At 72.8% G+C, this 57194-nt stretch carries 50 protein-coding genes, 3 pseudogenes and 1 riboswitch (2 of these 54 only partly in view); of the genes and pseudogenes, 12 read left to right on the top strand and 41 right to left on the bottom strand.

The window, feature by feature from the left end:
* The 5 genes from QSK20_RS22025 to QSK20_RS22005 all read right to left on the bottom strand — a co-directional run.
* Window positions 1-510, bottom strand: the start of a protein-coding gene (locus tag QSK20_RS22025; protein ID WP_285790491.1) for a twin-arginine translocation signal domain-containing protein. The gene continues 1461 nt to the left of window position 1, outside the view; 510 of the gene's 1971 nt are visible here — the first part of the coding sequence; it begins with the start codon at window positions 508-510; the stop codon falls past the left edge of the window.
* 84 nt (window positions 511-594) lie between these two features.
* Complete coding sequence (locus QSK20_RS22020) at window positions 595-1458, bottom strand: carbohydrate ABC transporter permease (RefSeq protein ID WP_285790490.1); 864 nt, start codon at window positions 1456-1458, stop codon at window positions 595-597.
* Window positions 1448-2338 carry a carbohydrate ABC transporter permease gene (locus QSK20_RS22015; protein ID WP_285790489.1) on the bottom strand — a complete coding sequence of 297 codons (891 nt, stop codon included), beginning with the start codon at window positions 2336-2338 and terminating at the stop codon, window positions 1448-1450. The genes QSK20_RS22020 and QSK20_RS22015 overlap by 11 nt, the downstream gene beginning before the upstream one ends.
* Before the next feature lie 44 nt (window positions 2339-2382).
* A complete protein-coding gene (locus tag QSK20_RS22010) occupies window positions 2383-3675 on the bottom strand; it encodes an ABC transporter substrate-binding protein (RefSeq protein ID WP_285790488.1) in 1293 nt (430 codons plus the stop codon).
* 86 nt (window positions 3676-3761) lie between these two features.
* On the bottom strand, window positions 3762-4793 hold the full coding sequence (locus tag QSK20_RS22005) for a LacI family DNA-binding transcriptional regulator (protein ID WP_285790487.1): 1032 nt from the start codon (window positions 4791-4793) through the stop codon (window positions 3762-3764).
* Window positions 4794-4916: 123 nt separating this feature from the next.
* On the opposite strand from QSK20_RS22005, the gene QSK20_RS22000 reads away from it, so the two are divergent.
* Window positions 4917-6527 carry an FAD-dependent oxidoreductase gene (locus QSK20_RS22000; RefSeq protein ID WP_285790486.1) on the top strand — a complete coding sequence of 537 codons (1611 nt, stop codon included), beginning with the start codon at window positions 4917-4919 and terminating at the stop codon, window positions 6525-6527.
* A 13-nt stretch (window positions 6528-6540) separates the two neighbouring features.
* Here the strand turns inward: QSK20_RS22000 and QSK20_RS21995 are convergent, their stop codons facing one another.
* Both QSK20_RS21995 and QSK20_RS21990 read right to left on the bottom strand, forming a co-directional pair.
* Window positions 6541-7575: a LacI family DNA-binding transcriptional regulator gene (locus QSK20_RS21995; protein WP_285790485.1), complete on the bottom strand. Its 1035-nt coding sequence runs from the start codon at window positions 7573-7575 to the stop codon at window positions 6541-6543.
* Window positions 7576-7590: 15 nt separating this feature from the next.
* A complete protein-coding gene (locus QSK20_RS21990; protein WP_285790484.1) occupies window positions 7591-10059 on the bottom strand; it encodes a glycoside hydrolase family 2 protein in 2469 nt (822 codons plus the stop codon).
* A gap of 124 nt (window positions 10060-10183) precedes the next feature.
* Here QSK20_RS21990 and QSK20_RS21985 point away from each other — a divergent pair, with 124 nt between their 5' ends.
* Window positions 10184-10531 (top strand): transposase, encoded by a 348-nt coding sequence (locus QSK20_RS21985; RefSeq protein WP_502888983.1) that lies wholly within the window; start codon window positions 10184-10186, stop codon window positions 10529-10531.
* Window positions 10532-10662: 131 nt separating this feature from the next.
* Here QSK20_RS21985 and QSK20_RS21980 read toward each other — a convergent pair whose 3' ends face one another.
* The 10 genes from QSK20_RS21980 to QSK20_RS21935 form a co-directional block, all read right to left on the bottom strand.
* A complete protein-coding gene (locus tag QSK20_RS21980; RefSeq protein ID WP_285790483.1) occupies window positions 10663-11490 on the bottom strand; it encodes a sulfotransferase domain-containing protein in 828 nt (275 codons plus the stop codon).
* Window positions 11491-12253: 763 nt separating this feature from the next.
* A complete protein-coding gene (locus QSK20_RS21975) occupies window positions 12254-13174 on the bottom strand; it encodes a hypothetical protein (protein ID WP_285790482.1) in 921 nt (306 codons plus the stop codon).
* Between the two features lie 109 nt (window positions 13175-13283).
* Complete coding sequence (locus tag QSK20_RS21970; protein ID WP_285790481.1) at window positions 13284-15074, bottom strand: type IV secretory system conjugative DNA transfer family protein; 1791 nt, start codon at window positions 15072-15074, stop codon at window positions 13284-13286.
* Window positions 15071-16831: a putative type IV secretion/conjugal transfer ATPase gene (locus QSK20_RS21965; RefSeq protein WP_285790480.1), complete on the bottom strand. Its 1761-nt coding sequence runs from the start codon at window positions 16829-16831 to the stop codon at window positions 15071-15073. The genes QSK20_RS21970 and QSK20_RS21965 overlap by 4 nt, the downstream gene beginning before the upstream one ends.
* Window positions 16828-18321, bottom strand: coding sequence for an SCO6880 family protein (locus QSK20_RS21960; RefSeq protein ID WP_285790479.1), 1494 nt, complete (start codon window positions 18319-18321; stop codon window positions 16828-16830). The genes QSK20_RS21965 and QSK20_RS21960 overlap by 4 nt, the downstream gene beginning before the upstream one ends.
* A gap of 26 nt (window positions 18322-18347) precedes the next feature.
* The gene (locus tag QSK20_RS21955; RefSeq protein ID WP_285790478.1) at window positions 18348-19559 is read right to left on the bottom strand and encodes a hypothetical protein; all 1212 of its coding nucleotides are present in this window, start codon (window positions 19557-19559) and stop codon (window positions 18348-18350) included.
* Between the two features lies 1 nt (window position 19560).
* Window positions 19561-20292: a DUF8175 domain-containg protein gene (locus QSK20_RS21950; RefSeq protein WP_285790477.1), complete on the bottom strand. Its 732-nt coding sequence runs from the start codon at window positions 20290-20292 to the stop codon at window positions 19561-19563.
* Window positions 20289-20639 carry a hypothetical protein gene (locus QSK20_RS21945; RefSeq protein WP_285790476.1) on the bottom strand — a complete coding sequence of 117 codons (351 nt, stop codon included), beginning with the start codon at window positions 20637-20639 and terminating at the stop codon, window positions 20289-20291. The genes QSK20_RS21950 and QSK20_RS21945 overlap by 4 nt, the downstream gene beginning before the upstream one ends.
* Before the next feature lie 126 nt (window positions 20640-20765).
* Complete coding sequence (locus QSK20_RS21940; RefSeq protein WP_285790475.1) at window positions 20766-21071, bottom strand: hypothetical protein; 306 nt, start codon at window positions 21069-21071, stop codon at window positions 20766-20768.
* A complete protein-coding gene (locus QSK20_RS21935) occupies window positions 21068-21607 on the bottom strand; it encodes a DUF6668 family protein (RefSeq protein ID WP_285790474.1) in 540 nt (179 codons plus the stop codon). Before QSK20_RS21935 ends, QSK20_RS21940 begins: the two co-directional genes overlap by 4 nt.
* Window positions 21608-21856: 249 nt before the next feature.
* On the opposite strand from QSK20_RS21935, the gene QSK20_RS21930 reads away from it, so the two are divergent.
* Both QSK20_RS21930 and QSK20_RS21925 read left to right on the top strand, forming a co-directional pair.
* Window positions 21857-22654 (top strand): transglycosylase SLT domain-containing protein, encoded by a 798-nt coding sequence (locus tag QSK20_RS21930; protein WP_285790473.1) that lies wholly within the window; start codon window positions 21857-21859, stop codon window positions 22652-22654.
* A 39-nt stretch (window positions 22655-22693) separates the two neighbouring features.
* A complete protein-coding gene (locus tag QSK20_RS21925; RefSeq protein WP_285790472.1) occupies window positions 22694-23158 on the top strand; it encodes a DUF4913 domain-containing protein in 465 nt (154 codons plus the stop codon).
* A gap of 63 nt (window positions 23159-23221) precedes the next feature.
* On the opposite strand, the gene QSK20_RS21920 is transcribed toward QSK20_RS21925, so the two are convergent.
* The 3 genes from QSK20_RS21920 to QSK20_RS21910 all read right to left on the bottom strand — a co-directional run bounded on the left by QSK20_RS21920 (window position 23222) and on the right by QSK20_RS21910 (window position 26725).
* Window positions 23222-24262: a zf-HC2 domain-containing protein gene (locus tag QSK20_RS21920; RefSeq protein ID WP_285790471.1), complete on the bottom strand. Its 1041-nt coding sequence runs from the start codon at window positions 24260-24262 to the stop codon at window positions 23222-23224.
* Between the two features lie 81 nt (window positions 24263-24343).
* The gene (locus QSK20_RS21915; protein ID WP_285790470.1) at window positions 24344-24904 is read right to left on the bottom strand and encodes a sigma-70 family RNA polymerase sigma factor; all 561 of its coding nucleotides are present in this window, start codon (window positions 24902-24904) and stop codon (window positions 24344-24346) included.
* 153 nt (window positions 24905-25057) lie between these two features.
* Entirely contained in the window at window positions 25058-26725 is a 1668-nt protein-coding gene (locus QSK20_RS21910) for a beta-1,3-glucanase family protein (RefSeq protein WP_285790469.1), read from the bottom strand.
* A 234-nt stretch (window positions 26726-26959) separates the two neighbouring features.
* On the opposite strand from QSK20_RS21910, the gene QSK20_RS21905 reads away from it, so the two are divergent.
* Window positions 26960-28528, top strand: coding sequence for a ricin-type beta-trefoil lectin domain protein (locus tag QSK20_RS21905; RefSeq protein ID WP_285790468.1), 1569 nt, complete (start codon window positions 26960-26962; stop codon window positions 28526-28528).
* A 131-nt stretch (window positions 28529-28659) separates the two neighbouring features.
* Here QSK20_RS21905 and QSK20_RS21900 read toward each other — a convergent pair whose 3' ends face one another.
* Complete coding sequence (locus QSK20_RS21900) at window positions 28660-30147, bottom strand: S8 family serine peptidase (RefSeq protein WP_285790467.1); 1488 nt, start codon at window positions 30145-30147, stop codon at window positions 28660-28662.
* 238 nt (window positions 30148-30385) lie between these two features.
* On the opposite strand from QSK20_RS21900, the gene QSK20_RS21895 reads away from it, so the two are divergent.
* Window positions 30386-32542 (top strand): hypothetical protein, encoded by a 2157-nt coding sequence (locus tag QSK20_RS21895; protein ID WP_285790466.1) that lies wholly within the window; start codon window positions 30386-30388, stop codon window positions 32540-32542.
* Here the strand turns inward: QSK20_RS21895 and QSK20_RS21890 are convergent.
* The 5 genes from QSK20_RS21890 to QSK20_RS21870 all read right to left on the bottom strand — a co-directional run bounded on the left by QSK20_RS21890 (window position 32500) and on the right by QSK20_RS21870 (window position 39618).
* Window positions 32500-34200 carry a hypothetical protein gene (locus QSK20_RS21890; protein WP_285790465.1) on the bottom strand — a complete coding sequence of 567 codons (1701 nt, stop codon included), beginning with the start codon at window positions 34198-34200 and terminating at the stop codon, window positions 32500-32502. The two genes, QSK20_RS21895 and QSK20_RS21890, sit on opposite strands and share 43 nt — an antisense overlap.
* 737 nt (window positions 34201-34937) lie before the next feature.
* A complete protein-coding gene (locus QSK20_RS21885) occupies window positions 34938-36011 on the bottom strand; it encodes an ABC transporter substrate-binding protein (RefSeq protein ID WP_285790464.1) in 1074 nt (357 codons plus the stop codon).
* A complete protein-coding gene (locus QSK20_RS21880; RefSeq protein WP_285790463.1) occupies window positions 36008-36841 on the bottom strand; it encodes an ABC transporter ATP-binding protein in 834 nt (277 codons plus the stop codon). The genes QSK20_RS21885 and QSK20_RS21880 overlap by 4 nt, the downstream gene beginning before the upstream one ends.
* On the bottom strand, window positions 36838-37872 hold the full coding sequence (locus tag QSK20_RS21875) for a FecCD family ABC transporter permease (protein ID WP_285790548.1): 1035 nt from the start codon (window positions 37870-37872) through the stop codon (window positions 36838-36840). Before QSK20_RS21875 ends, QSK20_RS21880 begins: the two co-directional genes overlap by 4 nt.
* A gap of 44 nt (window positions 37873-37916) precedes the next feature.
* Window positions 37917-38100: riboswitch (cobalamin riboswitch) on the bottom strand.
* A 531-nt stretch (window positions 38101-38631) separates the two neighbouring features.
* Window positions 38632-39618: an ArsR/SmtB family transcription factor gene (locus QSK20_RS21870; RefSeq protein WP_285790462.1), complete on the bottom strand. Its 987-nt coding sequence runs from the start codon at window positions 39616-39618 to the stop codon at window positions 38632-38634.
* Window positions 39619-39700: 82 nt separating this feature from the next.
* On the opposite strand from QSK20_RS21870, the gene QSK20_RS21865 reads away from it, so the two are divergent.
* Window positions 39701-40075 carry a YciI family protein gene (locus QSK20_RS21865; protein ID WP_285790461.1) on the top strand — a complete coding sequence of 125 codons (375 nt, stop codon included), beginning with the start codon at window positions 39701-39703 and terminating at the stop codon, window positions 40073-40075.
* A gap of 3 nt (window positions 40076-40078) precedes the next feature.
* Window positions 40079-40528, top strand: a pseudogene (locus QSK20_RS21860) (IS701 family transposase); the annotation flags it as partial.
* Window positions 40529-40620: 92 nt separating this feature from the next.
* Here the strand turns inward: QSK20_RS21860 and QSK20_RS21855 are convergent.
* From QSK20_RS21855 to QSK20_RS21840, 4 genes and pseudogenes are all read right to left on the bottom strand, one after another.
* Window positions 40621-40788, bottom strand: a pseudogene (locus QSK20_RS21855) (helix-turn-helix domain-containing protein); the annotation flags it as partial.
* A gap of 244 nt (window positions 40789-41032) precedes the next feature.
* Entirely contained in the window at window positions 41033-41854 is an 822-nt protein-coding gene (locus QSK20_RS21850) for an SAM-dependent methyltransferase (RefSeq protein ID WP_285790460.1), read from the bottom strand.
* 239 nt (window positions 41855-42093) lie between these two features.
* Complete coding sequence (locus tag QSK20_RS21845) at window positions 42094-42354, bottom strand: superoxide dismutase (RefSeq protein ID WP_285790459.1); 261 nt, start codon at window positions 42352-42354, stop codon at window positions 42094-42096.
* A 5-nt stretch (window positions 42355-42359) separates the two neighbouring features.
* Window positions 42360-42974 carry a superoxide dismutase gene (locus QSK20_RS21840; RefSeq protein WP_285790458.1) on the bottom strand — a complete coding sequence of 205 codons (615 nt, stop codon included), beginning with the start codon at window positions 42972-42974 and terminating at the stop codon, window positions 42360-42362.
* 84 nt (window positions 42975-43058) lie between these two features.
* On the opposite strand from QSK20_RS21840, the gene QSK20_RS21835 reads away from it, so the two are divergent.
* The gene (locus tag QSK20_RS21835) at window positions 43059-43412 is read left to right on the top strand and encodes a transcriptional repressor (RefSeq protein WP_285790457.1); all 354 of its coding nucleotides are present in this window, start codon (window positions 43059-43061) and stop codon (window positions 43410-43412) included.
* A 214-nt stretch (window positions 43413-43626) separates the two neighbouring features.
* On the opposite strand, the gene QSK20_RS21830 is transcribed toward QSK20_RS21835, so the two are convergent.
* Genes QSK20_RS21830 through QSK20_RS21810 form a run of 5 tightly spaced genes read right to left on the bottom strand, consistent with a single transcriptional unit; the run spans window position 43627 to window position 47039 of the window.
* Window positions 43627-43899 (bottom strand): 4Fe-4S dicluster domain-containing protein, encoded by a 273-nt coding sequence (locus QSK20_RS21830; RefSeq protein WP_285790456.1) that lies wholly within the window; start codon window positions 43897-43899, stop codon window positions 43627-43629.
* On the bottom strand, window positions 43896-44630 hold the full coding sequence (locus QSK20_RS21825) for a GntR family transcriptional regulator (protein ID WP_285790455.1): 735 nt from the start codon (window positions 44628-44630) through the stop codon (window positions 43896-43898). The genes QSK20_RS21830 and QSK20_RS21825 overlap by 4 nt, the downstream gene beginning before the upstream one ends.
* A complete protein-coding gene (locus QSK20_RS21820; protein ID WP_285790454.1) occupies window positions 44627-45409 on the bottom strand; it encodes a thiamine pyrophosphate-dependent enzyme in 783 nt (260 codons plus the stop codon). The genes QSK20_RS21825 and QSK20_RS21820 overlap by 4 nt, the downstream gene beginning before the upstream one ends.
* Entirely contained in the window at window positions 45406-46485 is a 1080-nt protein-coding gene (locus QSK20_RS21815; RefSeq protein WP_285790453.1) for a hypothetical protein, read from the bottom strand. The genes QSK20_RS21820 and QSK20_RS21815 overlap by 4 nt, the downstream gene beginning before the upstream one ends.
* Complete coding sequence (locus tag QSK20_RS21810; protein WP_285790452.1) at window positions 46482-47039, bottom strand: 2-oxoacid:ferredoxin oxidoreductase subunit gamma family protein; 558 nt, start codon at window positions 47037-47039, stop codon at window positions 46482-46484. The genes QSK20_RS21815 and QSK20_RS21810 overlap by 4 nt, the downstream gene beginning before the upstream one ends.
* A 98-nt stretch (window positions 47040-47137) precedes the next feature.
* Between QSK20_RS21810 and QSK20_RS21805 the strand changes: the two genes are divergently transcribed.
* On the top strand, window positions 47138-48277 hold the full coding sequence (locus QSK20_RS21805; protein WP_285790451.1) for a zinc-dependent alcohol dehydrogenase: 1140 nt from the start codon (window positions 47138-47140) through the stop codon (window positions 48275-48277).
* Window positions 48274-49806 carry a class I adenylate-forming enzyme family protein gene (locus QSK20_RS21800; protein WP_285790450.1) on the top strand — a complete coding sequence of 511 codons (1533 nt, stop codon included), beginning with the start codon at window positions 48274-48276 and terminating at the stop codon, window positions 49804-49806. The genes QSK20_RS21805 and QSK20_RS21800 overlap by 4 nt, the downstream gene beginning before the upstream one ends.
* 138 nt (window positions 49807-49944) lie before the next feature.
* Here QSK20_RS21800 and QSK20_RS21795 read toward each other — a convergent pair whose 3' ends face one another.
* Window positions 49945-51582 carry a class I adenylate-forming enzyme family protein gene (locus QSK20_RS21795; protein ID WP_285790449.1) on the bottom strand — a complete coding sequence of 546 codons (1638 nt, stop codon included), beginning with the start codon at window positions 51580-51582 and terminating at the stop codon, window positions 49945-49947.
* 73 nt (window positions 51583-51655) lie between these two features.
* Here QSK20_RS21795 and QSK20_RS21790 point away from each other — a divergent pair, with 73 nt between their 5' ends.
* Entirely contained in the window at window positions 51656-52057 is a 402-nt protein-coding gene (locus tag QSK20_RS21790) for a thioesterase family protein (protein ID WP_285790448.1), read from the top strand.
* Between the two features lie 86 nt (window positions 52058-52143).
* On the opposite strand, the gene QSK20_RS21785 is transcribed toward QSK20_RS21790, so the two are convergent.
* The 5 genes and pseudogenes from QSK20_RS21785 to QSK20_RS21765 all read right to left on the bottom strand — a co-directional run.
* Window positions 52144-53736 (bottom strand): class I adenylate-forming enzyme family protein, encoded by a 1593-nt coding sequence (locus QSK20_RS21785; RefSeq protein ID WP_285790447.1) that lies wholly within the window; start codon window positions 53734-53736, stop codon window positions 52144-52146.
* A complete protein-coding gene (locus QSK20_RS21780; RefSeq protein WP_285790446.1) occupies window positions 53729-54463 on the bottom strand; it encodes an SDR family NAD(P)-dependent oxidoreductase in 735 nt (244 codons plus the stop codon). Before QSK20_RS21780 ends, QSK20_RS21785 begins: the two co-directional genes overlap by 8 nt.
* A gap of 68 nt (window positions 54464-54531) precedes the next feature.
* Window positions 54532-55395: pseudogene (locus QSK20_RS21775) on the bottom strand (enoyl-CoA hydratase); the annotation flags it as partial.
* Window positions 55392-56381: an acyl-CoA dehydrogenase family protein gene (locus tag QSK20_RS21770; RefSeq protein ID WP_285790445.1), complete on the bottom strand. Its 990-nt coding sequence runs from the start codon at window positions 56379-56381 to the stop codon at window positions 55392-55394. The pseudogene QSK20_RS21775 and the gene QSK20_RS21770, both read right to left, overlap by 4 nt.
* A 26-nt stretch (window positions 56382-56407) precedes the next feature.
* Window positions 56408-57194 carry the 3' portion of an acyl-CoA dehydrogenase family protein gene (locus QSK20_RS21765; protein WP_285790444.1) on the bottom strand. 350 nt of this gene lie beyond the right edge of the window, so the window shows 787 of its 1137 coding nt (coding positions 351-1137); its start codon lies beyond the right edge, outside the window; it ends in the stop codon at window positions 56408-56410.

Genomic DNA, 57194 nt, shown 5'->3' with positions numbered 1-57194 from the left:
CGAGAGGTGGTGCTCGGTCGGCGAGTACTCCGGGTACGACCCGTCGGCGTGCTGCAGGGAGAGGTAGTAGCCGAGGGCGGCGTCCAGGCGCGCGAGCAGCGCGGGGTCGCGGTGGTACGGGTTCCACGGTCGATCGTTGGCGTAGAACCACGAGAGGGTGGCGACGTGCTCCATGATCCGTGAGTTGTACGGCTGGTTGGGGGTGCGCTGCCAGCCGTCCTCCATCCACCCGTAGTTCGGCGCGACGTCCCGGATGCTGTTGGCGAGCGGCGCGACGATCATCAGGTACGCGGCCAGTACCTGCTCGTGGGGCGCGAACTGGGTCCGCACCGGCTGCCCGGCCGGGAGCGGGGCGACGAGCGGCAGCACGGTGCCGGCCGAGGTGGCCAGCGCGGGTGGCGCTGCCGCGTTCCCGATCGCCAGCAGTGCCGCGGCGCTGCCGGCGCCGACCAGGAAGTTCCGTCGGCTGAGCGCCGGCAGCATCGGTGGGCGTGTTCGGTCCTCATGCATGGTTCTCGACTCCTTCGTTTCTGGAACGCGGCAGTCTGGTCAGCGGCGACGCCCGGTCCCGGGTCGTCGCTCTGGTGGATCAGCTCATCCCTTGAGCCCCGTCTGGGCGAGACCCTGGACGAACTGCTTCTGGGCGATGAGGAACACCACCAGGATCGGCACGACGGTCAGCGACGCGGCGCCGAGCTGCGTGTTCCACATCTGCTCGCCGTAGAAGTCCTGGTAGCGCGTGATCGCGAGCCCGAGGGTGAAGTTCTCGGGGGTCCGCAGGAAGATGAGCGCCTCGAAGTACATGTTGAACGAGCGCAGGAACGCCATGATCCCGACGGCCGCGATCGCCGGCTTCGCCAACGGGAGGGCGATCCGGAAGAACACTCCGGCACGGGTCACGCCGTCCAGCCGGGCGGCCTCCTCGTACTCCTTCGGGAAGCTGAGGAAGTGCTGCCGGAAGATGAACACGGAGACGACCGCCGTGGGCCCGAGGATCGGCAGGATGATGAGCGGCCAGTGGGTGTCGTTGAGACCCATCGCGTTGACCGCCGTGAAGATCGGGATGATCGTCACCTCGGTTGGCACCATCATCGCCGCGAGCATGAGCGTGAACGCCGCGTTGCGCAGCGGGAAGCGGATGCGGGCGAAGGCGTAGCCCGCCATCGCCGACAGCAGGATCGACGCCACGGTGACGACCGCCGCGATGTAGATCGAGTTGCCGTACTGCTGCAGGAACGGCTGCGCGGTGAACACCTGCGCGAATCCGTCCAGCGTCCACTCCTGGGGCAGCAGCCTGGGCGGTTGCAGGAAGATCTCGTTCGCCGGCTTGAACGCCGAGAAGAACATCCACAGCGTCGGATAGAGGAACGGGAGGGACGCGGCCACGAGCAGCACGTACAGCGTGGCCGTCGTCACCCGCGAGCGGCTGCGGGCCGCGCGCGATGCGTCAGACCTCATCGTGCACCCACTTCCGGCGGGAGGTCCACTGCAGCATCGTCAGCGTCAGGATGATGGCGAAGAGCACGACGCCGACGGCGCTGGCGTAGCCGAACTGCTGGCTGATGAAGGCCGTGCGGTAGAGGAGGAACGGCAGGACGTTCGTGGCATCCCCCGGCCCGCCGCCGGTGAGCAGCTGCACGGGAGCGAACACCTCGAGCGAGCCGATGGTGGTGAGGATTCCGGTGAGCAGGATCGTCGGCGCGATCATCGGGACGGTGATCGACCAGAACGACTTCCACGGCGACGCGCCGTCGAGCTGCGCGGCCTCTCGGATCTCCTCCGGAACGCCCTGAAGGGCGGCGAGGAAGAGCACCATGTTCATCCCGACGCCCTTGAACACCTGCACGACGACGAGGGAGACGAGCGCAGTGGAGGGGTCGTTGAGCCAGTTGGTCCCCTCGATGCCGAACAGCCGCAGTGCGCCGTTGATGCCGCCGTCGGGGGCGAGGAGGAAGCCCCAGGTCACGGACCAGGCGACCACGGAGACCACGACGGGTGAGAAGAAGATCGTGCGGAACGCGGTGATGCCCTTCATCCGCCGGTTGAGCAGGACGGCGAGGCTGATGGCGAGCACGAGGTTCAGCACCAGGACGCCCGCGCTGAAGAGCAGACTCGCGATCACCGAGGCGGAGAAGGTCGGGTCGGCGAAGAGGCGGGAGTAGTTGTCGAGCCCGACGAAACTCATCTCGCCGGTGAGCGGACGCCACTCGTTGAGGCTGTACCAGATGACGAAGAGGAAGGGGACGACACCAAGGAGGATGACGCCGAGGACCTGGGGCGCGACGAAGGCCACGCCGAGCCAGCGGTCCTGGTCAGGACGGGGACGGCGGCTCGGCATGACTCTTCGGTCTTTCGCCGCGGCGGTGCGTGCGGTCACTGGGGTCAGCCCTTGAGCGTCGGCGAGATCTGCTCGCAGATGCCGGTGACGGCGGCCCTCACGTCGCCTCCTGACCACACCGGGTCGAGGCCCGCGCGGACCTTGTCGGAGAACCGGGAGAGCACCGGGTGCTGCGGCTTCACCGTGGCCTCGGGCACCACGTCGATGATCGCCGACTGGATCTGCTCGGGCGAGAGCTTCGGCGCGGCCTTGGCGAGGGTCTGCACGTTCAGCAGCGACGCCCGGGGCGGCGGGAAGAACTGCGCGAGGAGCTCGGCGTTCGCGGGGTTGGTCAGGTGGGCGAGGAATCCGGCCGCCTGCTCCTTGTGCGTGCTGCGTTCCAGCACGCTCACCCCCGCCTGTCCGACGATGGGGTGGTAGCCCTTGGGCCCGGCCGGGAGGGGGAGGAAGGACCAGGTGAAGCTGTCGTCGAGGCTCCCCGACTGACTGAGCTGCGCGACGCTGAAGGCCACCTCGCCGCTCGCGAAGGCCGCGGGCGCCGCGTTGCCCGAGACGGCGGGGATGGCGCCCCGGCGCATCTGCCGCTGGTGCCAGGTGAGGTAGTCGATCATCTCCGGGGAGGCGAACGTGCACGTCGCGCCGTCCTCGGACCAGGGGGCGGCACCCCAGGCGTTGCCGAGCATGGTCACCGCGCTCCAGTTCGTGGGGTTGAACGTCGGGACGTTCAACCCCACGGCCCCCGTGCTGCCGTTCGTCGCCGCGGCGATGTCGGCGATCTTGTCCCAGGTGTAGTCCGGGGTCCCGACAAGTGCCTTCACGTCGGGCTGGCCGGCCTTCTTCAGCAGGTCCTCGTTGACGTAGAGGGCGAACGGGGAGTTGGAGAACGGGTACGCGTAGACGCCGCCCTTGTCGTCCTGCCACGGAGCGAGCGCGGCGGGGAGGATGTCGCCGAGGTTGTAGCCGTCGGTGCCCTCCAAGGTGCTGCGGACGTCGTGCAGAATGCCCGCGTCGACGAACTCGGGGCCGCTCGCCTCGGGGATCCAGGCCAGGTCCGGGACGTCACCCCCGGCGAGCTGCGTCGTCAGCCCGGCGATGTAGTCCGGGTTGGTGACCGGCTCGAAGGTGATCGAGGCGACCTCGTCACCGTTCGCCGCGACGTAGGCGTCGCCGATCTTCTGCAGCAGGGCCAGGTGGTCCTTGTTGGACGACCAGAGCGCCATCTTCAGGTCGACCGGACCTGACCCGCCGCTGTCGTCGCCCGAGCACGCGGTGAGGGACAGGGCCAGAACTCCGGTGAGGGCTATGGCGGCGGCCCCTCGGAATCGGGTAGCTCGCATCAGGTACTCCTTCAGACTCATCCCGCGCCTCATGGCGCGCTGAGAGGAAGGTCAAAGTACCCACGAGCTACCGAGAAACTCAATAGTTATTTTCGAGAAACTCCCGGAGCTGCCGTCGAGCCCCGGACGACGAGTTCCGTCGCGAGGTCGGTGTGGAGCACGGGCGGCGCCCCGCCCAGCAGCAGCTTGTGCGCGACCTCCACCGCGTACGCCCCCATCGCCTCGGAGGGCTGCCTGATGGTGGTCAGCTGCGGTGCCGTCATCCGCGCGACGAGCTGGTCGTCGAACCCCATGACGCTGAGGTCGCGCGGGACGGACACTCCGGCCCGTCGCGCGGCCTCCAGGACCCCGGCCGCCTGCGCGTCACTCGCCGCGAAGATCGCCGTGACCCGGTCCGGCCGGCCCAGGAGGGACTCCGCGGCCCGCAGTCCCGACTCGTAGGTGAAGTCGCCCTCCTCGACGATGTCGGCGCCGGGCTGGATCCCCGCGGAGGCCAGCGCGGCCAGGTACCCGTGCTTGCGCGCGATCGAGGCCTGGGTGTCGGACACCCCGCCGAGGAAACCGATGCGCGTGTGCCCGAGCGACAGCAGATGCTGCGTGGCCGCCATGCCGCCCGCGAAGTTCGTCGCGCCGACGGAGTACGAGTCGTTGTCCGGCAACCGGTAGGTGTCGACCTCGACGAGCGGGACCCCGTTCTTCGCGAGCTTCGCCCGCTCCTCGGTCCGCAGCCGGGACTTCAGCGCGATGACCGCGGTCGGCCCGTTCCGCTTCGTCCGCTCGATCCACCCTGCGGCGGGGACGCCGTCGGGCAGGTCGAGCAGGACGAGTTCCAGCCCGGCCTCGTGGGCCGCGCGCATGGTGCCGCGCAGGATCTCCACGGTCAGCGGCGAGGACATGCTCGAGCTCGCGAGCACGACCACCACCGTCGCCAGGTCCCGCCGGGAGCGCTGTTTCGGCGACAGGTACTGCTTGTTGCGCAGCACGGACTCCACCCGCACCCGGGTGTCGGCGGCGACGTCAGGCGCCCCGTTCACGACCTTCGACACGGTGGAGATCGAGACACCCGCCTCGCCCGCCACCTCGGCCAGCGACGGGCGACGACGCACCTTCTCGCGCATGGGCATCCTTTCGATCACTTCGGGTGCTGGAATCCTACGGCGAGTGGTGCCATCTAGAGGGATTTTCCTTGGACATGACCGAGAATTTTACATAAGGTTCCCGGGAAAGAGAGGTGCCTTCCCGTGACACGACAGCAAGCCGACCTTCTCGTCGTCGGTGGAGGCGTCGGCGGCGTCTCCGCCGCCCTCGCCGCACTGCGCCGCGGCAAATCGGTGATCATGACCGAGCAGACACCGTGGCTGGGCGGACAGTTGACAGCCCAACTGGTGCCCAGCGACGAGCACCGACGCATCGAGACGACCGGCCGCAACCGCAGCTACGCCGAGTTCCGCGAGCTCGTCCGCGCGCACTACCGGACCTACTACCCGCTCACCGCCGCCGCGCGGGCCGACCGGCACCTCAACCCCGGCGCGGCGTGGGTCAGCCCGCTCAGCGTCGAGCCGAAGGTCATCCTCGCGGTGATCCACAGCATGCTGCGCCCGTACGAGGCGTCCGGACGACTCACCCTCCTGTTCGAGACCTCCCCCGTCGCCGTCCACACCACCGGTGACCGGGTCACCGGGGTGACGGTCCGCGACCGCGAGGGCGACACGTGGGACCTCTCCGCGCCGTTCGTGCTGGACGCGACCGAGCTCGGCGACCTCCTGGAACTCGGCGGAGTCGAGTTCGTCACCGGCCGCGAGGCCCGCGGCGAGACCGGCGAGCCCAGCGCGCCGGAGACCGGCGATCCCCTCGACATGCAGAGCGTCACCTGGTGCTTCGCGGTCGAGCACCTCGCCGGCCAGGACCACACCATCGACCGACCCGACGACTACGACTTCTTCCGCGACTGGCGACCCCCGCAGCTCGACGGCGAGAAGATGCTCGGGTTCCGCCGCGCCGCCCACGACGGGTCGATCGCCCGGGAGTACACCCTGCGCGTGAACGACGACGACGACCCGTTCGCCATCGACGTGGACCACCGCAACATGGGCGAGGCCCCCGAGCTGTGGAACTACCGCCGCGTGGCGGCCCGGCGTCAGTTCGCCGACGGCGTGTACGACAGCGACATCGTCGTCGTGAACTGGCCGATGAACGACTACGTCGGCGGTCCGGTGTTCGGCAGCGACGACGCGGCGTACCACTGGGATCGGTCCAAGGCACTGAGCCGGTCGCTGCTCTACTGGCTGCAGACGGAGGCTCCGCGACCCGACGGCGGGGTCGGCTGGCCCGGACTGCGCCTCGTGCCGCGCGTCACGGGGACCAAGGACGGCTTCGCCATGATGCCGTACTTCCGGGAGTCCCGCCGCATCCGGGCGGAGCGGACGATCCTGGAACAGGACTTCGACCGGGACCTCCGCGACGGCCGGGGCGCCGAGCGCTATCCGGACACCGTGGGGGTCGGTCACTACTACTGGATCGACCGACACGCCACGACCGGCGGCAGCGCGGGCGGCGGCGGCCTGCCGGAGCCGTTCGAGATCCCGCTCGGCGCCCTCCTGCCGCAGCGGGTACGGAACCTGCTCCCCGCCGCGAAGAACATCGGCACCACGCACATCTCGAACGGCAGCTACCGGCTGCAGCCCGTCGAGTGGTCCATCGGCGAGGCCGTGGGAGCCCTTGCCGCGTACTGCCTCGACCACGGCCTGGAGCCCGCCGCGGTACGTGCCGACGCGCGCCGGCTCGCCGACTTCCAGCGCGACCTCGAAAGCGCAGGCGTGCAGCTGCGGTGGGATCCCGCGCTGCGCTGGTAGACCGCCGCGAAGGTCAGGCCTCGACCGGCCCCCGACCGGTCGAGGCCCTGACCCGCAGCGTCGGCGTCGCGTCCTGATGGGTGGACGGGGCCGCACCGTCGATGACGTCGAGGAGTCGGCGCGCGGCGTGGGCGCCGAGGGCGACGACATCGTGGCCCAGCGCCGTCAGCGCCGGCGTCACGAGGCGGCAGAGCAGCGAGTCGTCCCAGGCGATGATGGAGACGTCGCCGGGGACCGAGAGACCCAGTTCGTGTGCGGTGGTCAGCGCCGCGACCGCCATGACGTCGTTGTCGAACAGCAGGCCCGTCGGCGGCCGGGGCGACGACAGCACGGTCCGCGCGGCTGCCGCACCGGAATCCTGGGAAAGGTCGGTACGCACGATGTCGTGTTCGAGGCCCGCAGCGCGGGCGGCGTACTCGAACGCGTCGTCGCGGATGACCGTGTACGCGTAGCGGCGGGGGGCCGCGACCCGGGTGACGCGTCGGTGGCCGAGGGCCGCGAGATGCTCGACCGCCTGCCGCGTCGCCTCGGCGTCGTTCGTCCACACCGTCGTCACTCCGGCCGCGACGCTCGGGTCGCCGACGACGACCGCCGGGATGCCGTTCTCCGACACGACGGTGATCCGCGGATCGTCCGGGATCAGATCGGTGAGCAGGACGCCGTCGACCCGACGCGACATGTGCCACCGCCGGATCGCCGCGGCGTCCGCCTCGGGCGCGACCTGGAGCAGGAGTCCCATCGAGCGGGAGGCGAGGGTCGCCTCCACGCCGGCGACGAACTGCATGTAGAACGGCTCGACGGAGAGATCGCGAGGGTCCTTGGCGAGCGCCAGGCCGATCGTCTCCGCGCCGGCACCCGCCAGGGTGCGGGCGGCGCTCGCCGGGGACCAGCCGAGCCGGGCCGCCACCTCGAGCACCCGTTCGCGGGTGGCGGAGGAGACACCGGACCGGCCGTTGAGCGCGTAGGAGACGCTCGCGGTCGAGGTCTGCGCCTCCCGCGCGACGTCCGCGATGGTGACCCGCCGGGTCCGCGGATGGCTCGTCGTCACCGATGCCCGCTCCCGTCAGTCGGGGTCGATGGTATCCCGCAGCGAGGCGACGACGAACGCCGCCTGCGCCGAGGCGGGATCGAGCGGCTCCGGCGCGCGGACCCGGAAGATCTCCGTCTCCCCCGGCAGCACGGTGGTGAAGCCACGGTCGACCGTCGCCGCGGGATGGATCCGGTCCGGCTGGACGAGCACGTCGCGCGCGAGGTGGTCCGAGCGGACCCCGATGTCCAGCCCACCGGTGACGGCGGTGACCGTGGCCTCCAGCGGCGTCCCGTGGCGCCGGGCCTCCCCCGGCGGGGCGAAGTGCCAGAGGGCCCGCTCCTCGTCAACGGTCGCGACGAGGAACTCGGCGCCCGGGTCCGACGGCTCGGCGACCGCCGAGGGCAGCACGACGCGGGTCACCGAACGCGGCGGAACCGAGAGCGGGTGCGACCACTGCGCGGCGGTCACGCCGTCGAGGCCCCGCCGAGCGAGGTACGCCGTCGTGTCCCACGCCTCCTCGTCGTCGTTGACGACGCAGAGTTCCAGTGCCCCGTCACCCGGTTCGATGGTCAGGACCCGGGGCGCGTAGCTGTCACGCAGGGCGAAGTAGAGCGGCTTGCACCGGCCGGCGCTGTCGATCGCCGACCACGAGGTGACCGGCCAGAGGTCGTTGAGCTGCCACACGATGATGCCCGTGGTCCGCGGCCAGCTCGCCCGCCAGTGCAGCACACCGGTGCGGACCGCCTCGACCTGCATCCACTGGGTCTGCAGGTGCCACCGGTCGAAGTCGCTGGTCGGCGGGAGGTGCCGGGCGAGGTTGCGCGCGAGCTTCGCGTGTCCGTCGATGGCCTTCTGGTGGTGGCGCACGTTGTCGGCGTCGACGCGCAGCTCGGGGTCGGTGATCGAGTCCCGGAGCGTCCGCCAGGCCGCTGCGCCCTGCCAACCGAACTCGGAGACGAAGCGCGGAGAGCTGTCCCGGTAGACCGTGTAGTCGTCCTCGTTCCAGGCGTCCCAGGAGTGGAAGGTCTGGTGGTCGGTGTCGTTCGGGTCGTGCGCCCAGCTGCCCGACCAGGGGCTCCCCTCCGTGTAGGGACGGGTGGGGTCGAGCTGGCGAAGGAGTTCCGGGAGCCATTCGAGGTAGTACCGCTCGCCCCAGGTGAGCTCACCTCCCGGCTGCGCCGCCCAGTCCTTGTCGAGGCGCATCCAGAGGTTCTCGTTGTTCCCGTTCCAGATGGCGAGGCTGGGATGGGAGCTGAGCCGCACGACGTTCTCGCGGGCCTCGGCGAGCACCTCGGAGCGGATCGGCTCCTCCTCGGGGTAGGCGGCGCACGCGAAGAGGAAGTCCTGCCACACGAGCAGGCCCAGCTCGTCGCACGCGTCATAGAAGGCGTCGCTCTCGTGGACCCCCCCGCCCCACACCCGGACCAGGTTCACGTTCGCCTCGGCGGCCTGCACCAGCCGGGTCCGGACCCGGTCGGCGGTGACCGCCCCGGGGAAGACGCTCTCGGGGATCCAGTTCACGCCCTTGACGAAGAGCGGGCGTCCGTTCACCGTGACGACGAACGGGGTGCCCTGCGCGTCAGGTGCCCGGTCGACGGCGACGGTCCGGAAGCCGACCCGGGTGCAGTGCTCGTCGAGCTGCTCCTTCCCGGACCAGAGTGAGACAGCGACCGGATACAGGTGCGGTTCGCCGAGCCCGCGGGGGTACCACCGTCGCACGTCGGGAACGGCGACGACGACGGTCGCGGAGTCCTCGCCCGGCGGGACCTCGGCGTGGACGGCCTGCCCGGCGATCTCGACCTCCAGGTGGAGCGGGAGGGTCGCCCCCGATCCGGTTCGTTCGAGGTCGATGTGGGCGGTGAGGATGCCGGTCTCCTCGTACACATCGACCAGGGGCCGGACCGCGGCGATCCGCGCCGTGCTCCACGTCTCCACCCTGACCTCGCGCCACAGTCCGCAGCCCGGGAGGGTCGGTCCCCAGTCCCAGCCGAAGCTGCTCGCCATCTTCCGGATGAACGCGAAGGGCTGCGGGTAGGCGCTGGGCCGGGCTCCGAGCACGCGCTCCCAGTGCTCCGCCTCGGTGTACGCAGAGGTGAACCGGACATCGACGGTGTTGGTCTCGGCCGTGACCGCCGTGATGTCGAACCGGAAGCTCCGATGCATGTTCCGGGTGCTCCCGACCGTCCGCCCGTTGACCGCGACGGAGGCGACGGTGTCGACGCCGTCGAGAACGAGGTCGATCCGCTCCGCGCCGAGGGCGGCGGCGAAGGTGCGGCCGAGTCGCCAGTCGCATCTCGATACCCACGAGACCTCGTTCTCGTTCTGGTCGACGAGGGGGTCGGGGATAAGGTCCGCTGCCAGCAGGTCGAGGTGGATCGCCCCCGGGACCTGCGCCTCGATGGCCCGGCCGACGAGCGGAACGGCCAGGTCCGGCACCGGACTCCGACCGTCGGTGTCGACTGTCCAGGTCCAACGTCCTGCCAGGTCCATCGTCGTGCGCATGCGAACTCCTCCTCGCCGGGACCAAGGGGATTCGAGGGTAACCTAAGCGCTTAAGTTCCGCGCTGGGAGGCCGTGCACCGGCCGGGGTCGGGTGCCGTCGTGGACTGTGACCGACGGCCGATGGATGCTCCCAGGTGGCCCGGACGCCGAGGGTCCGATGGGTCGGGACGCCGCCTCGTCGGTCGCAGCGCGCCCCTGCGGGGACCGCAACGGCAGACGGCCCTCCGGCCAGGACGAGCCCAGCGACTACTGGCTGTCCGCCGACACATCCTTGGCCGCACTGGTCCGCCTGGCCAAAAGCCGCTGGCGCGTCGAGCACGACTACCGCGAACTCAAAACCGCCATCGGGCTCGGCCACTTCGAGGGCCGCTCCTGGATCGGCTGGCACCGCCACGTCACCCTCGCCGCGGCCGCCCAACTGTTTCTCACCCAACTACGGCTGACACGCCCAGAAGCAGCGGGGCAGACCTGAGCCTGTATGCCGTCCTGCGGCAACTGCAGTACCTACTCGCGACCTGGCTCGGGTTCTGCCCCCTCTGCCGCCAACTCGTCCCAACAAAGCACTACTCAGGCGGGGATAGCGAGGAGGAGAGCGGCGTAGGGTCAGCGGGCGGGGACGATGGGGCCGCGGTGCAACCAGTCGATGAGGTCGGGCTCGGCCAGCTTCGCGACCCGATCCTCGTATCGTCGCAGGTCATCTTCGTCGAGCAGGTCCCGCCACTGGCCGCTGACACCCTGGTTGAAGAACCGCTTCGGATCGCGCCACATCGCCGCGACCGGGGTCAGAGCCTCCGCCCGGCCGCGCATCGAGTCGAATGTCGCCGCCCGCACCAGATCCGGCCACCGCGACTCCGGCACCTCGATTCCGAGGCGCCCAGCGAGGAACCTCATCTGGCCTTCAAGATCTGACTTCAGATCGTCGTAGTGCAGCAGCAGCACGTTGGGCCGCTCCCGCTCGGCCCAGAACCCCGACAGGTGGTGCAGCATCGACGGCAGGCCCACCTGCACATTGGTGTCCTCCAGCCAGGCCCAGAACCGGTTGTACGGAGACTCCGCAGGCACCGGAGCCGTATCGGCGGGCCCCTGGGTCGGGCTACCGCCGGCCGCCAGCATCGCGTCGAAGGCCTCTTGGGCGACATTCTGGGAATGGGCGTCCCAGGAGATCGCGACGTCCCGGGGATCCCGACCGACCGCGACGTAGGTCACCCCATCATGGATGGGCAGCCCGTCGAAGGGCGTATGAGTCTTGATGAAACGGCGATGCCGCTGCGCCTCGTAGAACGCGAAGATGTCGCCCCGGCTGCGAGTCAACATGTCGAGCCAGTAGGTGAGGTCGTCCAGCCGTGCCGGCAGCTCCGGTGTCTGGAAGATCAACAAGGCGCAGATCGTCTGGGTCCACGTCGTCCCGCACTTCGCGGGGGTCGAAACCACGATGTCACCTTCGCGGAACGGGAAACCCTCCCACCGTCCGCTGTCCATGACCTCGTTCTGGTACCGAACCGTCGGTTGGCGCAACGGTCCCCCCTGCTCTTCGATTGATCCGTCCATAGTAGACCTGACTTGTCGAACCGGGCGACCGCCGACCAGCCTGCGGGCCGGTGACAGTGAAGACTCCCTGAGAGTCACGACGCACGACGATGGCGTCAGCGCCGTAACGGATGTCCAGCCGCACGCCAGGCTCCCAGCCCAGTGCGCCGATGATCGCCCGATCACGGATCCGGCCGCTGCTGTCTACCGAGGCCAGGCGATACATCCTCGCTCCGGTCCGCTCCTGCGGGAGGGGCGGCATCGGTAAGGGCGCTCGACGCAGCGGAGCGGCGGAGCCGGCCCGAGCGGCTTTCGTCTGGCCCGGAAGCAGGACCGGGGGGACGACGGAAGTCACCGAGGGCTCAGCCACAAGGACCACCACCCTCGTTCGACGCCAGGTCGGCAACGGTGGTGACAGAGATCAGATTCGCGTGGTCAAGTGCGCCTGACCACCAGTACGCAGGACACGGCATCGGTGCCGCAAATTTGTGTCCGAGGGGCGACACGAACCACTCCCCCACCACCCATGACGATCGGCGCAACCCTGAAACTCGCGCAAATCTAACCGCGCCCTGCCGGCAATCCCTCGTCCCGGTCGTTACTCCACCATGGACGACCGGGCCGACCCGTCGAGGGACGGATCGACCCGGTACACCACCCGCGTCGGCTAACGCCGTTTCTTGCCCTCGCTGCTGCTCGCGCTGCCGTAGCCATGGCCGTACTGGCCCTCGGCGTACGACGGGCTGCGGTGCGACGAGGCGCGGTGCGAGGACTGCCGTTCCTGGTCGGGGCGGACCGGCCGGTAGTGCTCCTGCGGCCGGGGTGCGAGCGCGGTCGGCGGGGCCACCGAACGGGAGCTCGCGTACCCCGAGCTGCGCGACGAGGACCTCAGCGACGCCATCGAGGGATCGATCGGACTCTCGTAGCTGTGCCTGCTGCCGCGGTGGCTGTGGCGGTCGGCGGAGGTGCTGCTCCGCTGGGCGGAGGGATCCAGCTGGGCTCCCGGGTGGTTGTAGAGCGGCAGCACCTGCTCCTGCCGGCTCTGCTGCCGCTCCCGGTTCCAGGTGTGCAGGGCCATCAGCCCCGCGCCGGCGCCGTGCGCGATGGCCCCCACGTCGCGGACGGTCGTGGAGGCGCCACCGGCGCTGCCGACGCCCCAGGCCAATGCTCCGCCGGACTGGAGCGCCCCGGCGGCTGCCCCCAACAGTTCCTGCAGTCCCGCGTTCTGGCTGCGTAGGGCCCGAACGGCCTCGGCACCGACCCGGAACAGTCCCGGAGCCGCGGCGATCGCGACACCGGCACCGGTGCCGATGGTGCTGGTCGCCAGGCCGGCAGCGCCCTGGACAGCGGGCGAGACGAACGCCGCCATGGAGTTGATGACGCTCTCGTTCCGCTCGTAGACCCACCTTCCGGTCTGCTCCACGTAGGTCATCAGGCTGTTCGCGTCGTCGTACCTGTGCTGGCTGGTGGCGCCCTCGGGCCACTCCACCTGGATGACGTCGCCGGGGGCGGGGCTGCTGCGGCCGGACGAACTGTTCGACGCCTCGTAGCCCGAGGACTGGTCGCCGTAGTAACCGTCGTTGTTCATGGATCCCTCCGTCTTCCTGCGGAAATCGGGACAGCCGGCACGACGGATCGCCGCCCGGCCCGGTTCGACGATTCGCAGTGGAATTCGTCACACCGTCAGCCGTTAGTGATCATGGGTGTCGAGGCGGGACGGCCGGCTCCGGATGGCTCTGGCCCTGCCCGCCGGCGGTGGCCCGTTCGGTGATCGCTGCCTGCTCCCGCTTGGCCGCCGCCGAGATCCGGGCCGCGTCCGGCTCCCGGTACCACGGCCGCAGCCTGATCACCGCCGGGCGGACCCCGGTCGCCAGCAGCAGCGCGGTTCCCTTCGGCAACGCCCGGATCCGGTCCGGCGGCAGCACCTGTTCCTGCCGGAACGAGGTGGACCGGGAGGTGCCGTCCCGACTGCGGGAGACGCTGACCGTCCGCACGTCGTGCTGGCCGACCAGCTTGGCGACCTTCTCCACGAAATCGGCGTCGTCCAGCCCCGCGCCGAGCAACTTGATGGTGGCCGCGCCCCAGAGCGCGTCCATGCCGGCCTCGCCCCAGACCCGGGAGCCCTGCCGGTAGCTCTGCAACAGGGTGACCACGTTGATACCCCGCGAGCCCAGGTGCGAGTAGAGGTCGGGCAGGTCGGAGATGCGGCACACGTTCGCCGCCTCGTCCAGCACCGCGGTCATCGGCGGGTCCAGCCGGCCGCCCATCCGCTCGGCGGCCACCACCCCGGCGCGCAGGGTGGCGTCGGCCAGCCCGGCGATCACCCCGGCCGCCGAGCCGCCGCCGTCCTTGGAGAGCAGGTAGAGGGTGTCCTGGCCGAGCACGTGCCGCTCCGGGCGGAACTCCGGCAGCGCCGGGTCCGGGGTGACCCAGGCCAGGATCTCCGGATCCAGCAGGCAGGCCACGCACTGCCGGGCGGTCTCGTAGATGCCGTCCCGGGTCTCCACCGCGCCACGCACCGTACCCTGCAACTGCTCGGCCATCGCGGTCATCCGCACCCCGCGCAGCAGGTCCACCGGGGTCCGGTCGGCCGGGTCGGCCAGCCAGGTCAGCAGCTCGGTGACCGGGGCGCCGCCCCGGGCGGCGGCCAGGAAGAGCGCGGTCAGGGTGTTCTGCGCCGCCGAGATCCAGAAGTCCTTCTTGGCGGTGTCGTCGTTGACCGAGGCCACGAAGTGACCGGCCAGCCGGCGGGCGCCCTCGATGGTGGTGCAGCCGGCCAGCAGGTCCCACCACATCTCGCGCGGCGCGTGCGCGATGCCCTGCGGGTCGAAGGTCCAGACCGTGCCGGTCAGGGCCCGCTCGGCGCGGGTCACCGCGAACACGTCGGACTTGTTGGAGGTCAGCAGGACCGCGCCCCGGGCCCGCAGCACCCGGGGAATGGCGATGCCGGTGGACTTGCCGGCCCGGGGGGCCATCAGGTCCAGCTCCACGTCCTCGAAGGAGGAACGCAGCTCCGGGCCGTGGGGCACCAGGTCGCCGAGAAGGTTGCCGGTGTCGTCCGGGGTCAGCTCCTTCCGCCCGGCCAGCGAGGGACGCAGCTCGCGGGCGCGGGCCGCACTGCCGGCCGGCGTCATCGGGGCCAGCTCCCGCACCCCGGCGAGGTTGCGGTCCCGGCCGCGCAGCCGGGGCAGCCGCCGGGCCACCGCCGCCACCGGCACCACCAGGAGTACGACCACCAGCACCATCCCGCCGTAGACCGGGTACGGCGACACGCCCGGCCAGAGCAGGTCGACCCCGCCGGAGACCAGGTGATGCCAGGAGGCGACGGTGAACGGCGGCGGCTGCCAGCCGTGCCCGGTCAGCGCCGCTCCGAGCGTGCCACCGAGCCAGCCCACGGTGAAGATCAGCAGGTTGGCCAGGACCAGCACGGTGAAGGCCAGGAAGACCAGGTCGGCGCCGTGCGCCCGGCCGCCCCCACCCCGGCTCACTGGGCTGCCTCGAAGGCCGCCAGCCGAGCCGCCGCCCGTTCCGCCGCCTGCTCGACGGCCCGTTCGGCGGCCTGCTCCGGCGTCGCCTTCCGGGCGGTGTCGGCGGTGGCCGCCCAGCGCTGGTTGGTGTCGTGCAGCCGGCGTTCGGTCTCGGTGATGGAGACCCGGATCGGGATGCCCGGCCGGCCACCCACCTTGATCAGGAAGCGGCCCCGGCCGGGCGGTTCCTCGTTCGAGCCGGTACTCGCCCACCCCGGCGGCGACGACCAGGACGACACCAGGTCGATCTCCCGCCGGGAGAGCCCGATCACCCGGCCCAGGTCTGCCATTTCCGCCGCCGGCAGGCCGGCGCAGGCGACGATGCCGGCCCGCTCGACGAATCCCCGGGCCTTGGCCCGGTCCGCGTCGGTGCCGAGCGCCTCGGCGTCCTTCAGGGTGTGGGTGATCTTCGCGTCGCCCAGGCCCAGCGACCGGTTGAGCCGGGTCAGCGCGTCGATCCGGTCGACGATGCCGGAGGCCGCGCGGAGTGGTCGCCACAACTCGTCGAGGATGGTGAAGAACCAGCGCCGGGGCGCGAGCCCGGCGTCGGCCAGCGCGTGCACGGCGGCGACCGTGCCCAGCCCGTCGGACCAGGCGGCGAGCATCGCCGCTGCGGTGAGCTGGGTGTCGGACTCGCCGATCCGGGAGATGTCGATGCAGACGGCCGGGGCGTCCGGGTCGATCCGGGTCGAGGTCGCCGAGCCGAACGTGCCGCCGAGCGCCCCGTCGAGGATGCCGAGCAGGGACCGGTGCAGCGGGTCCACCGCGTCCCGGTAGCGGGTCTCCTGGCCCCGGTCCAGGGTGACCGCGCGGACCCGGTCCGGCCCCTCCGCCAGCACCCGTAGCAGGTCCGGTAGGAGCGGCGCCCGGTGCTGCGGGGTGCGTTCCCGCAGGTGGCGTAGGCAGGCGGAGAGCACCGCCTGCTCGTGGTCGTCGAGTGCCCGGCCCCGCACGATGGTCAGCAGGGCGGCCACCATGTTGAGCACCCGGCCGTGTGCCTCGGCGGCCAGCGCCCGGCCGGCCCGGCCGCCGATCCGCTCGGCGACGATCCCCATCGCGCCCGGGTCGAGCACGTTGATCCCGCCGACCCCGCGTCCGATCGGGATCACCTGGCCACCGAGCGCGCGGACCGTGTCGGCGTAGTCGGGCTTCAGGTCACCGAGGACCAGGGGTACGACACCCGTCGCGGCGAGCCCCACCGCCATCCGGTTGATCAGGGTCGACTTGCCCAGGCCGGGCATGCCGAGCATGAACAGCGACGGGTTGGAGATGTAGCGGGCCCGGGTGAACCACGAGATCGGGTCGCCGCAGACGGTGGCCCCGGTGAAGAGGTGCTGCCCGATCGGCACCCCGGACATCGGTGCCCCGGAGCCGGCCGAGAACGGCCACAGCCCGCACGCCTGGACGGTGGTGGCCCGCCACATGGTCGGCGCGTCCAGGTAGCCGACCCGGCCACCGCCCGGTCCGGGCCAGCCCCGCGTCGAGCGTGCCCCGGCGCTCCCCGACCGGGCCGGCCGCCCGGCCGGTCGTTTCGGCTGCGGCGGCGCCGCGTCGTCCGGCTCGCCGACCACCCCGGTCAGCGCGGTGGTGGCCCCGGAACTCCCCGCCGGCCAGCCTGCCCCGAGGTCGACCGGGCGCGTCGACGCCCACCGGGTGCCGCTCGGCCGCCGGTCGGCGGCCCCGTCGACCGGGCGCGTCGATGCCCGCTCGGTGCTCACATCGCCTCCTGGAGCTCGTGCGGCAGCAGGGTCTGCTCCCAGGGCAGCACCCCTGCCGGCAGCGTGCAGGTGAAGGCCGCCGCCTGCATCCGGTTCGCCGGCCGCATGGCGATCCGGGTCGCCCCGGTCATGTTCCGTACCAGCACCGACGCCTCGTCGAGGTGGGCCGCGTCGTCCACGGTGATGGTGAGCATCAGCGAGAACTCGACCAGCCCGGCGCCGGTGGCCTCCTCGGCGGCGGCCTGCTCGGCGGCGCGTACCTCGGCGGCGGCGCGGGCCTGCACCATGCCGCGCCGGGAGGTCGCCATGAACTGCGCGGCCCGCCGGTCCGACTCGACGATCCGGGCCGAGGTGCCCGGGTCGATCGGCCGGTAGAGCATGGCCACCCGCTTGCGGCGGGTGCCGGCGGAGGCGTCCAGCATGGTCCGGAGCACGCTGGCCCGGACCGAGCCCCGGGGAGCGAGGGTGAGCAGCCAGGTCCGGGAGACCCCGGAGTCGTGCTGGTAGGCGTCGACCGTCTCGACTGCGGCGACCGGACCGGCGTCGGCCCATTCGAGTCCGGTCCGACCGTGCTCGGCCCGTACGGTGAGGAGGTCGGCGGCGCAGGCCGGGTCGTACGCGACGCGCACCACCTCGGCGATCTGCTCGGCGGACAGCGGCTCGGCCAGCCCGCCGCCCGCGCTGACCAGCCCGGTCAGCAGGCTCGGCACCCGGATCGCCAGGTCTGCGAGGACGTCCTCGGGGTCCCGCCTCTGGTTGCCCGGCACCCCGTAGGTGAGCGTGACGTAGGAGTTCATCTCCGACGAGGCCGTGGGGTAGTCCGCGACCACCTCCCGCATGACCGCGCGGGCGGTCTCCGGTGCCGACTGGTCCAGCCGGGGCAGCACCTCGGTGGCGAGTCGGGTGCCCGGGTCCGGGGCGGTCTCCACCACCACGGAGGCGCCGCGCAGCCCCGGCTCGTGGGCCAGCCGGGACAGCCACTCGCCCCAGAGGGCCACCCAGGTGTCGACCTGGTCCGGGTCGACCAGCGAGCCGCCGTCGGGTTCGCAGCGCAGCACGATGGTGTAGAGGTTGCGACCCCGGTGGTGCAGCACCCCGAAGGGGCGGTCGTAGGCGTCCCGCCCCTCGCGCGCCTCGACCCGGCCGAGCAGGCCCGGTGGCGGGAACCGGCCCTCCGGTCGGGGCGACAGCGGCCCGGAGACGTAGAGGTGCTCTCCGCGCGACCGGCGGCGGATCCAGCCGATCCGCACCGTCAGGAGCTGGTACAGGTTCCGCCCGTCCTGGGTGCGGACGGCCAGCGGGGTGAGCGTCAGCACGATCGGCGTGGCGACCGTCGCCGCCGCCCGCAGTGACACCAGCGAGGCGAGCAGCACCAGCACCAGCCCGCCGAACACACCGACCGTGCCGATCAGGCCCAGCGGCCCGAGGCCCGGACGACGCGGCCGGCGCCAGTTGCCGTAGGTCGGTTCGATGGCGGCTTCCGTCGACATTCTCCCTCTCCCTTCCGATCGGATCTCTAGTTGCGGCCGGAGTTGTGGCCGGCCTCGCCGTCGGCGCCCTCGATCGAGCCGGCGACGATCGCGCCGCCGACCCGGGCGCCGTGCCGGGCCGCATCGATCGCGGCTCCGGCAACTGAGGCGGCCCGCCCGGCGGCGCCGAGGGACCCGGTACCGCCCGTGCTGCCCGTACGGCCGGTCGGCCCGGATCCGCCGCGCCCGCCGTCCCGGCCGGAGCCGGCGGAACCCGGTCGGCCGCCGCCGCCCGCTCGGCGCGCCCCGGACGGGCCGCTCTGACCCGACACGTGGCCGCCACCGGCGACCCGTTTCGCCCCGGAGGCGACCACCCCGCCGGCGGCGGAGACGCCGGTGCCCACCGGGTTGCCGGTGCCCAGGGCGGCGGTCGCCGGCACGACGATCTTGAGGAGGGCGGGCAGCGCGACGGCGGAGAGGAGCAGCACCCCGATGCCGGCGATGCGGCTGTGGGTCGAGTTCATCTGGTTGCCCATGGCGATCATCTCGGCCCCGGAGAACATGATCAGGCCGACCGCCGGCTTGTAGAGCAGCCAGGCGACCAGCCACCCGATGTGCTTACGCCACCAGCCGGCGCCCCAGTTCGTCATCGACGCGGCGGCGGCCAGCGGCAGGGTGCCCAGCAGGATGGTCATCACGCCCAGCCGGACGTAGAGCAGCAGCACGTGCACGATCGCCGCGATCAGCAGCAGGAAGGCGAGCACCAGCAGCAGGAAGGACTCGATGGTGGATCCGTTGTCGATGCACGGCACGCTCTTGACGATCTCCAGAGCCGCCGTCGAGAAGAGATGGTCGGCGAAGTCGTCGGAGACCTTGGCGGCGTAGCTGACGGTGTAGGCGCCCGCCCCGGCCACCAGGATGACCCGGAGGAAACCCTGGAGGGCCGTCCTGCCGGCCTCGGCCCGGCGCTCCAGCGCCATCCGGGCGGCGGCGAAGAGGATCGAGCCGATCGAGAGGTAGATGATGATCCACTCGATCTGGTCACTGATCATCCCCGGCACGGTCCCCGACGCGTCCGCGCCGGGCTCCACGCCCTCGCCGAGGGTGGGCACCTCCTCGGTCAGCTCGCCGAAGATGCCGATGGCCGCGGCGAGCATCAGGTTCGCCACCATCCGGACGATGGTGCCGATCGGATCGCCGAGGAACGAGAGGAAGCCGAGGAGCAGGTCGAGCGGATCCGGCGGCGAGCAGGCGCCCATCTCAACGCCTCCAGAGCGTGAACCCGGCGCTGCCGGTGACCGCCGCCGATCCGGTGTGCACCGCCCCGGTCCGGGACGGCAGGACCTTCCAGTCGCCGCCGTCCCAGCGCAGCTCGACCAGGGTCGAGGCGTACCCGCCGGAGCCGCTCTGCACCAGCAGCCGCACCTGGGCACTCTCCGGGGCGTACCGGACCAGGTCGTACCCGAGGTAGCTGCCGCCGCCCCGGGCGGTGGTCTCCGCCGCGACGGCCAGGCGGGCCAGCAGCACCTCCCGGCCCGGCCCGGGGACCACCTGCCGGTCGGCCACCGCCGCCCAGTCCGGACCGCCCAGTCCGGTCGGGATGACGTGCGCGGCCAGGACCGCACCCATCGGGGTACGCGCGAAGCAGCGCAGCAGCGGGCCGCCGGTGCGGGTCGGGCCCTGGCTGGCGGAGACCGGGATCCGCTTGCCACTGTCGACCACCTGCCAGGTCACGTCCCCGGGGGGCGTGGCCGGCCCGGAGGTGACCGTCTGGCCGGGCGGGCAGACCTGCACGTCCGCCGTCGGTAGCCCGACGGCGACCGGCGGCCCACCCGGACCGGCCGGACCGTCGTCGGTGTCGCGGTCCAGCCAGACCACCACGGTCAGCAGCATCGCGCCGGCGAGGAAGGCGGCCGAGAGGAGCCAGCTCCGATCACTCCAGAACGGCTGCTCCGATCCGGACCGCCGGCGCGACCGGCCCGGCCCGGTCACTCCTGCTCCTGATTGGTGTCGCCCGCGCCGTCCGCGCCACCGTCGAAGACGAAGCCCGCCACCGGGCCGGCGGCGGCCACCAGGATGCAGCCGCAGAGGACCAGACCGAGCCGGCTCAGGTGCTCGGAACTCTCGCCCCGCTTCACCGAGATCGCCATCATCACGCCGGTGATCAGCACCCCGGCCACCCCGGCGGCGGTGCCGGTCCAGGCGACCAGGTTCAGCAGCGTCCCGACCAGGTCCTTCAGGGGCTGCGGCGCCTCCGGTTGTGGGGTGATCTCCGCCGCGAGCGGGCGCCAGGTGGCGAGGTGGGCGGCGACGGAGTGGTGCAGGGTGGTCAGCGACATCGGGTCAGCTCCTTGGTCGTGGTGACGCCACGCGGGCGCGCGGCATCGTCCGGGCCCGCAGTTGCCTCGCGGGTCGGATACAGGTGGGTCGGTGGAGTCAGTCGCTCCGAGGGACTTTGCGGACGGTCAGAGGCCGAGATCGCCGAAGTAGGTCACCAGCGGCCCGGCGGCGGCCCCGAGCACACAGGCGAGCAGGACGATGGTGAGACCCCGGAAATGGTCACTCTCGTCCCCCGGCACGCCCCGGTTGAACTGGATGGTCATCATGATGCCGACGATGATCAGCCCGGCCACGCCAGCCGCCGTGACACACCAGGCGAGCAGGTCGAGCAGTCCGTTGGCGTACGCGTTGCCACCGGCCGGGTCGTAGACCGGCGGCGGGGCGAAGCTCGGCACCGCTTCGTTCGGCGCCCGTAGCCAGCCGAGGGTCACGACGGTCGTTCCTTCCCACTGGCCGGGGCACCGACCACGGTGGCCAGGCGGAGCAGCTCCTTCGGCAGCGGCCGGGGGCAACGCCCCACCCGCAGCGGTGGCAGCCAGGGCACCCGGTGCACCGGGGCGACCGAGCGGAGCACCCGGATCCGGCGGGCCAGCGCGGCGGGGAGGCGCCCCGGGGCGTCCGCCACCGCCACCAGCCCGACCAGCCGCATACCGGGCGGGTGCTGACCCTGCCGGAGGGCGTTGAGCGCCCGGGACGCCGCGCGCAGGCCGTCCGCGTTGGTCCGGGCCACCACCATCACCTGTGCCGGTTCGGCCAGCGCGGCGTCGGGCCACCGGCAACCGAGGTCGACACCGCCGACGAGCCGGGCCAGGGTGCTGGTCCCGGCGCCACCGTGTGCCGCGATCCAGCCCACGCCCTCCTCCGACAGGCGGCGCGGCGGCACCACGGCCCGGGACGCCGAGGGCACGGCCCCGGGTTCGGCCGGCGCCCGCGCGGTGGTGTGGTGCGTCGTCAGGGCAGGGAGCATCCCCGTCCACCTCCTTTCCATCCCATGTCCGAGGTCGGTGATCCGGTGCCCGCTGGCGGTGAACCGACCCGGGGCCGGTCCCGTTGGGGTGGTCGATCCGGATCGCCGACGCCGCCTCCAACGGGGCGCCCCGGCCCCCGGTTCACCACCGGGACGAGAACTTTTGGCCGTTGTCGCACGGGCACCGGGGCGGGACGTCGATCCGGCCACTGAGCAGGTCGTCGCCGTGGCGACGAAGAAGGAGGGACCATGCCGGACTCCGGATCGGACGGTGCGCAGGCACCGGAGCCGCCGAAGAAGAGCAACGCCGCGCTGATCGGTGCCGCGGTCGCGGCGGGCCTGAGCTGCCTGGGATCTCCGGTGCTGGCCGTCGGTGGCGCGGCCGTGGTCTTCGTCCTCGGCGGGCTCGGCGTCCTGCTGGCCCCGCTGATCTTCCTCATCCTGCTCTTCGGCGGGGGCGGTTCCGGCATGGATCCCGGCCAGAGCGCGAACGACTCACTCGCCGCCGTGCAGGGCGATGGGAAGGGCGAACTCGACAGCGGCCAGGTTCCGGAGGCGCTCGCGGACACCATCGAGGAGGCCGGCGCGACCTGCACCGAGATCGGCCCGGTGGTGATCGCTGCGCAGATCGAGGTGGCCTCCGGCTGGGACCCGGCCAAGGTCGGCCCCGACGGCCGGCTCGGCATCTCGCAGCTCCCGCCCGACGTCTTCACCAGGTACGGCCAGGACACCGACGAGAACGACGAGACCAGCGCACTGGACGAGGAAGACTCGATCATGGCCCAGGCCCGGTACGTCTGCGCGCTCGCCGGTGAGGTGCGCGGACTCCTGGACAGCGGGCAGGCCATCGGCGACGTGCTCGACCTGACCCTGGTCGCCTACGACCAGGGCATCGAGGCGGTACGCGGGGCCGGCGGCATTCCGGACGACAACGGTGCCCAGGGCTACGTGGTGCAGGTCCGGGCGCTCTTCGGCAAGTACATGGGGCTCGGCGGACCACCGCCCTCGTTCCCGCCGACCGCCAGCGCGGACCCGGACGACGACTGACTCTCCGCTCCCTTTCCGTTCCTGCCAGGAGGATCCTCGATGACCAGCGGGCACGAGTTCCCGTCACCCGAGCCGATCACCGACCCCGGGTTCGACACCGCGCCCGGGACCGGAGCCGGCGACGGGAACGGTCCCGGGTTCGACAGCGACCCGCCACCGTTCATCCTCTACCTCGACGGCCCGGCGTACGCCGAAGCGCTCGGCCTGCTGGCCATGTGGGTGCACCACCTGCTCCTGCCGGTCTACGGCCGGGAGACCTCGTCGAACGCGCCGTGGTGCCCGCGCTGGTGGCTGCACCCGGAGGCGGTGGCCCAGCTCCACGGTCTCTGGATGGCCTGGCAGGAACTCACCGCGCCGGACGCCGGGCTCTGCGGCCCGGCGAACTGGCACCGCGACTACCTGAACCCGGTGCTCGCCTCGCTGCGGGACGCCGCCGGTCCCTTCGCCGGGTGCAAGCCCGGATCGCACCGCGCCAAGGACGTGCCGACGGTCGAGGCGTTTTAGCCGGTCCCGCTCGGTTCCGGCTGGTCCTGGCCGGTGCCGGCCGGTTCCCGCCGGGCGGGGGCGTCAGCGGGGGGCGTCGCCGCTGCGGGAGATCGGGGCGGTCACCAGGGCGGTGCCGTCGCCGAGGCCGACGGTGACGAAGGCCAGCTCCTCGGTGGGGAGCGACAGCTCCCCGGTCACCTCCTGCGGCCCGCTGGAGGCCAGCCAGTCCCGCACCACGTGGGTCCTGCCGTCCCGGGTGACCGCGAAGAGGCGGTAGCGCAGCCCGGGGCGGAGCCCGGTGGCGGTGATCCGGATGGTGGAGCCCCGGTCGTCGTCCGTGGTGATCGTGACGGAGAGGTTCACCCCCTGGCCGGGGGCCTCGCCGGTCCCGGTCAGCACCAGGTCGTCCCGGCCGCCGGGCACCAGACCGGTCAGCACCCCGCCGGCCAGCACCACGGCCAGCACGGCGGCCACCGCACCACTCCAGATCATCAGGCGTCGGCGCCTGCCGGCACCCGGACGGCTCCGGTCTGACCCGGTCGACGGCGGGCGGGTGCCGCCGGGCCGGGCGCCATCGGGGCGGAGACCGCCGGGGCGGGCGCCAGCGCCCGTCGACCGCCCGGGCCGGGCTCCGGCCGGACCGACCGACCCGGAGGCGACCGGCGGCACACCGGCGGGCGGCAGCGGCTCGACGGTGCCGGTGGACGGCGGCCCGGCGGCGGGCGGTGCCGGTGGGTCGGCGGGCGGCGGCCCGGCAGCGGGCGGTGCCGATAGGTCTGCAGGCGACGGCGACCCGGCGGCGGGCGGTGCCGGTAGGTCGGCGGGCACCACGGGCGGCAGCTCGGTGACGCCGGGTGGCGGCAGCTCGGCGGCGCCGGGCGGCGGCAGCTCGCCGGCGCCGGTCAGTGACGGCTCGGCGGCGATCAGCGCGGCCCAGTCGTCCGGGCCGAGCCCGGCCAGTCCGCTGGTCAGACCGCCGACCTCGCCGGCCTCGGCGAGGCAGCGCGAGCAGCCGGCGAGATGGGCCTCGAACGTCTCCCGCTCGTCGTCGTCGAGCGCACCGAGCAGGTAGAGAGCGAGCGTGGCCTGCTCCGTGGTGGGGCTCTCGCCGCCGCTGCGCATCAAGCCCCTCCTCACCCCGACATCACCACCCGGTGTTGCGGCCCTCGGGACGGCCTCCGTGCTGAGTGGTCGAGCGAGGGATCAGGTCGACTCCATCGAACCGATCGCCGCGTGCAGCGCGCGCACCGCATAGTACGTCCTGGATTTTACAGTACCCTCGGGTATTCCCAGCCGTTGCGCGGCCTCGGCGACCGAGGCGCCCCGGTAGTACATCTCGATCAGCACCGCCCGGTGTTCCGGGCTGATCTGCTGCAGCGCCAGCCGCACGGTGTGCGTACTGACCACCCGTTCCATCTCGTCCTCGGGCGAGGTGAGGCGGTTCAGGTCCGGGATGCTCACCTCGGGTGGTCGGGACTGGCGGGCCCGCAGCGCGTCGATCGCCACGTGCCGGGCCACGGTGTAGAGCCAGGGGGCGATCCGCTGCGGGTCGGCGGCGAGCGTGTCCAGGTGCCGCCAGGTGCGCAGGAACGTCTCCTGCACCAGGTCCTCGGCGAGCTCCTGCTGGCCGAGGAGCAGGCGGGTGAGGAAGCGCAGCAGCGGCGCACGATACTCCTCGTGGATGCGCCGCATCAGGGCTTCGGGGGCGGTCCCGGCGTCGCCACCGACCAACGGCCCGACCGCCTCGTTGGGCACCGCCGACACAGCCCGCCTCCCCCTGACGTACGGGTCGGACCCGCACCGTCGGGCCGGCACCGGCACATCGACGGTGGGCCCGTTCACGGGAAGGATAGCCGTACCCCTCCGGAGCGTGCCGCAGGTCGCCAGTGGATGGACGCCTCGGCCTCGGGTCCGGGCTCACCGCTCGAACCGCAGCCAGCGCAGGTTGGTGAACTCCTGCGGCTGTCCACTGGAGAAGGTGAGGTACACGTCGTGGACGCCGGTCACCGGGGTGAGGTTCCCCGGCACGGTCCGCCACTCCTGCCAGTCGCCGGTGCTCCCCACCGCGACCATCCCGACCGGGGCCTTCTTCCGGTCGTCGATCCGGATCTCGACCAGCCCGGTGACGCCCGGGTCGGCACCGGAGGCGACCCGCACCTGGAACCGCTTCGGCGGCCGGTCCCCGAAGTCCACCTTCTGGTATGCGACCCAGTCGCCGTCGGCGATGTTGCCGAGGTTCCGCCCGCCCTCCCGGCACGGCTCGGTACGGATGCCCGACTCCCGGTCGAAACCGACCGCCGCGATCTCCCGGCCGACCGTCCGGGACCCGCCCGGGACGCTCCCACGACCGGTCGAGCGGGGTTCCGGCGTCCTCGCCACCACCGTCTCCCGGGGCAGGACGTCGTCGGCGACCGGGCCGGCACCGAACGGGGTCAGCGTCACGGTCACCTCCCCCGGGTCGGTCTCCTCCAGGTACGCGGCGTGCCCGGCCACGTCGTCGAAGGGGAACCCGTACGCGCGCCCGTCGGCGGAGTGCCTGTGCAGCACCCGGGCATAGTGGTTGGTCACCGGCTGCCGGTGGTACGCCTCCCGGTCGGTGACCGGCTGGTCCGGGTTCGCGAGCACCGACCGGTTGAACCCCGCGCCGAGGATCGCCGCCACCGGGCCGGCAAGCCGGTCGTTCGGCGCGGCCAGCGCGCCGGCGCAGAAGAAGACGTCCCGGCTGGCGGGTCGGGTGAAGGCGCGTACCCCGCCGTCGAAGGTGAGCCGGCCGTCGACCACCCGGCCGGTGTAGCGCCCCTCGCGGGTGGTGACCCGCAGGTCGGTACGGCGGTACCGGTCCCAGATCTCGTCGACGTACCCGTCGTAGTAGTCGGCGGCGAACCGGCCCGACTCGATCCCGTGCCCGGGGGCGATGACCCGCAGCCGGTCGCCGACGACCAGCCGCTCGTAGCCGGGCTGGCTGGCCAGCTCGGCGAAGATGGCGTCCCGTCCCCCGTCGACGAGCTTGCCGGTGGACTGCTGACCGGCCGCCCCGGTCAGCCGGATCGACATCGGGATGCTGAACATGTCCACCATCGTGGTGTTGCAGAACATCCCGGCGGCGGTGTAGGTGAACTCACAGAAGTCGTGCAGCACCCCGAAGCCCGGATCGCTCTGCAGCCAGCCCACCGGGTGCTGGATGGCGGGCCTGCCGTTGGCGTCGGGCACCATCCGGAACCGCAGTGCCCCGTTCACGGCGAAGTAGATCCGACCGGACATCATCGGCAACCCGAACGGGGTGGACCCCGATCCGGCCAGCGGTACGCCCAGGTCGGCGTAGCCGTCCGGGTCCCGCTCGGCCTGGCTGATCGGGGTGAACCGGCCGCTCTCCCGGACGAAGCCCATCTCACCGGTGTCCAGGTTGGTGCCGACCACGTACATCCGGATGGCCGCGTTGCCGAAGCGGCCGGTGCTGTTCACCACCGTCAGCGGCAGGCCACCGGCCGCCCGCGCCCGGGAGAGCAGCGGCGTCGCCACCGCCGGCACCCCGACCACCGCAGCCCCAGCCGCTGCCAGCCCCAGCACCCTGCGTCGACTCACCATCTGCCACACCTCCGCGTCAGCGGCGCCGACCCCTTCGGCGACCGGCCCGGTCCGCGCGACGCCATGTGACGTGTACGTCGACGGCCGGGATCGGAAACGTTGACGGGCTAACATCCGGCTCGGTTCAATGCAGGCCCGGAGAACATCACGCGATTTCGATCGAGCCGACGGTGAACCGAGCGTGTCGCCCGCTCGTCACGACAGCGATGCCGCCACACCGAAAGGGATGGCCCCGTGAAACCCGACCTCCCGTCCGTCCGATCCCGACTCGCCCGTCTGCCCCACCGGCTGACCGCCGGCATCGCCGCCGGCCTGGCGGTGCTCTGCGCGGTGGTCGCCGCCGTCGGGTGGGGTGTCGCCTCGGCCCGGGACGACGATCTGACCGGCCGGACCGTCTCCGACGAGCTGACGGCCACCATCGTCGCCGCCGCGCGGTCCTGCCCGATGCTCACCCCGGCCCGGCTCGCCGGGCAGCTCATGGCCGAGTCCGGGTTGGACGCCCAGGACCGCCAGACCGCCTCCGGTGGCCGGGGCATCGCCGGGCTCGACGACGAGGAGTGGCGGAAGTGGGCACCCTGGCCGGACGCGGAGCGGGCGGACGGCACCGCGAACACCGTCGCCCTGGCCCACCTGCTCTGTGACCTGAGCGGTCAGCTCCGGCTGGCCGAGGTCGACGGGGACACCTGGCGGCTGTCGGTGGCCGCGTTCCACGTCGGACGGACGGCGGTGGAGAAGGCGCACAAGGTGCCCGCCGAGGCCGTCGAGTACGTCGACCGGGTCAGCGGCTTCGCCGCCTACTACGCCAGGCTCACTGCCTTCGGCGGGTCCGGGGACGTCCAGCCGACCAGCCAACAGCAGCCGACCCGGGCGGTACCGACCGAGTACGTGCCGCTGATCGTCCGGGCCGGCTCGGTCTGCGCGCAGGTGAGCCCGCAGGCCGTCGCCGCCCAGTTGATGGCGCTCTCCGGCTTCGACGCGAACCGGCTCGGCCCGGCCGGGCAGCGCGGCGTCGCCCAGTTCCTGCCCGAGGTGTGGGAGGAGTACGGCCCCGAGGGCACGTCGCCCTGGGAGCCGGAGGTGGCCGTCCCGGCGGTGGGCACGGTGATGTGCGCGATGACCCGGGACCTGGCCGGGCTGGAGGGCGATCCGTACCTGTTGGCGCTGGCCGCGTACCGCAACGGGCCCACGGCGGTGCGGCAGATTGGCGGCACGCTGGACAGCGCGACCGAGGCGTTCGTCCGCACCGTCCGGGAGTACACCGACTTCTACACCCTGGACGGCCGGCTCCGCCCGAGTGCCGCGCCGACGGTCACGCCGAGCGGGCCGGCCCCGAAGCCGACCGCCACGCCGACCGCCACGCCGAGCGCGCCCGCCCGGACGCAGGAGCCACCGAAGCCGGCTCCGACCACCGCCGCGCCGATCCGTCCCACCGGGCTCAAGCAGATCGTCGGCAAGCGCACCGGCTTCTGCCTCAGCTCGGAGGCCGGCTCCGACGGGACGCTGGTGGTGCTCCGGCCGTGCCAGGAGATCAAGGCCCACTGGTGGAACATCCGGACCGACGGCACCGTCCGGTCGAACGGCCTCTGCCTCGACGTCGCCTGGGGCGACACGACCGAGGGCACGCCGGTGCAGATGGCCCGGTGCAACGGGAGCAAGGCCCAGCAGTGGTGGCACACCGCCGAGGGCTGGTTCAAGAACAAGAACTCGAACACCTGCATGGCCGCGGACGGCAGCAGCAACGGCACCCCGATGGTGATCGGGACCTGCTGGCGCAACGGCATGCAGATCTGGTTCCCGCGGTAGGTCACGGGATCCCCGGGTAGCTCGCCGAACCCGGTCCGGGCCGGTCCCGCGCACCCTCGCCGGCGCGTGGGACAGGCCCGGACGGTGTTCCGGCCAGCAGGTGTTCCTGCGGGCCGGCCGGGTGACGCTGCTCAGCCGGCGTACGCGCGGCGGCGGTTGCGCAGCCAGAAGACCACCGCACCGCCGACGATCAGCGCCAGTGCCAGGACGACGGCGAGGGCGGCCCCGCCGACCCCGTCCCGTCCGGCGGCGACCCGGCTCCCGTCGTCCATGGTCCTGGCCACCGACACCCCGGGGTTGATCATCCCGTGGCCGTAGCGGGCGTCCGGGACCCCGTCGCCGAGCGCGTCGGCGGTGCCGAGGATGCGCTGCTCGACCTGGATGGCGGTGAGATCCGGGTACGCCGCCCGCACCAGCGCCGCCTGGCCGGCGACGAACGCCACGGCGACGTGGCTGCCGGTGTTGCTGACCACCCCGCTACCGGCGACGCCGAGGCCGGCCACGTCCACGCCCGGGGCGACGACCTCCACCGTCTTCTCCTGGTACTTCTCGGCGAGCTGGTTGTCGGGACCGACGCCGCCGACGAGCAGCAGCGCACCCGAGACGTCGGGGTCCGGCGGCGACGGCGGGGTGAACGGTTTGGTCGGGGCGCCGGCCACCACCAGCACGTCGTGGCCGAGGGCGGTGGCGATCGAGGCGGCCACGGTCGGGTCGGTCAGATCGACGTACGACCCGAGGGCCACCACCGAGGCCCCGGCGCTGACCGCCACCTCGATGGCGTTCGCGGCGTCGGCCGGCCGCCCGGTCCCGGTGTTCCGGATCATCCGGACGGGCAGGATGGTCGCGTCCGGCGCGAGGCCCACCGGGGTGTCCTTCGTGCTGGCGTCGGCGCCGATGAGACCCGCCATCGCGGTGCCCGAGCCGAGGCAGTCCATGTCGCCTCGCCCGTTGCCCACGGTCACGTCCGCGCCGACCGCGACCCGGCCGCTGAGCTGCGTGACTGCGGCGTCCACGCCGGAGTCGACAACGGCCACCATGATTCCGTTGCCCCGGGTCGACCCCCACGCCCCGTCGGCGGCGAGCCGGAGCTGGGCCCAGTTCGACTTGCTGCTGGACGCGCTGGTGGCGGTGCAGCGTTCCGTCCCACCACCGCCCGGCCGGCCGGTGCGCGACGGGGAGGGGGTCGGAGACGGGGACGGGCTGGCGCCCGGGTCGGGCGGCCCCGGTCGGCCGGGCCGCGACGGGCCGGGCCGGGCGCCGGGGGTGGCGGGGAGCTGGCCGTACTGCACGCCCGTGCCGGCGGCGTCCCAGGGCAGCACCAGGTGCCAGCCGGCGTTGAGCTTGGTCGGATCGGTCAGGCTGGCCCCGTCCCGCTGGACCCGGCCGGTGTTGAGCTGGTAGATCTCGGCGGAACGCTCCGCGCTGCCGAGGAACCGCCGGGCGATCTCGGAGAGGTTCTCCGGCGCCCCCTGGTAATCCGCCGCGACGACGTAGAACTTGACGTAGGGCTGGTTGTCCGGGGTGGACGCCGTCGCGGACGCCAGCGGCGTGGCCAGCAGCAGGCAGCAGGCCGCCGCCACCGCGAGCAGGCGGACAAGGGTGGGGTGCTTCGCCAGCACGGGGCTGTCCTCCTTCAGTCACCGCCGCCGTACGTCAGCGGCCGTCACCGTCTATTGCGGATCTGCGCCGGGTTCGTTCAAATCGATCTGAACCAAATTTCCTTGATCCTCGTCATGGGGAGGCCAGCCGACGGTACCGGGCGCGGATCAACGCGACGTTTCCCGGTCGATCGGCGTCGATCCTCCCGCCGTCGCCACACCGCGCGGATCGGGGAGGCGGGGACGAAGGGCGGGGACGGTGGGGACGGAACTGGCACAGCCGGCACGGTCGGCGGGCACCGAACCGGCGTACCCGGCGGTCGACGGGGGCATCGAGCGGCTGCCGGCGACCCGGCGGTTCGACCCCCGGCGGCACCGACGGATCAGCGGCCTCTTCGACCTCTGGTTGGAGACCGATCCCGACGGCGGGCTGGTGATGCCGACCGCGCCCGGCCGGCACCTGGACGCCCGCGCCGTCGCCGACCTGGTCCGCCGCTCCGGCGACACGGCCGACGACGTCCGGATCCTCGCCGACGACGGGGCACGGTACACCGACATGTTCAGCGAGGTCGCCGGTCTGCTCGGACACGACGTCCTGGTCAGCCCGGTCGGGGCGGACATCCGGCATGTCACGGCGCGCCGGGCCGGCGCCGACCCCGAGCCTGATTGTGGGGACGGCGGCGCTGCGGCCCCGCTGCACGCCGTGCCGCTGGACCGGGTCACCCGCCGGCCGCTGGACTGGATCGTCGTCCAGCCACCGGACCTCGCCACCGGGCTGCCGGGCTGGTTCACCGTGGACCATGGCCTGGTCCGGCCGCGTACCGGGGTGGTCGGGCTGCCCCTGCCGGACGGTGTCGCCCTCGCCACCCGAGCCGACTTCGTCACCCGCCGGGCCATCGCGCAGCAGCTCGGCGCCGCCGCCGACGGGATGGTCACCGTGGCCGTCACCGCGCGGTCGGGCGGCTTCCTCGTCGGCACGTACCGGGGAACCCAGGCGGTGCACAGCGGCGACCAGCTCTCCGCGCTCCTCGGCGACCTCCCCCTCTACGGCTGTGACCTGCGGCTCTGGCTCACCTGGCCATCCGACGCCGACGAGCAGACGCGCCTCGCGGAGCAGGTCGGCGAGCTGGCCGAGACCAGCGGCGCCACGGTCTGGACCCCACCGCCGGGCGGCAGCGCCGAGCTGGTCGAGCAGAGCCGCGACCTGCGGGCACTGGACCGGGCCGGTACCCCCGCGCCGTGGCAGGCCCACCGTCCCCGGTACGCCGCCGGGCAGACCGGCTTCGCCTCGACCGACGACGGCCGTCTGATGTCGCGGCTGGCCCGCGACCGCGTCACGGTGGACCGGCCGGCCCAGCCCGCCGCGCCGACCCGGCACGTCGGAGCGGCCCAGCACGTCGGACCCGACCAGCACGCCGGGCCGACCCGGCACGCCGGAGCGGCTGCCCCCGGGGACGGCAGCGGCGACGGAGACGGCAAAGGGCCGCCGGTTGCGGCGGAGGAGGAGCCGGGCTGGTCGCCGGTCCCGGTGCTGCCACGCCCCGCCCTGGTCGGCGAGGGCCGGCGGGTTCCCGAGTACGGCCCACCGTGGCTGCCCCGGGGACAGCAGGTCAACGCCGAGGAGTTCGAGGCGTTCGTGCCGGCACCCGGTGACCCGGCCCGGCTGGTCAGCCACGGGGTGCCCAGCGCCGAGCTGTTCCTGGTCGGCTTCCTCGACGCCCGCTCGGCGCCCCGGGGCTCGCACCTGCTCCGGGTCCGGATCCAGCCGGGCGGCGCGATCCCGGTGACGGTGCTCCGCTCCCACGTGCCGGCGCGTTTCCAGCACCTGATGAGGATGCCCGACTCGTACCTGCTGCCGGCTGCCCGCCTGGACCTGGTCCGGTCGCTCGGCGGTTTCCACACCGAGAAGTTCGGCCGGCTCGTGTCCAGCGGGGTCGAGGGTGGACCGGTCCGCATCCACTCCGCCCCGGGCAACGGCTCTCTCGCCGGCCTCTCCCACGACGTACGGCGGTGGCCGACGCTCGGTGCCGGCCGGGCGTACGCGCTGCTGCCGGCGAAGCCGGCCCGGCTGCCCCGGGGCTGGCTGCGGCTGCACCACCAGCCCCCGCCGGCCCGCCCCGGCCGGCTGATGGTGGAGTTGCGGGTGCCCCGGGGACGGAGCATCGACGTCTCCGCCACCGCCGGCGCGCTCGCCGGGCTGGCCCTGGTCCGGACTCCGGCGCAGCGGCTGCGCACGGCCGGCGTCGAGCTGATCCTCGGCAGCCGCTCGTACGAGCGGGTGCGGGTGGAACGGGCGTACCGGGCGCACGAGGGGGCCTGGCGGCGTGACCCGGCGGTGTCACCGGGCACCCTGTCGGCCGTGGTCGCCGCCCGTCAGCCGGCCGCCGCCGGGGCCGGCTCCGACGCCAGCACCTGAACCGACCACCGGCCGCCGGGAACCGCACCGAACGCCACCGGCACGCAGCGGCCGTTGGTCGCCGCAGCCAGGCCGCGCGCCCGGCCGAGTTCGCCGGGCGGCGGTTCGGCCACCATGATCACGTACGGCTCGGGGAGCGGGTCGCCGGGCGCGGGGAGCTGGGGCAGCCCCGCCACGGTACGGCAGCCCGGTGGCGGCTCGGCGCCGAGCGAGTCACCGACCACCGACACCCCGACCCCGCCGGCCCGCAACTGCCGGGCGAAGTGGACGGCCACCCGCCGGCACGCCCCGACCTCCCCGACCAGGGTGAAGGCGTCCGGCGTACGGCCCAGGTCCACGTGCAGCCGCCACGGCCCCCGGCGGCCGAGTTCGAGGGGCACCGTCACCGAGGGCAGCGGCTCGCCGTCGCCGACCCAGGCGTACGCGGGCGCGCCCCGGCCGGCGGCCACCCCGACCAGGCGTACCCGGATCGGTCCGACCTCGGTGCTCAACTCGGCCACCAGGTACGGGATCTCCCCTTCCGTCGGCACCTCCGGACGCGGGATGTCCGCCCCGGTCACCGCCGGCAACGGAGACGGCGACGCAGCCGGAGCCGGAGCCAGAACCCGGACCGGATGAGCCGGTGACGTAGGTGACGGCAGCGGTGGCGAGGTCTGTGCCGCTGCTGGCGCGGACACCGGTGCCGACGGCGTGGACGGAGGCGGTGGAGGCGACGGCGTAGTCGGTGGAGGCGTGGACGGAGGCGACGGCGTAGTCGGTGGAGGCGTGGACGGAGGCGACGGCGTAGTCGGTGGAGGCGTGGACGGAGGCGTCGGCGTAGTCGGTAGAGGCGTGGACGGAGGCGGTGGAGGCGATGGGGGAGGCAACGGCGACAGAGGCGGTGGCGGCTCGACCGACGCGGGAGCGGAAGGCGGCGGGGTGGGGGGCGGCACGACAGGAGGCGGCGCGGCTTCGCCGCTCGTGGCGGCGAGTTCGGCCGGGGTCGGGGTGTGATGCCGCTCGGGCGGCCAGGGGCCCGTGTCGTCCAGGGAGCCGGCGAGCCGCCGCTGACCGCCCCGACGCAGCAGTGCCACCGCCAGCACGGCGAGCGCCACCGCGAGCAGCGCGGCTGCGCCGCGTACCAGGAGGGTCTTGGCCTGCTCGCCGTCCGCCCGCCGCCCGGCCTCGGGCGGTGGGGCGGCGATCCGGGAGGTGGTCGCCCTCGACGCGGGCCGCGAGGCGGACCGGGACGGCGCTGGAGTGCGCGGAGCGGGGGTGGCCACTGGTGGGGAGGTCACGGACGGCCGGACCGCCGGACGGCTCGGCTCCGGGCGGGGAGGCCGGGGTCGGACGCTCGGCAGCGGCCCGACCCGCACCCCCGGCCCCTTCGCGTCCTTGGGCAGCACGAGGATCCACCCAGGGCGGAGTTCGAGCCCGTCGGTGAAGGTGCCGCCGTCGGGCTGGGCCCGCCCGTCGTTGAGCGCGACGATCTCCCGGAACCGGTTGCCGTTGCCGAGGGTACGCAGGGCGATGGCGTAGAGGTACTCCCGCTGCCCGTCGACCGGCGGCCCGACGACGTAGTACCGGCCGGTCTCGGCCGGCGCCGCTCCTGCCGCCGGGGCCGGGGCGAGGAGGAGCAGCCCCACCGCCAGCAGCACCGACGCCAGGGCTCGACACATCACCACCATCGTCCTCCAGATTTTCCCGTCCACCGACATCCTCGCGGCGTTCCCGGCTCCCTTCTACGCAGCTACGCACGGACGGTTCAACGGACTCTGCGGCGGCCTGACCGGACGGATGAACGCCTTCCACGGCCGTGTGTCGACGGAGGACAACCAGGACCCCGAGTCATCCCGAAGCTGGCAACTCAGCCGGGCGAGCACACTCATCCAATCCGACCTCGACATCGACCGAAGCCGCTCCCTACCCTGGCAACGCCGCGTCCAGGCCAGCCAACTCCTCACCGCGCTACGCATCCCGCAGCGAGGATCCACCGCCATCGTCGTCGGCGAACCCCATGCCGTCGACGGCAAACGCCTACGCGCGCTCACCCCAGACCGGCTGCGGTTGCGGATACCACGCTTCTCACCGCCGGGCTCGACCGGCTTGCTGAAAACCGCTGCGGCGCGGTGCCGGAGAGGGCCGTCGCGGGATCCGGGTTGATGCTGTGCGGCGATCGGTGTGGATCCGGTGTGGTAAGGGGCCTGTCGGTCAGGTTGGACGATGGCGCGTCACGCCCTGGCGAGTCGTTCCCGGAACGGTCCGCTGCCTGACCAGGCGTTCACCGATTTACGAGACGTCCTTCAGTCACCACTCAGCAGGGGTTCCCGGGCAGTGAACGGGGGACCATCGCGGGCCTGGCGTGGTTGTCGGCACAGGTTGCGCGTTCCACGCGCCGGACTCAAGCTGCGAGCGGTCACTTGAGCCAGTCGTTGCCGGGCAGTTTGCTGAGCTGCCGGATGTCGAGCGTCGGCGAGACCGATGACGTCGGGACGACGCCGAAATGCTCCATCGCTTTCCGTACCCACTCGGCCGCGTCGATGTTCAGGGGGCCGGAGACCCACATCGCGTACGGCAGGTTGACGAACCGCCCATCCTTGACCGCCTTGAGGTTGCGGGATGCCGGGTTGGCCCTCAAGGTGTCGACCTTCTGCTGGTACGACTGGCCCGGGTAGTCGACGAAGAAGATGACGTCAGGATTCGATGCGGCGAGCCGCTCCCAGCCCACCTCGGTCCAGGTGTCCTTCACGTCAGCGGTGGCGTTGGTGACCCCTGCGGCGTCGAAGATGGCCTGCGGGCCGCCGTACGAACCGGAGGTGAAGATGGCGTCGGTCCCGGAGTCGAAGAGGAACGCGGTCGGCTTCCCGCCCTTGGGCGCGGCGGCCAGCGCCGTCCGCCGCTTCTCGATGTCGGCGACGACGGTGTCCGCGGTCTCGCGGTGGCCGGTCAGTGTGCCGACGTTGCGCAGGTCGGTGGTGAGCGCGGTCCACGCGTCCATCGTGCCGCGAGCGCCGTTGTCCTGCTTGCAGGTCTCGCTGAGCAGGTAGGTCTTGATGCCGTGGGTCGTCAGATCCTCAGGCATCAGGTTGCGGGACTCGCTGAACCCGTATCCGTAGCCGGCGAACATCATCTCCGGGTTGACCGCCAGGACGTTCTCCAGGGTGGGGTGCTCGTCCCCGACCTCCTTCAGCTGATCGATCCGGGCTTCGGGATAGGCGAGCTCGAGCACGTCCCGGTCCTGGTCCATTCCGGTGACGGCGATCAGCTGGTCGCGTGCGCCGACGGACAGCACGATCGAGATGATGCCGCCGTCGTACGCGTACAGCCGGGTGACGGGCTTGTCGACGCTCACGTCCTGCCCACAGTTCTGGACGGTGATGGCGCCGGTGGCCGCGCTCGATCCGGCATCGCCGGAGCTGCACGCGGTGAGGGTGAACAAGGCGAGCACACAAGCGGTGACCCGGGTACGGCCAGGTGGGAAGACGGTCATGCCGGTGAGGTGTCCTTCCGGGGATGGATGAGCAGATGGTGCTGCGGGAGGTCGGGGTGGGGCACCTGAACGGAGCCGACGCCGAACTGCGTCTCGACGTGGTGAGCGCCGAGCACCTCGGCGGGCGGGCCGACGGCGACGATGCACGCTGGCTCCGACGTCCGGTCGCTGCCCGCGCGCCAGCCGACGAGGGCCAGCCGGTCGAAGAAGCGCAGGGCGAGATCGAGGTCGTGCACGGTGGCCACCAGGGTTCGGGCGCGGGTGGCGAAGACCTCCAGGAGGTCGAGCTGCCAGGCGACGTCGAGGTGGTTGGTCGGCTCGTCGAGCAGCACCGTCGGGCACTGCTGGGCCAGGCCGCGAGCCAGGACGGCCCGGCGCCGCTCGCCGCCGGACAGCTGGTCGGCGACGGTGTCGATCCGGCCGGCCAGTCCGACGGCGTCGAGGGCACCGAGCACGACATCGCGCTCGGTGCGGCCACCGCGGGCCCAGGGACGGGTCTGCGGCACCCGGCCGAGGGCGACCATCTCCCCGACCCGCAGCTCGGACGTCGTCACGTCCTCCTGCGGCACGTAGGCGAGCTGCCGGGCGCGTTCCCGGTTCGGGAGCCGCCGCAGATCGACCAGTCCGCCCCGCCCGTCGGCGATCAGCGCGGTTCCGGAGCTGGGGTGCAGCACTCCGGCCAGCACCCGCAGCAGCGTCGTCTTCCCGGCACCGTTGACCCCGACGATCCCGAGCCGGCTGCCGTCGGCGACGTCGAGGTCGACTCCACTCAGCACGGTGCGGCCGCCCATCCGGGCGGAGACGTCGTGCAGGCGCAGGGCGGGGGTCATCGGTCACCACCGAACCGGTACGAACCTCGGCCCATGAGCAGCAGGAACAGGGGCGCCCCGAGCACGCCCGTCACCACGCCCAGGGGAATCTCCTGCGGTCGCACCATCACCCGGGCCAGCACGTCGACCCAGACGAGGAAGACCGCACCCGCCACCGCCGCGACCGGCAGGACGACCCGGTGCCGGGCGCCCACCACCAGCCGGGCCGCGTGCGGAACGATCAGCCCGACGAACCCCACTCCCCCGCTGACCGCGACCAGCACACCGACGACCACGGACAGGATCACGAACAGCGCCGTACGCAACGCGGCCACGTTGATCCCGAGAGCCGCAGCCGTCTCCGGCCCGGCTGCCAGCGCGTCGAGCCAGCGATGCACAACCAGCAAGCCGGCCGCGAGGACGACGACGAACACGGCGGGTATCACAAGCTTTTCCCAGGTGGCTCCGCCGACGCTACCCAGCATCCAGAACATCACCGAGTTCGCCGCGCGCTCATCGTCGCTGAGAAAGACCAGCAGCGAGGCGATCGCTGAGAACCCGGAGGAAAGGACGACACCGGAGAGCACCAGCCGGATCGGGGTCAGTCCGCCCTGCACGGTGGCGATCAGCCAGATCAGCAGCGCGGATCCGACCGCCCCCAGCAGCGCCCCGGTCGAGACTGCGTAGAGGCCCAGCCCGGCAAGCGCGCCGGTGGTGAGGGCCGCGGTGGCACCCACCGAGGCGCCCGAGCTGATACCCAACAGGTAGGGATCGGCCAGTGAGTTGCGTACCAGGGTCTGCATGCCGGCCCCGGCGATCGCCAGGCCCGCGCCCACGACCAGCGCCAGCAGCGCGCGGGGCAGGCGCAGTTCCCAGATGATGACGTCCCAGCGGCCGGCCGGCCTGCCGGAGAAGCGGTCGGTGACCGCCGCGACGACCTCGGTGAGCGGGATTCGCTCGGAACCGAAGGCCAGCGAGGCGATCACGCTCAGGACCGACGCGACGGCCAGCACGAGCAACAACGGCCAGAACGGCAGCCTACGCCGGGGCATGATGCGGCCTCTCAAGTCTGGAGACCCTGATCGCGAGAGTCCACTGACGAGCATGTGAGCCGACAGGTCTTCGGACTTGGGGTCAACCGGCGGCACGGCCTTCCCAGAGAAGTACTCTCCAGTGGCGAAATCGTGCCGCCGTCGCCCGTACCGCTGCGCGCCAGTCCCGGAATCTCACCGGAGTTCCCTGGCATCCCTCAGGATGCGGTCGACTCGACCGGGACAGTACCCGCACCAGGCGGGTTCCGCCACTGAGGACTCCGCCCTCGTGACATCGACCACTGATCTGCGTCGAGCCGCCACGGCGTGTGCGAGATCCCCCGCGATCGCCGGGAACTCAGCGGCCGCGGGTGACGACTGCCACTTCGACGACCGCGTCCGCACCGATCGATGAATCCAATTCCGCCGATGCCCCGCCGGCCACCCACCCCCGGTCCGCCACTGATTTCGGCCCGCTGCTGCGGCTGCACTTCTACGCGGGCATCCTGGTCGCCCCGTTCTTGCTGGTCGTTGCCCTGACCGGGGCCACCGACACCACCGGCCCAGCCGCCATCCGGGCTTTCAAGGTCAGAACTTCGCGACCGAGTCACCGCCAACGACGACGAGATCACCAGGGATACCCACGTCAGCGTCACTGCTCGACGCCGCCGAGCGCGTCGGCGAGGCACATCCCATGGCTGGCCTTGGTCGGACAGCCAGGGTCGCCGTGGTTGCGCAGCTAGGACCGCAGATGGTGTGGGCGACGAGCCGGCTGTGGTGTCAATGCCCGCTGGCGAGGGCCTCGCCCAGCGGCGTCCGCGTGTGCAGCACCCGCGGACCGGCGCGCCGGCTGTCCACCAACCCGGCGGCGCGCAGCACGGTGAGATGGTGTGACGCCGTCGACGCCGCCAGGCCGGTCAGCTCGGCGCATTCGGACGTCGAGAGCGGCTGCTGGAGGTCGAGAAGGAGCCGGGCCCGGGCGGAACCCAGCAGGGCGGTGAGCGCGTCGAGCACGTCTGCGGCGGGGCGGTGCCAGGTCTCGGAGACGCCGTGCGCCGGGTAGAAGATGGTCGGCTGTGAGGGAGGCTCGGTAAGTACGGCACAGCCTCGGGTGGCCATGATCGAGGGGACCAGAACCAGTCCGGTGCCGCCGCAGTCGATCGTCTCCCCGTGGTGCCGCAGTTGCACCTCGACGACCTCGTCGCGCCAGCTCACCGTGGAGTGCAGGGTGGCGGCCATCGCGGCGAGTCCGGCGTCGCTGCTGCGCCGGGCACGCACCGCGATGTCGGCGCGCAGCAGGCGCAACATCTGCGGCCATACCGGCGCCAACAGCGTCTCCCACACCTGTTGCCAGGCCGTGACGATGGCGGTACGGGCACGCGCCGGGTCGGCGATCATCTCCTGGATCTCCCGCTGCCGGGCACCCGCCGACCGGATCTCCATCTTGTGCAGGTCGAAACGCAGTCGCTCGTCCGGCACCTCGCGCAGACGCTCCAACTCGTCCTCAGGGGTCATATCGCCCGACGGGGTGGCGGTCAGGAAGTCGGGCAGGTACCCGTCGACGCCGCTGATCACCGCCATCAGGCGGAACGCCTCACCGGCCGGCACACCGTGCTGGGCGCGGAACCAGCCCCAGTGCAGCGGGGCTACCTGCGGGCGGAGCATGACGCGGATCGCGTGGACAAGCTCGTGCCCCGGTGAGATCCCGAACCGAACCGCGGAGATGTCGGACGAGCCCAGCCGGAACTCCACCACCCTTCGATCCACGTCGAAAGGATAGGTGAGACGGCAATGAGCCCCGGATAGTGGAGATCACCAACGACGGAGCTCACCGATCAGGAGACATCAGATGCCGCAGTACTTCCTCACCATCCCGCACGACACGGCTGAGGAGCCGACGATGGAGTCGATGCAGCAGATGGACCCGGCCGAACTGGAGGCCATGATGGCCGCCGTCGACCGCTTCAACTCGGCGCTGCAGGACTCGGGCGCCTTCGTGCACGCCGGTGGGCTTCACCCGCCGTCGACCGCGATCACCATCGACGCCACCGGCGGCGAGGCCAAGCGCGTACCCGGTCCCTTCGTCGAGGCCCGGGAGTACGTCGGCGGTTTCTGGATCATCAACGCCACCGACGAGGAAACCGCTGTGACCTGGGCGGAGCAGGCCTCCGCCGCGCTTCAGTCACGCATCGAGGTACGCGCGTTGCAGGAGGGCCCCGAGTAGACCTGCAACGACGACGTGGTCACCACGAGCATGGGCCGCGCCCGCGCCGGCAAACTGATCGCCGCGCTACCCGCTCGGGCATGGTGCCGGCTGTCGGCTGTCGGCCGGCGCTGGCGCGCACGGACCACGCGAGTACTGGTGGGCGCGGGTGCCGATCCGGATCTGCTGGCAGCCAGGCCGCGGGCACTGACTGCTCGCCCGGCGCAGCATCACCACCGGAGAGATTGCCTACAGGCCATCGAGGAGTGCTTCCAGGCCGCCAAGGGACAGGTCGGCCTCGACGACTACCAGGTGCGCCGCTACGACGCCTGGTACCGCCACATAACACTCGCTATGTGCGCCCACGCCTTCCTCGCCGTCACCGCCATTGGGGCGCAAAAGGGGGCACCGCCGACCGGGCCGGACTCGTCCCCCTCAGCCTCGCCGAGACTCGACGTCTCCTGGCACACCTGATCACCCGCAGACGAACCCGCGACCAGTTCAATCGATGGTCATGGTGGCGACGCCGTCACCAGTTTCGAGCCAGAACGAGCCACTACCAGGACGACGATCGAGCCCTTCGCCGCCCGCCGATACCGCGGCGGCTCGTCACTGGCCAGGGCCTTCTTCACGGTGTTGCGAGACATCCTCAACCGCCGTGCGATGGCCTGGATAGCCATACCCTCCGACCGCCGAAGCCGCCGGATCTCCGCCCAGTCCTCCACGCTCAGCACCTCCCGATGCTTCAGGAAGTGGTCCCGATTCAGCCGGAACCACGTGGTCAGTTTTCAGGCGGAACCGACAGAGGTGCTGGGCACGTTACCCGGCCGAGCGCAACAGGCTCTATGAACTGCTGCGACGGGCGACCAGCGGGGCATCGGTGACGTGCGTTGAGCCGGTCAGGGACGGCCGGGCCCCGGCTGCTGACCCGCGACGCGGGGGCCAGGCGGCCTCCGCCGGTCCGGCCCGGGTGGGCGGTCAGGGCTTGCGGGCGACCCCGCCGAGGATGGTGTGGTAGGTGTCGGTCTGCCGGGGGCCCCCGTCGCCGTCCGGGTGCCAGTCGGCGAGCGGGACCAGCCCGGGAGGCAGCAGTTCCAGGCCCCCGAAGAAGCCGGTGATCTCCTGACGGGTTCGCCACCGGCCGGTGCCCAGAGTTTCGTTGAAGACCTTCTCCACCGCCCGCGCCCGCCGTGAGACCTCGGGCTGAGCCTCACCGGGGTCGTGGAAGTGCGAGATCGCCAAGTAACTCCCGGCGGGCAGAGCGGCGGTGAGCCGGCGGGTGATGCCCGCTGGGTCGTCGTTGTCGTGCAGATGGTGCAGGATCGCCAGGAGCAACAGCCCGACCGGCTGGTCGAAGTCGATCAGTTTCCGGACCTCAGGGTGCGCCAGCAACTCCTCCGGCTGCCGGATATCGCCCCCGACCACGGTGGTGGTCCGGGCGTCCGCGAGCAGGACCCGACCGTGCGCAAGCGCCATCGGATCGTTGTCCACGTAGACCACCCGGGCGGTCCGGTCCACCTGATGGGCGATCTCGTGCACGTTGCCTTGGCTGGGGAGCCCTGAGCCGATGTCGAGGAACTGCCGGATGCCGGCCTCCGCGGCCAGGTACCGCACCGCTCGACGGAGGAAGGTTCGGCAGGCCCGAGCCGCTTCCGGGCCGTCCGGCGTCACCTGCAACGCCATCTGAGCCGCCTGCCGGTCGACCGCGAAGTTGTCCTTACCGCCCAGGTAGTAGTCGTAGATCCGGGCGATGCTGGGCCGGGTGGTGTCGACACCGGGCGCAGAAGCCTTTCTCGTCAACGCTTCGATCCTCCGTACGGGCATGGTCGTTGGCCGGCTGGCGCGGGCGACCACGGCAGGGGCGCCGAACCGACACCGGACCGGCCCACCACTGTGGACGCGCGTCCTGAGGGTAGATGAGCGTTGCCGGCCGAGCGATCCCGTGCCGCAGCCGGGCCGCGCGGCCGGACGACGACGCGTGCCCCGGTTCGGTGCCGCCGGCTGAGGGCCGGCGGCACCAACCGGATGACCACGGCCCGTCAGGCCTCGGGCGGCGTGGCAGTGGCGGCGATGATCAGAGACAGCTCGCGTACGAGGTCGTCCATGGACTGGCCGCTCTGTGCGCGCAGGAGTCCGAGGCCCAGGTCCGCCAGTAGGTAGAAGCCGAGGGTCTTGGCCTGCTCGGAGCCGAACGCGGCGAGGAGTTCCTCGGCACCGTCGAGGTCGCCGCGATGCTTGGCCGCGATGACCCCGGCGGCTCGTTGGACCAGCTCCGCCGCGGCCGGGGTGGTTCCGGTCACGCCGCTCAGATCTTCGGGGTGAACGCGCGGGCGGCGTCGAAGCGGGCGATCACGTCCGACCAGTTGACCAGGTTCCACAGCCGGTCGACGTAGTCCGGCCGCACGTTCTTGTACTGGAGGTAGTAGGCGTGCTCCCAGGCGTCGAAGACCAACAACGGCGTGGAACCCTGTCCCACGTTGCCGTGGTGGTCATACACCTGCTCCACGATCAACCGCTGGCTCAGCGGCTCCCACGCGAGCACACCCCAGCCGGAGCCCTGCACGCTCTTGGTGGCGGCGGAGAGCTGCCCGGCGAACGCGTCGAACGAGCCGAAGTGCTCGTCGATCGCGGCGGCCAGTTCTCCGTCGGGGCGGTCACCGCCGTCCGGCGAGAGGTTCCCCCAGAAGATCGTGTGCAGTACGTGCCCCGACAGGTTGAACGCGAACGTCTTCTCCAGGCCGACGAGCGTCGAGAAGTCCCCCTTCTCCCGCGCCTCGGCCAACTGCTCCAGGCCGTCGTTGGCGCCCTTGACGTACGCGGCGTGGTGCTTGTCGTGATGCAGCTCCAGGATCTGCCCCGACATCGCCGGCTCCAGTGCACCGTAGTCGTAGGGCAGGTCGGGCAGGGTGTAGATCGGCATCAGAACTCCTCGCGGCTACTGCCATGGCAATGCTATTGCCACTATCTTGCAACAGAGCGATGGGCGTGCGCTAAGGAGTGGCGATTGATCACATCGAAGGCCGACCGGGTAGCCGCCGCCGTGACGCAACTGCGTCGCGCAGGGCTGCGCAACACTGCCGCCCGGCGAGCAGTACTCGACCAACTCGCCGACGCGGTAGGCGACCGTGGGCACCTCACCGCGTCCGAGGTGCATTGCTCGTTGCTCACCCGTGGCCTGATGATCGAACTGTCGACGGCGCACCGGGTGCTACGGCAACTGGTCAACCTGGAGATCGCGTACACGGTCCCGGTCGGCAGGACGATCACCTTCGGGCTCGCCGACGACGCTCATCACCACGCCGCCTGCGGGAGGTCCGGCGAACTGCGGCAGCTTACGGCCGACCGGCTTGAATCATGACGCCCGCGACAGCCCTCGCCGGCTGTGCCGGTACGAGCACGAGTCCGCAGCCGGCCAGGAGGGAGCCGGTCGCCCAGCGCCGCCTATCCACTGTCTTCCTGGTCACGCCACGTCCTCCTCTCGGTCCGGTCGACAACGACCGACGCCACGAGGGCTATAGACGCGGGCGGAGCGGGAGGGCCGCCCCCGCCGGCCGCCGACAGGCCGACGACGGTCAGGACGACGGGTCGACGCCCGACGGGCGGGCGACCGGCGTCAGCCGGTAGACGGAGAACACGAAGTCCGGGCAGACCATCTGGCACGCGGTGCAGCCGGTGCAGCCCGGCGTCAGCTCCGGGAACCGGTAGCCCATCTCGTTGACCCCGGCCGACATCACCAGCACCTGGGGCGGGCAGGCCAGGACGCACAGGTCGCAGCCCTTGCACTTCTCGGTGTCGATGACCAGCGTGCCCCGGCTGGCCCGGACGGCGTCCTCCGGTGTGGTCACGCGCGGTCTCCTCTGGTCATCGCCGCGACGATGCCGAGCATCCGGTCGCGTTCTCCGGGTACGGGTGCCGGCTCGGGTCCGGCCGGGAAGACGCCGCGCCGCCGCAGCGCCCTCACCGCGTTCTCGGCGGTCATCGACACGTGGTCGAGACTCGCCACGGCGGCGGCCGCCGGGTCACCGGCGACCAGAGCGGCGTGCTCGCGGCGCAGCGCGGCCCGCTCGTCGTCCATGGCGTCCTCGATGGCGAACCGGGCCGCGACCGGCACCAGGCCACTGAAGGTACGCAGCAACGCCCGCAGGTGCGGGCCGGCGGCGGCGAGGTTGACCACCTTGCGGAACTCCCGGGCCAGCCGCTCGAACTCGTCCACCTGCTCGCACCCGGTCAGCGCCTCGACGAGCTTGTCGAGGGTCTCGCGCAGTCCCGCGTCGGTGGAGACGGCGGCCCGGCTGCTGGTCAGGGCGCTCAGCATGCCGTACAGCTCGAACGCCTCGCGGACCGTGCCGGCGTCGAAGGCGGCCACGAAGGCGCCCCGGTAGTGCGGCAGGCTGACCAGGCCGTCCCGTTCCAACTGCGCGAGTCCCTCCCGGACCGGGGCCCGGCTGACCTCGAGGGCGGCGGCGACCGCGTCGAGGTCGATCCGGTCCCCGCTGCGCAGGGTGCCGTCGAAGAGCAGCCCGAGGATGTGTTCGGCGACCGCCTCACCGGCCCTCGTCCGCACCAGTGGCGTCATGTGGTCAACTCCCCGAGTGGATAGCTCTGTTCCAGCGATCCGCCAAGATATCCGGGACCCTCGTTGGCGGGTACGAACCACCCGGTCGGGCACATGGTGAGGATCTCCACCAGGCTGAAGCCGTCCCCGGCGAGCTGCGTCTCGAAGGCCCGGCGCAGCATCCGCTTGGTCTGCGCCACCCCGCCGGCGGTGGAGACCGCGCCCCGGGCGACGTAGGCGCTGCCCTCCAGCCCGGCGACCAGGTCGGCGACCGGGATCGGGAAGCCGTGCGCCGCCGCGTCCCGGCCGGCAAGGCTGGTCTTGGTGCGCTGACCGAGCACCGTGGTCGCGGTGAGCTGGCCGCCGGTGTCCCCGAAGACCCCGTTGTTCAGCAGCACGCAGGTGATCCGTTCGCCCCGGGCGGCGGCGTGCAGCACCTCCTGGAGTCCCTCGTTGGCCATGTCGCCGTCGCCCTGCATGGTGAAGACGGCGCACCCGGGCCGGACCCGCTTGATGCCGGTGGCGCAGGAGGGCGCCCGGCCGTGCAGGCACTGGAGGACGTCGACGTCCATGATCCGGACGAAGCTGCCGTAGCAGCCGTGGCCGACCACCCCGATGGTCCGCTGCACGATGTCCAGCTCCTGCAACACCTCCAGCAGCAGCCGCAGCGCCACCGGTTCGCCGCAGCCCGGACAGAGCGAGTGCTCGCCGAGCAGCAGCGACGGTTTGGGGTCGGCGACCTTGCGGGCCGGCACCGTCGGCGGACCGGAGGTGTCGATGGTGATCTGTTCACGGGTCATGCGGCGGCACCTCCGGGGAGTGCGGCGAGGATGCGGTCCCGGATCACCGGGGCGTCCATCAGGTCGCCGTAGGCGAGACCGGACTCGGCGATGCTGACCCCGCCGACGAAGCGGACGACCGAGCGGTCAGCGGCGTGGATGCGGACGTCGTCGAGCATCTGTCCGGCGTTGAGTTCGAAGACGAGCACCCGGCGGGCGCCGGTGGTGGCGGCGGTCAGCGCCGCACCCGGGAAGGGCCAGAGCGTCACCGGCCGGAACCAGCCGATCCGGTGCCCCTCGGCGCGCAGCTCCTCGACCACGTACTCCACGAAGAGCGCCGCCGTGCCGAAGGCCACCACCACCGTCTCGGCGTCGTCGACGTACGCCTGGTCGTGCCGGGCCTCGGTGGCGGCGATGGCGTCGAACTTGTCGGCGATCGTCCGCCAGTGCCGGTCGGGGCCGGGGCCCGGGTCGGTGGCCTTGCCCATCGCCCAGGTCCAGACCTGGCGGGAACGGCCGGTGCCGCCGCCGGTGCCGTCGAGCACCCAGTCCCGGGCCGGCAGCGGACCGTGGTCCACCGGCTCCACCGTCACCGACACCCGGGTCTGGGCGATCAGCGGGTCGCCGTAGAGGATCACCGGCGCGCGGTGCCGCTCGGCGAGGTGGAAGAGGAGCTGGGTGTGCGCGACGGCCTCGGTGACGTCCTTCGGGGCGAGGGTGATCGTCCGGTAGTCGCCCCACCCGCCGCCCCGGGTGCACTGGAAGTAGTCCTGCTGGTTGCGGGCCATGTTGAAGACCACGAACGGGGTCTGGTTGAGCGCCGCCTCGGCGATGGTCTCCTGCATCAGGGCGATCCCCTGCCCGCACGAGCCGGTGGCGGCCCGGGTGCCGGCCGCCGCCGCGCCGAGCACCATGTTGACGCCCTCGATCTCGCTCTCCGCGTTGAGGCAGACGCCGCCCACCCCGGGCAGTTCGCGGGACATGCTCTCGAGCAGTCCGGTGAACGGGGACATGGGGTAGCCGGCGAAGAAGCGGCAGCCGGCGGCGATCGCCGCCGCCGCGATGGCGGCGCTGCCCTCCAGCAGCTCCCTCGTCACCAGAGCGCTCCGGCAGGTGTGCCGGCCGCGGCGGCGCCGGCGGCGAGCGCCCGCGCGTTGGCCGGGGCGTGCTGCCTGCGGTACGGCGGGAGCAGCTCGGTCATCGCCTCGACCAGGGCGGCCGGGTCGACCGTCCGGGTCACCGCGTTGTACGCCCCGAGCAGGACGAACCCGATGGCCTGGGGCGCGTCGACCGAGCGGGCCACGGCGGTGGCGTCCACCGGGTGCACTGTCATGTCGGGCAGGCTCGCCGGGTCGACGAGCGGGACGTTCACCACCGCCGGCCCACCGGGGCGCAGCCGGGCCAGCGCCGGCTCGCTGAACCGGTGGTGGACGACGATCGCCGACCAGGCGGCGGCGAGCACCGGCAGGCTGCGCAGCGGCGCGTCCCCGATCACCACTCCCGCGCGGGACGGACCGCCCCGCATCTCGCCACCGTAGTCGGCGGTGAGCATGGCGTAGCGGCCCTCGCGGGTGGCGGCGAGGGCGAGGGTCTTGGCGAGCAGTTGGATGCCCTGACCGCCGACCCCGGTGACCACGAGTTCCCGCTCCATGCGTCCTCCGATCGAGACCTTGACCTGGTTTGGATATTGAATACAAAATCTGACTGTCGGGCAAGGCCGCTCTCCGCCGCCCGGCGGAAGGGAGCAGGATGCGCGCCGCCGTACTGCACGGTTTCGGCGACCTACGGGTCGACGAGGTGCCCGACCCGCAGGTCGGGCCGGACGACGTGCTGATCGACGTCACCCGGGTACAACCGAGCGTCACCGAGTGCATGCTCGTCGCCGGTGCCCGGATCGCCCTGCACCGCAGGCTGGCCGAGGCGCTCGCCGCCGGACCGGTCCGCTTCGGGGGGCACGAGTTCTGCGGGGTGGTGGGCGCGGTCGGCGACCGGGTACGGCGGTACCGACCCGGCGACCGGGTCACCGCGGTGGAGACGCTCACCTGCGGCCACTGCGTGGCGTGCCGGCACGACCGGAGCGACGCGTGCGTCCGGCCGGAGTTCGTCGGTTTCACCCGCCCCGGCGCGCTGGCCGAACGGGTGGTGGTCCCGGAACGGGCCGTGGTGCCGGTGCCGGCCGGGGTCAGTGCCACCGCCGCGGCGGCCGTCCAGCCGCTCGCCGGGGCGCTGCACGCCCACGCGCTGGCCACGGTCGCGCCCGGCGAGACGGTGCTGGTGCTCGGTGCCGGGGTGATGGGGTTGCTGGCCGTCCAGGTCGCCCGACGCGGCAACGCCGGCCTGGTCGCGGTGAGCGGGCGCAACCCGGCCAAGCTCGCGCTGGCCCGCCGGTTCGGCGCCGATCTCGTCGTCGACGCGACGGGCACCGACGCGGACGGGACCGACCCGGTGCTGGCGGCGATCCTGGACGCGACCGGGGGCGTCGGCGCGGACGTGGTGATCGAGACCGCCGGCGGGTCGCCCCGGCTCGGCCTCTCCGGCGTGGCCACCCTCGACCTGGCCGCGCGCTGTGCCCGCCGGGGCGGCCGGGTGGTCGGCGTCTCGGTCCCGCCGGAGGACGTGCCCGCCCCCCTCGGGCTGTTCCGCGAGCGCGCGGTCTCCCTGCTGCACCCCCGCTCCGGAGCGGGCGGCTACTCCCCCTCCGGCAGCGTCTTCGCCCACGCGCTACGCCTGGTCGCCCGCGCCGACGTCGACGTGGAGTCCCTGGTCACGCACCACCTGACCGGCATCGACTCGATAGTCGAGGCGATCCGGATCACCAGTGACAAGGCCGCCCACGGCGCGATCAACCCGGCCCAGGTCCGCATCGGCGTCGACTGGGAGCGCTCGTGAACCTGCTGATCGGCGAGATCGTCCGGCTGGCCGCCCGGATGGTCCCGGACACCGTGGCGGCCACCCTCGCCGGTGACCGGATCACCTTCGGCGAGCTGGACCGGCAGGCGAACCGGACCGCCAACGCCCTCGCCGGGCTGGGGGTGCGGGCCGGCGACCGGGTGGCCTGGTCCACCGCGCCGACCCTGCGCACCCTCGACGCCTTCCTGGGCTGCGCCCGCCTCGGCGCGGTCTTCGTGCCGGTCAACCCGGCGCTCTCCGCCGCCGAGGCCGAGGCCGTGCTGGCGTACCTGGAACCCCGGCTGCTGGTGGTGGACCGGGACGTCGAGCCGCCGGGGGTGCCGCTGGCCCGGACCGGGGCGGCCGGCGGTGGGGTCGACCTCGACGAGCTGACCGCGCGGGCCCGGCCGAGCCCGCCGGCCGGGGCCGGGCGGCTGGCCGACACCGACCCGCACATCGTCTACCTGACCAGCGGCAGCACCGGCCGGCCGAAGGGCGCGCTGGTCAGCCACCGGGCCAGTTGGCTGCGCGCCGCACCGGGCGGCGGCACCTTCACCAGCGGGATCCGGGGCACCGGCGGGGTGCTGTGCAGCTTCCCGCTCTACCACTACGGCGGCTGGCACTACGTGCTGGAGGCGTGGCAGAACCGGACCGCCGTGCACCTGGTCCCCCGGGCCGACGCGGCCCGGCTCATCGACGTGGTGCACGCCGAACGACCGGCGGCGCTCTACTGCATCCCGGCGGTCTGGGAACGGCTACTCGACCCCGAGCACCGCCGGGCCGACCTCTCCTCGCTGCGGCACGCCGACACCGGCACCTCGGCCCTGCCGGCCGACCTGGTGGACCGGATCAAGCGCCGGCTGCCCGGCACCACCACGACCATCCTGTACGGCTCCACCGAGGCCGGTCGGATGGCCGCGCTCGCCGACGTGGACCTGGCCCGCAAGGCGGGCAGTGTCGGCCGGCCGGCCTTCCCCGGCGCGCTCTGGGTCGACGCGGGACCGGCCGGGGACGCCGGTCCGGGCGGCACCGCCGTCGGGCGGGTCGGTGAGGTGCTGGTCACCGGACCGGCGCTGATGTCGGGCTACCACCGGCTGCCGGCGGAGACGGCGGCGGCCCTGCCGGAAAGCGTCTACCGCTCCGGTGACCTGGGCCGTCTCGACGAGGAGGGTTACCTGTACCTGACCGGCCGGCTCCGGGAGGTGATCCGCACCGGGGGCGAGTCGGTCGCCCCGGTCGAGGTGGAGACCGCCCTGCGCGGGCTGGCCGGCGTCGTCGACCTGGCCGTGGTCGGCCTGCCCGACGACCGCTGGGGCGAGGTGGTCTGCGCGGTGCTGGTCCTGGCCCACGGCGCGCCCCACCCGGACGTCGAGACGGTACGCGCGCACGTCGCCGGTCGGCTGGCCGGCTTCAAGCAGCCCCGCCGGGTGGTCGTCCTGCCGGCCATCCCGCGTACCACGGCCACCGGGCAGGTGCAGCGGTCCCGCATCCGGGCGGCGCTGGCCGGCGGCCCGGACCTGCGCGGCTGACCCGGCCGGGTCAGCCAACGCGGAACGGGCACGGACGCCGGCCGGCACCGGGCTTGGTCAGCCGGCCCCGGGCCAGCCGGTGCGGGACGGAGCGCGGACCAGCCGGTCCGGATCAGCCGGCGCGGGACGGAGCGCGGATCAGCCGGTCCGGAACCGGGCCCGCAGTTCCGCCTTGGCGATCTTGCCGCCGGAGCCCCGGGGCAGCTCGTCGACGAGTTCCAGCCGCTCGGGCCAGTTCTCCGGGGAGACGCCCCGCTCGGCCAGGTGGGCCCGGAGGTCGTCCAGGTCGAGGGTGGCACCGGGGTGCGGCACCACCACCGCGCAGACCCGTTCGCCGTACGTCGGGTCGGGCACCGCCACCGCCGCCACCAGCGCGACGGCGGGGTGCGAGCCGACCTGGTCCTCGACCGCCGCCGCGCTGACGTTCTTCCCGCCCCGGATGATGAAGTCCTGCTTGCGGTCGACCACCCGCAGGTAGCCGTCCGGGTCGACGGTGCAGATGTCGCCGGTCAGCATCCAGCCGTCCGGGGTGAAGAGCCGCTCGTTCGCCGCCGGGTCGGCGAAGTAGCCGAGGCAGGTGGCCGGACCGGCGCAGGCCGCCTGCCCGGGTCCACCGGTGGCGGTGACGTCGGTGCCGTCCTCGGCGAAGAGCCGGACGTCCATCTCGTCGATCAGCCGGCCGGCGGTGCGCAGTCGGGCGTCCGGGCCGTCCTCGGTGGTGGTCCGGGAGAGCGCCCCGGTCTCGTTGGAGCCGAAGAACTGGAGGACCTGGGCACCGGTACGGCGCTCGAAGTCGACCGCCCGCTCGAAGGGCACCGCCTCACCGCCGGTGAACATGCACCGCAGCGAGCTGAGGTCGTACCGGTCCGGTTCGGCGTTGAGCATCATGATGAACTGCGTGCTCACGCAGCAGAGCACGGTGACCCGTTCCCGTTCGATCAGCTCCAGCGCGCCGGTGGCGCTGAACCGGGGCATCACCACCGTCGGCGCGCCGAGCAGCGTCGGGGTGAAGTTGGCCGTCCACTGGGCGAAGCCGTACGGGGCGGGGATCAGGGTGAGGAAGACGTCGTCGCCGGTGAGCGCGCCCGCCTCGACGGCGAGCCGGTGGTAGTACATCCACCGGTTCTGGTTGTGCACCACGCACTTGGGCATGCCGGTGGTGCCGGAGGTGCCGTTGAGCAGGTGGATCTCGCCGAGTCGCAGGCTCCGGCCGGCGATCGCCGCCCGTTCCGCGTCGGTCGGCGCGGACCAGCCGGCAGCCGCGACGTCGCACGGCAGCTCCAGCCGGACGGCCAACGGCAGCCCCTCGACCAGCGCGGCGACCGGCTCGCCCCGGTGCTCGGCGTGACTGACCAGCGCGGTGGCCCCGCTGGTGGTGAGCAGGTGCCGCACCTCCAGCCGGCCGGCGCGCGGGCCGATCGCCACCACCACGACGCCGGCCTTCAGCGCGGCCAGGTACGCCACGTGCACCGCCACCCCGTCCGGCAGGAGCACGCCGACCCGCTCGCCCCGGGCGAGCCCGTGGCGCAACAGGACGGCGGCGAGCCGGTCGGAGAGGTCGTCGAGTCCCCGCCAGGTGACCCGGTCGTCCCCGGCGGCGACGAAGGCCGGCCGGTCGCCGATCGTGGTGGCGTGCCGGCGTACCCGGTCGACAAGGGTGTCGTCGCCCCAGCGGCCCACCTCGGCCAGCCGCCGCGCCACGTAACGTTCGTGGGCGCTGCCCGGGGCCGGGGCCGTGCCGGGTGGAAAGAGAGCCGGAACCTCGTCGAGCTGCACTGTCCCCCCTACCAACCAAGCGCTTGTTTGTGGCATTCTGGGTCGGACGGCCGAGACGTGTCAAGGAGACGGCATGCGGATCTGGCGGAGCTCGCAAGCAACCGACCTGTTGACCGTCGCCGTCGCCCCCGGCGACCGGACCCGCCGGTCGTTCGACGTGGGCGCGGAGATGCTCACCGGACACGTGCCCGGCGCCCCCTCGGTGCTCTCCACCCCGGCCCTGATCCGGATCCTGGAGGACACCGCCGCCGACGTGCTGCGGCCCCGCTTCGCGCCGGGCGCCGCCTCGGTGGGCACCTGGATCGGCGTGCACCACCGGGCCCCGGCGGTGGCCGGCGAGCAGGTGGACGTGGTGGCGACGGTGGCCACGGTGACCGGCCGACGGATCACCTTCGACGTGACCGCCTCGGTCGGCGACCGCACCATCGGCGACGGCCAGGTCACCCAGACCCTGATCCGGGCCACCGGCGCCTGACCCGGCGGGCCGAACGGAACCGGCGGGCCGGGCAAGCCATGAGCCCCGGGGGACCAGACGGAACCGGCGCCCCCGGGGTGCAGCGGTCAGAGCAGCGCCCGCAGGGCCGCCTTGTCCACCTTGCCACCCGTGCCCAGCGGGAGCGACGCCAACTCGACAAGCCGTTCCGGCCAGTTGACCTTGGAGACCCCGGTGGCGTCCAGGTGGACCCGCAGCTCGTCCAGGGTCAGGCCGCCGCCCTCGCGGGTCACCACGAAGGCGCAGACCCGCTCCCCCAGCACCTCGTCGGGCACGCCGACCACGGCGACCTGGGCCACCCGGGGATGCCCGCCGACCGCCTCCTCGACCATCGGTGCGCTGACGTTGTGCCCGCCCCGGATGATGAAGTCCGCCGTCCGGCCGGTCACCAAGAGGTAGCCGTCGTCGTCGAGTCGTCCCAGGTCGCCGGTGCGCAGCCAGCCGTCCGGCCGGAACAGCAGCCGGTTGGCCTCCTCGTCCCGGAAGTAGCCGGAGGAGCAGCCGGGGCCGTTCACCGCCACCTGCCCCGGCCCGTCGGACACCTGATCGCCGTCCGGGCCGAGCAGCCGCAGCCGCATCGCCGGCACCGGCCGCCCGGCGGTGCCCAACCGCGCCGTCGGGGAATCGTCCACCCGGGTCACCGAGATCGGACCGGCCTCGTTGGAGCCGTAGAACTGGAGCACCCGGCAACCGGTCCGTTCCTCGAACTCCGCCGCCCGGTGCGCGGGCACCCGCTCGCCCCCGGTGAAGAGCACCCGCAGCGAACCGAGATCCCGCCGGGCGAACGACCCGTGGTTCAACAGCATGATGAACTGGCTGGTCACGGCGGCCAGCACGGTGACCCGGTGGCGCTCGATCGCGTCGAGCGTCGCACCCGGGTCGAACTCGGCGGTCAGCACGGTGGGGAACCCGTACCGGGCGGGCACGACGTGCGCGCTCCACAGCCCGAAGGCGTACGGGGCGGGCAGCGCGCTGAGCACCACCTCGTCCGGCCCGAACGCGCCCGCGTCGGCGGCGAGGGCGGCGAAGTACTTGCGCACGTTCATGCTCTGCCGCACGCACTTGGGTCGCCCCGTGGTGCCCGACGTGGAGTTGAGGAAGAACAGGTCGTCCGGACCGAGGCCCCGGCCGGCGAGCAGCTCGACGGCGGCCGGCACCTCCGGCACCGGCAGCGGTACGCCGGCGCGGCTCAGCACCGGCACCCCGTCCACCAGGTCCACCTCGAGGTGGGCGGGCGCACCTGTCGACCGGGCGATCTCCGCCGCCGGTCGTCCCCGGTGCGTGGCCCGGCTGACCAGCGCGACCGCGCCGGTGTGCCGCAGCAGGTGGCCGATCTCGGCGTCCCCGGCCCGGGGACCGAGTCCCACGGTCACCAGACCGGCCCGCTGCGCGGCCAGGTACGCCACGTGGGTGAGCGCGCCGCCGGTGAGCAGCACCGCCACCGGCTGCCCCGGCGTCCACCCGGCGAGCACGTACGCCCCGGCCAGCCGGGTCGCCGCCGCGTCGTACCCCTGCCAGGTGAGCGTCCCCTCGGGGGCGTGGAACGCCACCGCGTCCGGCGTGGTGGCGGCGTTGCGGGCCACCAGGTCGGAGATCGTGTCGGCGTCCCAGGAACCGTCGGCGTAGTACCGCTCGATCGTCGTCGCGGAGAACTCAGACACCTGCCCCACCGTCCATTCGCAGTACCGCGCCGGTGGCGAACCTCGCCTCCGACGATCCGAGATAGGCGATCGCCCCGGCGATCTCCTCGGGCCGGGACACCGGTGGGTCCACCAGTGCCCGACCGTGTGCCAGCAGCCTCGGGTCCGCCCCCGGCACCGGCGTCAGGTTCCGGGTCATCCCGGTGTCGATCGAGCCGGGGCAGACGCAGGCGACCCGCACCCCGAGCGGGGCGTACTCGACCGCGAGGGCCCGGGTCAGCCCGACCACCCCGGCCTTGGCCGCCGAGTACCCGGCGCTGTAGCGGTAGCCGCGCACGCCGGCCAGCGAGGAGACGGTGACCAGCGCGCCACGCGCCGCGCCCAGGTGCGGCAGGGCCGCCCGCGCGGTCAGGAAGGTGCCGGTCAGGTTCACCGCGAGCAGCCGCTCCCACTCGGCGAGCGGGACCTCCGTGGTGTGCCCGAAGGAGGCCACCCCGGCGGCGGTCACCACGAGGTCCAGTCCGCCGCCCCAGGTGACCACCCGGTCCACCGCCGCGCCGAGGGCGACCTCGTCCCGGACGTCGACGGCGAGCGCCAGACCGGCCGCGCCCAGACCGGCGTCGTCGCTGTCCAGGTCCAGGCAGGCCACCCGGGCGCCCTCGGCGGCCAGCCGGCGGGCGGTGGCCCGGCCCAGCCCACCGGCGGCCCCGGTGACCAGTGCGACCCGGCCCTCGTACCGGCCGTTCACCGCTGGGCCGCACCGCCGTCGGGCGGCGCGTCCTCCGCCGAACCGCTCGCCGACGGTCGCGGTTCGGTGGCCCGGGCGGCGTCCCGCATCGACCGCGCGTCGTGCCCGGCGAGGGAGTCCACACCGACCTCGGCGTTGTGCGCGTGCGCCAGGTGGTGCAGGCCGAAGGCGGCGTCCATCCCGGCGCGCAGCCCCATCAGGTCCTCGGCCTGGTTGACCGCCTTCTTGGTCAGCGCCAGCCCCAGCCGGGGCAGGGTGGCGATCCGCTCGGCGATGTCCCGGGTGGTGTCGGCCAGCCCGTCCCGGGGCACCACCCGGTTGACCATGCCCAGTTCGAGCGCCCGCGCGGCGGACACCCGCTCGCCGAGGAAGAGAAACTCCTTCGCAAACCGGGGCCCCATCACCCACGGGTGGGCGAAGTACTCCACACCCGGGATGCCCATCCGCACCACCGGGTCGGCGAAGAACGCGTCGTCGGCGGCCACCACCAGGTCGCAGCACCAGGCGAGCATCAGCCCACCGGCGACGCAGGCCCCCTGCACGGCGGCGATCGTCGGCTTGGGGATCTCCCGCCACCGCCGGCACATGCCCAGGTAGACCTCGGACTCCCGGGCGAAGCGGCTCTCCGCGCCGGCCTTGCCGACGTGGTCCCACCACAGCCCGGCCCGCCGGGGAAAGGAACGGTCGACGTCCCGGCCCGGAGTGCCGATGTCGTGCCCGGCGGAGAAGTGCTCACCGGCGCCGGCCAGCACGATCACCTTGACGTCGTCGTCGTCGACGGCCCGGCCGAAGGCGTCGTCCAACGCGTAGGTCATCGCCGAGTTCTGCGCGTTGCGGTAACGCGGTCGGTTCATGGTGACCGTCGCCACCGGGCCGTCGACCCGGTAGCGGACCACCTCCTCCCCGTCCGGCGTGGATGGGTTCGCGGTCATGTCGGCACCGCCTCGAGGTCGAGCGCCCCGGCCAGCCGGTCCAGGTGCGCGTCCGGGTCGCACCGGGCGGCCACCGCCCAGGTGCGCTTGGCGTACAGGTGCAGGTCGTACTCGACGGTGTAGCCGATCGCGCCGTGGCACTGGATCGCCGTCCGGGCCATCGTCCGGGCCGCGTCGACGGCCAGCAGCACGGCCGCCGACACGTCGGCGTCGCGTTCCGGGGTACGGCGGGCCACCGACCAGGCGGCGGCGCGCACCGTGGGAACGGCCAGTTCCAGGCGGAGCAACGCCTCGGCGAGGTGATGCTTGACCGCCTGGAAGCTGCCCACCGGCACGCCGAACTGGCGGCGCTGCCCGACGTACCCGACGGTCAGGTCGAGCATCCGGCGGGCCAGCCCGACGAGCTGGGCGGCGTCGGCCAGGTCGGTGCGGAGCCGGCTCACCGCCAGCAGCTCCGGGTCGGTGGTGAGCAGGTCACCGGGATCGTCGCAGCGGATCAGGGCCCGTGACCCGTCCACGGTGGGCAGCACCGCGCCGGTGGGCGCGGGGGCGAGCCGGGCCGCCGTGCCGGTGAGGGTCAGCACCAGGTCGGCGCGGCCACCGTACGGCGCGAGACCGTCCGGGCCGGTGACGGTGACCCGGACCCGGCCGGCGACCACGTCCGGCAGGCGGGGGTGGTCGACGGCGGCCAGCAGCGGGGCCGCGACCAGCACGTGCTCGGCGACCGGCAGCGGGACCGCAGCGCGGCCGACCTCCTCCAGCAGGGCCACCAGGTCGGTCTCGTCCAGCCCGAGGCCGCCGGCCGGCTCCGGCACCAGGGCGGCCGGCAGGTCCAGCTCCACGAGTGCCGCCCAGAGCCGGTCGACGCCGGCCGGGTCGCCGTCGGGCCAGGCGGACCGGAGCACCGCCGGTGGGCACTGTGCGGTGAGCAGTTCCCGGACCGCGTCCCGGAACGCCACCTGCTCCTCGGAGAGGGCGAACTGCATGGGGTCTCCTCGACGACGGTGGCGGGTCAGGCGCGGGGCAGGCCGAGCACCCGCTCAGCGACGATGGTGCGCTGGATCTCGTTGGTGCCGGCGTAGATCGGGCCGGAGAGCGAGAAGAGGAAGCCCCGGGTCCACTCGGCGTCCAGCTCCGCCGCCGGACCGAGCAGGTCCAGGGCGGTGTCGTGCAGCTCGATGTCCAGCTCCGACCAGGCGAGCTTGTTCAGGCTGGTCCGCGCGCCGGGCGGCCGTCCGGAGAGCATGTCGTCCACCTGGCTGAGGGTGAAGAGGTGGTACGCCCGCGCGGCGAGCCAGGAGCGGATCACCCGCTCCCGGTCGCGGGGCGACACCCCGGGGGTCGACCGGGCCAGTGCCAGCAGCTTTCCCGCCGAGGCGAGGAAGCGGCCGGGCGAACGCAGGGTCAGGCCCCGTTCCGAGCCGGTGGTGGCCATGGCGACCCGCCAGCCCTGGTCGACCCCGCCCAGCACCGCGTCGTCCGGGACGAACACGTCGGAGCAGAAGACCTCGGCGAAACCCTCGTCGCCGTCCAGCCGGCCGAAGCCCCGGACGGTCACGCCGGGCGCGTCGAGCGGGACGAGGAAGTAGGTGAGACCACGGTGCCGGCCGGCGTCCGGGTCGGTCCGGAAGAGCCCGAACAGGTGGGTGCAGAAGGCACCCCGGGTGGTCCAGGTCTTCTGCCCGGTCAGCCGCCAACCACCGGCCGCCTCGTCCCGGACGGCCCGGCTGGTGATGCCGGCCAGGTCGCTGCCCGCCTCCGGCTCGGACCAGCCCTGGCACCAGAGGTCCTCGGCGGCG

Origin of the sequence: Micromonospora sp. NBRC 101691, assembly GCF_030269285.1 — a bacterium.
Lineage (GTDB): Bacteria > Actinomycetota > Actinomycetes > Mycobacteriales > Micromonosporaceae > Micromonospora > Micromonospora echinospora.
The sequence above is the reverse complement of the archived record's forward strand: the minus strand, read 5'-3'. Positions and strand labels throughout refer to the sequence as shown.

Excerpts from the sequence above, each read along its gene's own strand:
- QSK20_RS21875 (WP_285790548.1), bottom strand. The coding sequence starts at position 37,872 with ATGCCCCGGCGTAGGCTGCCGTTCTGGCCGTTGTTGCTCGTGCTGGCC.
- QSK20_RS21840 (WP_285790458.1), bottom strand. The coding sequence starts at position 42,974 with ATGCCGATCTACACCCTGCCCGACCTGCCCTACGACTACGGTGCACTG.
- QSK20_RS21925 (WP_285790472.1), top strand. The coding sequence starts at position 22,694 with ATGACCAGCGGGCACGAGTTCCCGTCACCCGAGCCGATCACCGACCCC.
- QSK20_RS21990 (WP_285790484.1), bottom strand. The coding sequence starts at position 10,059 with ATGCGCACGACGATGGACCTGGCAGGACGTTGGACCTGGACAGTCGAC.
- QSK20_RS22010 (WP_285790488.1), bottom strand. The coding sequence starts at position 3,675 with ATGCGAGCTACCCGATTCCGAGGGGCCGCCGCCATAGCCCTCACCGGA.
- QSK20_RS21930 (WP_285790473.1), top strand. The coding sequence starts at position 21,857 with ATGCCGGACTCCGGATCGGACGGTGCGCAGGCACCGGAGCCGCCGAAG.
- QSK20_RS21805 (WP_285790451.1), top strand. The coding sequence starts at position 47,138 with ATGCGCGCCGCCGTACTGCACGGTTTCGGCGACCTACGGGTCGACGAG.
- QSK20_RS21825 (WP_285790455.1), bottom strand. The coding sequence starts at position 44,630 with ATGACGCCACTGGTGCGGACGAGGGCCGGTGAGGCGGTCGCCGAACAC.
- QSK20_RS22020 (WP_285790490.1), bottom strand. The coding sequence starts at position 1,458 with ATGAGGTCTGACGCATCGCGCGCGGCCCGCAGCCGCTCGCGGGTGACG.
- QSK20_RS21810 (WP_285790452.1), bottom strand. The coding sequence starts at position 47,039 with ATGGAGCGGGAACTCGTGGTCACCGGGGTCGGCGGTCAGGGCATCCAA.
- QSK20_RS21770 (WP_285790445.1), bottom strand. The coding sequence starts at position 56,381 with ATGCAGTTCGCCCTCTCCGAGGAGCAGGTGGCGTTCCGGGACGCGGTC.
- QSK20_RS21910 (WP_285790469.1), bottom strand. The coding sequence starts at position 26,725 with ATGGTGAGTCGACGCAGGGTGCTGGGGCTGGCAGCGGCTGGGGCTGCG.
- QSK20_RS21865 (WP_285790461.1), top strand. The coding sequence starts at position 39,701 with ATGCCGCAGTACTTCCTCACCATCCCGCACGACACGGCTGAGGAGCCG.
- QSK20_RS21880 (WP_285790463.1), bottom strand. The coding sequence starts at position 36,841 with ATGACCCCCGCCCTGCGCCTGCACGACGTCTCCGCCCGGATGGGCGGC.
- QSK20_RS21885 (WP_285790464.1), bottom strand. The coding sequence starts at position 36,011 with ATGACCGTCTTCCCACCTGGCCGTACCCGGGTCACCGCTTGTGTGCTC.
- QSK20_RS21960 (WP_285790479.1), bottom strand. The coding sequence starts at position 18,321 with ATGTCGACGGAAGCCGCCATCGAACCGACCTACGGCAACTGGCGCCGG.
- QSK20_RS21935 (WP_285790474.1), bottom strand. The coding sequence starts at position 21,607 with ATGCTCCCTGCCCTGACGACGCACCACACCACCGCGCGGGCGCCGGCC.
- QSK20_RS22005 (WP_285790487.1), bottom strand. The coding sequence starts at position 4,793 with ATGCGCGAGAAGGTGCGTCGTCGCCCGTCGCTGGCCGAGGTGGCGGGC.
- QSK20_RS21985 (WP_502888983.1), top strand. The coding sequence starts at position 10,184 with ATGCTCCCAGGTGGCCCGGACGCCGAGGGTCCGATGGGTCGGGACGCC.
- QSK20_RS21945 (WP_285790476.1), bottom strand. The coding sequence starts at position 20,639 with ATGTCGCTGACCACCCTGCACCACTCCGTCGCCGCCCACCTCGCCACC.
- QSK20_RS21955 (WP_285790478.1), bottom strand. The coding sequence starts at position 19,559 with ATGGGCGCCTGCTCGCCGCCGGATCCGCTCGACCTGCTCCTCGGCTTC.
- QSK20_RS21920 (WP_285790471.1), bottom strand. The coding sequence starts at position 24,262 with ATGCGCAGCGGCGGCGAGAGCCCCACCACGGAGCAGGCCACGCTCGCT.
- QSK20_RS21820 (WP_285790454.1), bottom strand. The coding sequence starts at position 45,409 with ATGACCCGTGAACAGATCACCATCGACACCTCCGGTCCGCCGACGGTG.
- QSK20_RS21975 (WP_285790482.1), bottom strand. The coding sequence starts at position 13,174 with ATGAACAACGACGGTTACTACGGCGACCAGTCCTCGGGCTACGAGGCG.
- QSK20_RS21890 (WP_285790465.1), bottom strand. The coding sequence starts at position 34,200 with ATGTGTCGAGCCCTGGCGTCGGTGCTGCTGGCGGTGGGGCTGCTCCTC.
- QSK20_RS21790 (WP_285790448.1), top strand. The coding sequence starts at position 51,656 with ATGCGGATCTGGCGGAGCTCGCAAGCAACCGACCTGTTGACCGTCGCC.
- QSK20_RS22015 (WP_285790489.1), bottom strand. The coding sequence starts at position 2,338 with ATGCCGAGCCGCCGTCCCCGTCCTGACCAGGACCGCTGGCTCGGCGTG.